The organism is Mycobacterium sp. GA-0227b (genome assembly GCF_001499855.1).
Taxonomy (GTDB): domain Bacteria; phylum Actinomycetota; class Actinomycetes; order Mycobacteriales; family Mycobacteriaceae; genus Mycobacterium.
In genome coordinates this window covers 57,672-114,270 of the sequence record NZ_LQIK01000007.1, presented here as the reverse complement: position 1 = coordinate 114,270, position 56,599 = coordinate 57,672, and the positions used below count along the sequence as shown (strand labels likewise).

At 68.2% G+C, this 56,599-nt stretch carries 55 protein-coding genes, 1 tRNA gene, 1 other RNA gene and 2 pseudogenes (2 of these 59 only partly in view); 30 read left to right on the top strand and 29 right to left on the bottom strand.

Annotated elements, in window-relative coordinates; all coding sequences use genetic code 11:
• On the bottom strand, positions 1-656 hold the 5' portion of the coding sequence (gene ctaC / locus AU185_RS08265) for an aa3-type cytochrome oxidase subunit II (RefSeq protein ID WP_059098900.1). Its footprint begins 391 nt before the window's first position; 656 of the gene's 1,047 nt are visible here — the first part of the coding sequence; the start codon lies at positions 654-656; the stop codon falls past the left edge of the window.
• A 129-nt stretch (positions 657-785) separates the two neighbouring features.
• Here ctaC and asnB point away from each other — a divergent pair, with 129 nt between their 5' ends.
• The gene (asnB, locus tag AU185_RS08260; RefSeq protein ID WP_059098899.1) at positions 786-2,717 is read left to right on the top strand and encodes an asparagine synthase (glutamine-hydrolyzing); all 1,932 of its coding nucleotides are present in this window, start codon (positions 786-788) and stop codon (positions 2,715-2,717) included.
• Here asnB and AU185_RS08255 read toward each other — a convergent pair whose 3' ends face one another.
• Positions 2,718-3,692 (bottom strand): carbohydrate kinase family protein, encoded by a 975-nt coding sequence (locus tag AU185_RS08255; RefSeq protein ID WP_059098898.1) that lies wholly within the window; start codon positions 3,690-3,692, stop codon positions 2,718-2,720.
• A gap of 120 nt (positions 3,693-3,812) precedes the next feature.
• Between AU185_RS08255 and AU185_RS08250 the strand changes: the two genes are divergently transcribed.
• On the top strand, positions 3,813-4,445 hold the full coding sequence (locus AU185_RS08250) for an Rv0361 family membrane protein (RefSeq protein ID WP_059098897.1): 633 nt from the start codon (positions 3,813-3,815) through the stop codon (positions 4,443-4,445).
• Between the two features lie 10 nt (positions 4,446-4,455).
• On the opposite strand, the gene AU185_RS08245 is transcribed toward AU185_RS08250, so the two are convergent.
• On the bottom strand, positions 4,456-4,812 hold the full coding sequence (locus AU185_RS08245) for a HesB/IscA family protein (RefSeq protein WP_059098896.1): 357 nt from the start codon (positions 4,810-4,812) through the stop codon (positions 4,456-4,458).
• 122 nt (positions 4,813-4,934) lie between these two features.
• On the opposite strand from AU185_RS08245, the gene AU185_RS08240 reads away from it, so the two are divergent.
• From AU185_RS08240 to AU185_RS08225, 4 genes are read left to right on the top strand one after another with little or no spacing between them, the layout of a single operon-like run.
• On the top strand, positions 4,935-5,609 hold the full coding sequence (locus AU185_RS08240) for a DUF3043 domain-containing protein (protein ID WP_082683794.1): 675 nt from the start codon (positions 4,935-4,937) through the stop codon (positions 5,607-5,609).
• Between the two features lie 5 nt (positions 5,610-5,614).
• Positions 5,615-6,139 (top strand): bifunctional adenosylcobinamide kinase/adenosylcobinamide-phosphate guanylyltransferase, encoded by a 525-nt coding sequence (locus tag AU185_RS08235; protein ID WP_059098895.1) that lies wholly within the window; start codon positions 5,615-5,617, stop codon positions 6,137-6,139.
• A complete protein-coding gene (cobT, locus tag AU185_RS08230; protein ID WP_059098894.1) occupies positions 6,136-7,191 on the top strand; it encodes a nicotinate-nucleotide--dimethylbenzimidazole phosphoribosyltransferase in 1,056 nt (351 codons plus the stop codon). Before AU185_RS08235 ends, cobT begins: the two co-directional genes overlap by 4 nt.
• Before the next feature lie 3 nt (positions 7,192-7,194).
• Entirely contained in the window at positions 7,195-7,917 is a 723-nt protein-coding gene (locus AU185_RS08225) for an adenosylcobinamide-GDP ribazoletransferase (RefSeq protein WP_059098893.1), read from the top strand.
• A 21-nt stretch (positions 7,918-7,938) separates the two neighbouring features.
• Here AU185_RS08225 and AU185_RS08220 read toward each other — a convergent pair whose 3' ends face one another.
• Entirely contained in the window at positions 7,939-9,045 is a 1,107-nt protein-coding gene (locus tag AU185_RS08220; RefSeq protein ID WP_059098948.1) for a branched-chain amino acid aminotransferase, read from the bottom strand.
• Positions 9,046-9,068: 23 nt separating this feature from the next.
• The gene (gene gcvT / locus AU185_RS08215) at positions 9,069-10,172 is read right to left on the bottom strand and encodes a glycine cleavage system aminomethyltransferase GcvT (protein WP_059098892.1); all 1,104 of its coding nucleotides are present in this window, start codon (positions 10,170-10,172) and stop codon (positions 9,069-9,071) included.
• Between the two features lie 46 nt (positions 10,173-10,218).
• Between gcvT and AU185_RS08210 the strand changes: the two genes are divergently transcribed.
• The 3 genes from AU185_RS08210 to AU185_RS08200 are packed head-to-tail and all read left to right on the top strand — an operon-like array spanning position 10,219 to position 13,927.
• A complete protein-coding gene (locus tag AU185_RS08210) occupies positions 10,219-11,304 on the top strand; it encodes an adenylate/guanylate cyclase domain-containing protein (RefSeq protein WP_059098891.1) in 1,086 nt (361 codons plus the stop codon).
• Positions 11,304-12,389 carry an adenylate/guanylate cyclase domain-containing protein gene (locus tag AU185_RS08205; RefSeq protein ID WP_059098890.1) on the top strand — a complete coding sequence of 362 codons (1,086 nt, stop codon included), beginning with the start codon at positions 11,304-11,306 and terminating at the stop codon, positions 12,387-12,389. The genes AU185_RS08210 and AU185_RS08205 overlap by 1 nt, the downstream gene beginning before the upstream one ends.
• Positions 12,390-12,406: 17 nt before the next feature.
• Positions 12,407-13,927, top strand: coding sequence for a leucyl aminopeptidase (locus AU185_RS08200; protein WP_059098889.1), 1,521 nt, complete (start codon positions 12,407-12,409; stop codon positions 13,925-13,927).
• Between the two features lie 119 nt (positions 13,928-14,046).
• On the opposite strand, the gene AU185_RS08195 is transcribed toward AU185_RS08200, so the two are convergent.
• Positions 14,047-15,813, bottom strand: coding sequence for an SDR family oxidoreductase (locus tag AU185_RS08195; RefSeq protein WP_059098888.1), 1,767 nt, complete (start codon positions 15,811-15,813; stop codon positions 14,047-14,049).
• 37 nt (positions 15,814-15,850) lie between these two features.
• Positions 15,851-16,207: a hypothetical protein gene (locus AU185_RS08190; RefSeq protein WP_059098887.1), complete on the bottom strand. Its 357-nt coding sequence runs from the start codon at positions 16,205-16,207 to the stop codon at positions 15,851-15,853.
• A 160-nt stretch (positions 16,208-16,367) separates the two neighbouring features.
• Here AU185_RS08190 and sucB point away from each other — a divergent pair, with 160 nt between their 5' ends.
• From sucB to AU185_RS08165, 5 genes are read left to right on the top strand one after another with little or no spacing between them, the layout of a single operon-like run.
• On the top strand, positions 16,368-18,254 hold the full coding sequence (gene sucB / locus AU185_RS08185) for a 2-oxoglutarate dehydrogenase, E2 component, dihydrolipoamide succinyltransferase (protein WP_059098886.1): 1,887 nt from the start codon (positions 16,368-16,370) through the stop codon (positions 18,252-18,254).
• Positions 18,255-18,282: 28 nt separating this feature from the next.
• Complete coding sequence (locus AU185_RS08180; protein ID WP_059098885.1) at positions 18,283-19,188, top strand: TIGR01777 family oxidoreductase; 906 nt, start codon at positions 18,283-18,285, stop codon at positions 19,186-19,188.
• 10 nt (positions 19,189-19,198) lie between these two features.
• On the top strand, positions 19,199-19,900 hold the full coding sequence (gene lipB, locus AU185_RS08175; RefSeq protein ID WP_059098884.1) for a lipoyl(octanoyl) transferase LipB: 702 nt from the start codon (positions 19,199-19,201) through the stop codon (positions 19,898-19,900).
• Positions 19,897-20,859 carry a lipoyl synthase gene (gene lipA, locus AU185_RS08170; RefSeq protein WP_059098883.1) on the top strand — a complete coding sequence of 321 codons (963 nt, stop codon included), beginning with the start codon at positions 19,897-19,899 and terminating at the stop codon, positions 20,857-20,859. Before lipB ends, lipA begins: the two co-directional genes overlap by 4 nt.
• Positions 20,860-20,863: 4 nt before the next feature.
• Positions 20,864-21,616, top strand: coding sequence for a DUF4191 domain-containing protein (locus AU185_RS08165; protein ID WP_059098882.1), 753 nt, complete (start codon positions 20,864-20,866; stop codon positions 21,614-21,616).
• A 98-nt stretch (positions 21,617-21,714) separates the two neighbouring features.
• On the opposite strand, the gene AU185_RS08160 is transcribed toward AU185_RS08165, so the two are convergent.
• The gene (locus AU185_RS08160) at positions 21,715-22,197 is read right to left on the bottom strand and encodes an RDD family protein (RefSeq protein ID WP_059098881.1); all 483 of its coding nucleotides are present in this window, start codon (positions 22,195-22,197) and stop codon (positions 21,715-21,717) included.
• Positions 22,198-22,366: 169 nt separating this feature from the next.
• Here AU185_RS08160 and glnA (AU185_RS08155) point away from each other — a divergent pair, with 169 nt between their 5' ends.
• Positions 22,367-23,803 carry a type I glutamate--ammonia ligase gene (glnA, locus tag AU185_RS08155; RefSeq protein ID WP_059098880.1) on the top strand — a complete coding sequence of 479 codons (1,437 nt, stop codon included), beginning with the start codon at positions 22,367-22,369 and terminating at the stop codon, positions 23,801-23,803.
• A gap of 148 nt (positions 23,804-23,951) precedes the next feature.
• Positions 23,952-24,509 (top strand): DoxX family protein, encoded by a 558-nt coding sequence (locus AU185_RS08150; protein WP_059098879.1) that lies wholly within the window; start codon positions 23,952-23,954, stop codon positions 24,507-24,509.
• On the opposite strand, the gene AU185_RS08145 is transcribed toward AU185_RS08150, so the two are convergent.
• The 7 genes from AU185_RS08145 to AU185_RS08115 are packed head-to-tail and all read right to left on the bottom strand — an operon-like array spanning position 24,503 to position 34,931.
• Positions 24,503-25,363: a TIGR03619 family F420-dependent LLM class oxidoreductase gene (locus AU185_RS08145; RefSeq protein WP_059098947.1), complete on the bottom strand. Its 861-nt coding sequence runs from the start codon at positions 25,361-25,363 to the stop codon at positions 24,503-24,505. The genes AU185_RS08150 and AU185_RS08145 overlap by 7 nt on opposite strands.
• Entirely contained in the window at positions 25,360-25,995 is a 636-nt protein-coding gene (locus AU185_RS08140; RefSeq protein ID WP_059098878.1) for a PaaI family thioesterase, read from the bottom strand. The genes AU185_RS08145 and AU185_RS08140 overlap by 4 nt, the downstream gene beginning before the upstream one ends.
• Before the next feature lie 18 nt (positions 25,996-26,013).
• On the bottom strand, positions 26,014-28,974 hold the full coding sequence (locus AU185_RS08135; RefSeq protein WP_059098877.1) for a bifunctional [glutamine synthetase] adenylyltransferase/[glutamine synthetase]-adenylyl-L-tyrosine phosphorylase: 2,961 nt from the start codon (positions 28,972-28,974) through the stop codon (positions 26,014-26,016).
• A 25-nt stretch (positions 28,975-28,999) separates the two neighbouring features.
• Entirely contained in the window at positions 29,000-30,340 is a 1,341-nt protein-coding gene (gene glnA / locus AU185_RS08130) for a type I glutamate--ammonia ligase (RefSeq protein ID WP_059098876.1), read from the bottom strand.
• 51 nt (positions 30,341-30,391) lie between these two features.
• On the bottom strand, positions 30,392-31,918 hold the full coding sequence (locus AU185_RS08125) for an alpha/beta hydrolase (protein WP_059098875.1): 1,527 nt from the start codon (positions 31,916-31,918) through the stop codon (positions 30,392-30,394).
• 58 nt (positions 31,919-31,976) lie between these two features.
• Positions 31,977-33,494: an alpha/beta hydrolase gene (locus AU185_RS08120; RefSeq protein ID WP_197413434.1), complete on the bottom strand. Its 1,518-nt coding sequence runs from the start codon at positions 33,492-33,494 to the stop codon at positions 31,977-31,979.
• Between the two features lie 45 nt (positions 33,495-33,539).
• Entirely contained in the window at positions 33,540-34,931 is a 1,392-nt protein-coding gene (locus AU185_RS08115; protein ID WP_059098873.1) for a WS/DGAT/MGAT family O-acyltransferase, read from the bottom strand.
• A 161-nt stretch (positions 34,932-35,092) separates the two neighbouring features.
• Between AU185_RS08115 and panB the strand changes: the two genes are divergently transcribed.
• Complete coding sequence (gene panB / locus AU185_RS08110) at positions 35,093-35,956, top strand: 3-methyl-2-oxobutanoate hydroxymethyltransferase (protein WP_059098872.1); 864 nt, start codon at positions 35,093-35,095, stop codon at positions 35,954-35,956.
• Between the two features lie 70 nt (positions 35,957-36,026).
• Here the strand turns inward: panB and AU185_RS08105 are convergent, their stop codons facing one another.
• Positions 36,027-36,806, bottom strand: a complete 780-nt coding sequence (locus AU185_RS08105) for an enoyl-CoA hydratase/isomerase family protein (protein WP_059098871.1) — start codon at positions 36,804-36,806, stop codon at positions 36,027-36,029.
• 74 nt (positions 36,807-36,880) lie between these two features.
• On the opposite strand from AU185_RS08105, the gene AU185_RS08100 reads away from it, so the two are divergent.
• Entirely contained in the window at positions 36,881-38,353 is a 1,473-nt protein-coding gene (locus tag AU185_RS08100) for a CYTH and CHAD domain-containing protein (protein ID WP_059098870.1), read from the top strand.
• Between the two features lie 13 nt (positions 38,354-38,366).
• Here AU185_RS08100 and rnpB read toward each other — a convergent pair.
• Positions 38,367-38,772: RNase P RNA component class A (rnpB, locus tag AU185_RS08515), an RNA gene on the bottom strand.
• A 60-nt stretch (positions 38,773-38,832) separates the two neighbouring features.
• Between rnpB and AU185_RS08095 the strand changes: the two genes are divergently transcribed.
• The 5 genes and pseudogenes from AU185_RS08095 to AU185_RS08075 all read left to right on the top strand — a co-directional run bounded on the left by AU185_RS08095 (position 38,833) and on the right by AU185_RS08075 (position 41,269).
• Positions 38,833-39,288 (top strand): helix-turn-helix transcriptional regulator, encoded by a 456-nt coding sequence (locus AU185_RS08095; protein ID WP_059098869.1) that lies wholly within the window; start codon positions 38,833-38,835, stop codon positions 39,286-39,288.
• 10 nt (positions 39,289-39,298) lie between these two features.
• Positions 39,299-39,736, top strand: a complete 438-nt coding sequence (locus AU185_RS08090) for a VOC family protein (protein ID WP_059098868.1) — start codon at positions 39,299-39,301, stop codon at positions 39,734-39,736.
• A 5-nt stretch (positions 39,737-39,741) separates the two neighbouring features.
• Complete coding sequence (locus tag AU185_RS08085) at positions 39,742-40,239, top strand: methyltransferase family protein (RefSeq protein WP_059098867.1); 498 nt, start codon at positions 39,742-39,744, stop codon at positions 40,237-40,239.
• A 68-nt stretch (positions 40,240-40,307) separates the two neighbouring features.
• Positions 40,308-40,472, top strand: a pseudogene (locus AU185_RS08080) (DivIVA domain-containing protein); the annotation flags it as partial.
• A gap of 80 nt (positions 40,473-40,552) precedes the next feature.
• Positions 40,553-41,269 (top strand): annotated as a pseudogene (locus AU185_RS08075) (2OG-Fe(II) oxygenase).
• Between the two features lie 3 nt (positions 41,270-41,272).
• Here AU185_RS08075 and AU185_RS08070 read toward each other — a convergent pair.
• Both AU185_RS08070 and AU185_RS08065 read right to left on the bottom strand, forming a co-directional pair.
• A complete protein-coding gene (locus AU185_RS08070; RefSeq protein WP_059098865.1) occupies positions 41,273-41,899 on the bottom strand; it encodes a class I SAM-dependent methyltransferase in 627 nt (208 codons plus the stop codon).
• The gene (locus AU185_RS08065) at positions 41,886-42,842 is read right to left on the bottom strand and encodes an NAD(P)/FAD-dependent oxidoreductase (RefSeq protein WP_059098864.1); all 957 of its coding nucleotides are present in this window, start codon (positions 42,840-42,842) and stop codon (positions 41,886-41,888) included. The genes AU185_RS08070 and AU185_RS08065 overlap by 14 nt, the downstream gene beginning before the upstream one ends.
• Before the next feature lie 47 nt (positions 42,843-42,889).
• Here AU185_RS08065 and AU185_RS08060 point away from each other — a divergent pair, with 47 nt between their 5' ends.
• Positions 42,890-43,471, top strand: a complete 582-nt coding sequence (locus tag AU185_RS08060; RefSeq protein ID WP_059098863.1) for a helix-turn-helix domain-containing protein — start codon at positions 42,890-42,892, stop codon at positions 43,469-43,471.
• Here AU185_RS08060 and AU185_RS08055 read toward each other — a convergent pair.
• The 4 genes from AU185_RS08055 to cobC are packed head-to-tail and all read right to left on the bottom strand — an operon-like array spanning position 43,453 to position 47,422.
• A complete protein-coding gene (locus AU185_RS08055) occupies positions 43,453-44,547 on the bottom strand; it encodes a bifunctional RNase H/acid phosphatase (protein ID WP_059098862.1) in 1,095 nt (364 codons plus the stop codon). The two genes, AU185_RS08060 and AU185_RS08055, sit on opposite strands and share 19 nt — an antisense overlap.
• Entirely contained in the window at positions 44,544-45,281 is a 738-nt protein-coding gene (locus AU185_RS08050) for a zinc ribbon domain-containing protein (protein ID WP_059098861.1), read from the bottom strand. Before AU185_RS08050 ends, AU185_RS08055 begins: the two co-directional genes overlap by 4 nt.
• Positions 45,282-45,284: 3 nt before the next feature.
• Entirely contained in the window at positions 45,285-46,403 is a 1,119-nt protein-coding gene (locus tag AU185_RS08045) for a Nif3-like dinuclear metal center hexameric protein (protein ID WP_059098860.1), read from the bottom strand.
• Positions 46,400-47,422, bottom strand: a complete 1,023-nt coding sequence (gene cobC, locus AU185_RS08040; protein ID WP_059098859.1) for an Rv2231c family histidinol phosphate aminotransferase CobC — start codon at positions 47,420-47,422, stop codon at positions 46,400-46,402. Before cobC ends, AU185_RS08045 begins: the two co-directional genes overlap by 4 nt.
• Positions 47,423-47,486: 64 nt before the next feature.
• Between cobC and AU185_RS08035 the strand changes: the two genes are divergently transcribed.
• From AU185_RS08035 to AU185_RS08025, 3 genes are read left to right on the top strand one after another with little or no spacing between them, the layout of a single operon-like run.
• Entirely contained in the window at positions 47,487-48,158 is a 672-nt protein-coding gene (locus AU185_RS08035; protein ID WP_059098946.1) for an HAD-IA family hydrolase, read from the top strand.
• Positions 48,159-48,180: 22 nt separating this feature from the next.
• The gene (locus tag AU185_RS08030) at positions 48,181-48,675 is read left to right on the top strand and encodes a low molecular weight protein-tyrosine-phosphatase (RefSeq protein WP_059098858.1); all 495 of its coding nucleotides are present in this window, start codon (positions 48,181-48,183) and stop codon (positions 48,673-48,675) included.
• Positions 48,675-49,502: an SURF1 family cytochrome oxidase biogenesis protein gene (locus tag AU185_RS08025; protein WP_059098857.1), complete on the top strand. Its 828-nt coding sequence runs from the start codon at positions 48,675-48,677 to the stop codon at positions 49,500-49,502. Before AU185_RS08030 ends, AU185_RS08025 begins: the two co-directional genes overlap by 1 nt.
• Here the strand turns inward: AU185_RS08025 and AU185_RS08020 are convergent.
• Both AU185_RS08020 and AU185_RS08015 read right to left on the bottom strand, forming a co-directional pair.
• Positions 49,456-50,430 carry a cobalamin biosynthesis protein gene (locus AU185_RS08020; protein ID WP_059098856.1) on the bottom strand — a complete coding sequence of 325 codons (975 nt, stop codon included), beginning with the start codon at positions 50,428-50,430 and terminating at the stop codon, positions 49,456-49,458. The two genes, AU185_RS08025 and AU185_RS08020, sit on opposite strands and share 47 nt — an antisense overlap.
• Before the next feature lie 56 nt (positions 50,431-50,486).
• The gene (locus AU185_RS08015; RefSeq protein ID WP_156425442.1) at positions 50,487-50,795 is read right to left on the bottom strand and encodes a hypothetical protein; all 309 of its coding nucleotides are present in this window, start codon (positions 50,793-50,795) and stop codon (positions 50,487-50,489) included.
• Positions 50,796-50,958: 163 nt separating this feature from the next.
• On the opposite strand from AU185_RS08015, the gene AU185_RS08010 reads away from it, so the two are divergent.
• Positions 50,959-51,633: a winged helix-turn-helix transcriptional regulator gene (locus AU185_RS08010; RefSeq protein WP_059098854.1), complete on the top strand. Its 675-nt coding sequence runs from the start codon at positions 50,959-50,961 to the stop codon at positions 51,631-51,633.
• An 8-nt stretch (positions 51,634-51,641) separates the two neighbouring features.
• Here the strand turns inward: AU185_RS08010 and AU185_RS08005 are convergent.
• The 4 genes from AU185_RS08005 to AU185_RS07990 all read right to left on the bottom strand — a co-directional run bounded on the left by AU185_RS08005 (position 51,642) and on the right by AU185_RS07990 (position 53,293).
• Positions 51,642-51,713 (bottom strand) — tRNA-Val (locus AU185_RS08005).
• Between the two features lie 45 nt (positions 51,714-51,758).
• Positions 51,759-52,223, bottom strand: coding sequence for a peroxiredoxin (locus AU185_RS08000; protein ID WP_059098853.1), 465 nt, complete (start codon positions 52,221-52,223; stop codon positions 51,759-51,761).
• On the bottom strand, positions 52,220-52,648 hold the full coding sequence (locus AU185_RS07995) for a DUF3052 domain-containing protein (RefSeq protein ID WP_059098852.1): 429 nt from the start codon (positions 52,646-52,648) through the stop codon (positions 52,220-52,222). The genes AU185_RS08000 and AU185_RS07995 overlap by 4 nt, the downstream gene beginning before the upstream one ends.
• Before the next feature lie 117 nt (positions 52,649-52,765).
• Positions 52,766-53,293: an Rv2240c family protein gene (locus tag AU185_RS07990; protein WP_172800317.1), complete on the bottom strand. Its 528-nt coding sequence runs from the start codon at positions 53,291-53,293 to the stop codon at positions 52,766-52,768.
• Positions 53,294-53,515: 222 nt separating this feature from the next.
• On the opposite strand from AU185_RS07990, the gene aceE reads away from it, so the two are divergent.
• Together aceE and AU185_RS07980 are read left to right on the top strand one after the other, a co-directional pair.
• Positions 53,516-56,305, top strand: coding sequence for a pyruvate dehydrogenase (acetyl-transferring), homodimeric type (gene aceE, locus AU185_RS07985; RefSeq protein WP_059098944.1), 2,790 nt, complete (start codon positions 53,516-53,518; stop codon positions 56,303-56,305).
• An 83-nt stretch (positions 56,306-56,388) separates the two neighbouring features.
• A protein-coding gene (locus AU185_RS07980; protein WP_059098851.1) for a PucR family transcriptional regulator crosses the window boundary here: on the top strand, positions 56,389-56,599 show its start. It continues 1,100 nt past the right edge of the window; only the first 211 of its 1,311 coding nucleotides appear in the window; its start codon is at positions 56,389-56,391; its stop codon lies beyond the right edge, outside the window.

The following is a 56,599-nucleotide window of genomic DNA, read 5'->3' as shown; positions in this document are numbered from 1 at the left end:
ACCACCAGCACCGGGATCTCGTTCGACGACCCCAGCGTCTCGACCTTGTCGAACGCCAGATACGAGCGGTCCTGCGGGTGCTTGCCCGCAATCACGCCGAACTCGCCGCCGTGCTCGCCCTCCAGGCCCTCGGGACCGGACGCCACCGCGGCCGCCCGCTCGGGGTCGGCGCCGTCATAGTTGAACGTGCCGTCGGAGAAGTTCACCTTCTGGTAGCCGAACTTCCAGTTCCACTGGAAGGCGGTGACGTCGACGACGACTTCGGGGTTCGGTTCCTCGTGCAGCATCCTCTCCTGCACCACCACGGTGAAGTAGAACAGCACCGAGATGATCAGGAACGGCACCACGGTCAAAACCAGTTCCAGCGGCATGTTGTAGCCGAACTGGCGCGGCAACTCGGTGTCGGTCTTCTTGGCCCGGTGAAACGCCGAAGTCCAGAAGATCAGGCCCCACACGATCGCGCCGACGACCAGCGAGGCGATCACGGAGCCGATCCATAGTTCGCGGTTGAGGTGGGCTTCGGGGGTGATGCCGTTCGGCCACCCCAGACCCAGCACCTCGGACCAGCTGCAGCCGCTGAGCAGCAACGCCGTAGCACCCAGGACGATTGACAGCGACGCCGTTCGCGCCACCGCCTTCAGCCCGCGAGGTGTCACGTTGAAGCCTCCTAGAAGTCGGTGACGCGCGACCGCGGCGCGGTCAGTTTCCGGAGCGAATACTACGCAGCGTAGACCACGCCCGGGTGCCGGTCTGAACACACCTCATCGATTAGGCATACTGGCGCCGTGTGCGGACTGCTGGCCCTGTTGCGTGACCCGTCCGCTGAGCTCTCCCCCGGCCTGGTCGAGGCGGTGTCCGGGGCGTCGCATCTGATGCGTCACCGCGGCCCCGACGAGCCCGGGACCTGGTCGGACGATCGGGTCGTGCTGGGGTTCAACCGGCTGTCGATCATCGACATCGCGCACAGCCATCAGCCGCTGCGATGGGGACCGCCGGAAGCGCCCGGCCGCTATGTGCTGGTGTTCAACGGAGAGATCTACAACTACCTCGAACTGCGGAAGGAGTTGTCGGCCCGCCACGGCGCGACTTTCACCACCGACGGTGACGGCGAGGCAATCATCGCGGCCTACCACCACTGGGGCACCGACGCGTTGACCCGGCTGCGCGGCATGTTCGCGTTCGCGCTGTGGGACTCCGAGCGCGGTGAGCTGTTCTGCGCCCGCGACCCGTTCGGCATCAAGCCGCTCTACCTGGCCGGTGGCGCCGGGGGCACCGCGGTCGGCAGCGAGAAGAAGTGCCTGCTCGACCTGGCCGACACGCTGGGCATCGACCTGTCGATCGACGAGCGCGCCGTGCAGCACTACACCGTGCTGCAGTACGTGCCGGAGCCCGAAACCCTGCAACGCGGCGTGCGCCGGCTGGAGTCCGGCTGCTACGCGCGCATCCGCCCGGGCGGCCAACCCGAGGTGACGCGCTACTTCCATCCTCGGTTCGCCGCAGTGCCTTTTGTGGCAGGACGCGAGCAGGAGCGCTACGACGAGATCACCGCGGTGCTCGAGGATTCGGTCGCCAAGCACATGCGCGCCGACGTGACCGTCGGCGCATTCCTGTCCGGCGGTATCGACTCGACTGCGATCGCCGCGCTGGCCATGCGCCACAACCCGCGGCTGATCACGTTCACGACGGGTTTCGAGCGTGAGGGCTTCTCCGAGGTTGACGTCGCGGTCGCCTCGGCCGAGGCGATCGGCGCCAGACACGTCGCCAAGGTGGTCAACCAGGCCGAATTCGTCGCAGCGCTGCCCGAAATCGTTTGGTATCTCGACGAACCCGTCGCCGATCCCGCGCTGGTACCGCTGTTCTTCATCGCCCGCGAGGCCCGCAAGCATGTCAAGGTGGTGCTGTCCGGCGAGGGCGCCGACGAGTTGTTCGGCGGCTACACCATCTACCGGGAGCCGTTGTCGCTGCGGCCGTTCGAGTATCTGCCCCGGCCGCTGCGGCGGTCACTGGGGCGGGCGTCGCGGCCGCTGCCGGAGGGACTGCGTGGCAAGAGCCTGCTGCATCGCGGCTCGCTCACGCTCGAAGAGCGCTACTACGGCAACGCGCGCAGCTTCTCGGACGCGCAGCTGCGGGCGGTGCTGCCCGGCTTCCGCCAGGAATGGACGCACACCGACGTGACCGCACCGGTGTACGCCGCGTCGGCGGGGTGGGATCCCGTCGCCCGCATGCAGCACGTCGACCTCTTCACCTGGCTGCGCGGCGACATCCTCGTCAAGGCCGACAAGATGACCATGGCGAACTCGCTGGAACTGCGCGTGCCGTTTCTGGACCCCGAGGTCTTCGCGGTCGCGTCCCGACTCCCCTATGACCAGAAGATCACCAGGGCGACAACCAAATTCGCGTTGCGCCGAGCGCTCGAGCCGATCGTCCCGGCGCATGTGCTGAACCGGCCGAAGCTGGGCTTCCCGGTGCCGATCCGGCATTGGCTGCGGGCCGGCGAGCTGCTCGAGTGGGCTTATTCGATGGTCAACTCATCACAGGCCGGCGGCCTGATCGACCTCGCGGCGGTACGCACCATGCTCGACGAACATCGCAGCGGCACAAGCGATCACAGCCGCCGGCTGTGGACCGTCCTGATCTTCATGCTGTGGCATGCGATCTTCGTCGAGCACAGCATCACTCCGCAGATCGGCGAGCCGACCTATCCCGTGCAGCTGTAGCTACTTGAGCGCCTGCGCGATCTCCGCGGCGGCCTCGTCGCCGTAGGCGTCGCCGAGCCGCTGCACCGCCTCCTGAGGGTCCCAGCTCCACTCCTGCGGGCCCGGCGCCTCGAACACCAGCACGGCCACCAGCGAGGCGAGCTGAGCGGAGCGCTCCAGGCTGAGCCCGGCGCTGCGACCGGTCAAGAAGCCGGCGCGGAACGCGTCCCCGATGCCGGTCGGATCTGCCTTGTGCTTTTCGGGCACCACCCCGACGTGGATGAACGTGCCGTCCGAGCTGACCAGGTCCACGCCCTTGGGGCCCAGCGTGGTGACGCGCAACCCGATCTGGCTCATCACCTGCGCCTCACTCCAGCCGGACTTCTGCAGCAGCAGGTCCCACTCGTAGTCGTTGGTGAACAGATAGGTGGCGCCGTCGATCAGCTTGCGGATCTCCTCACCGGTCAGCCGGGCCAACTGCTGGGAGGGATCGGCGGCGAAGGCCAGGCCGAGCCGGCGGCACTCCTCGGTGTGCAGGAACATCGCGTCGGGATCGTTGGCGCCGACGATCACCAGTTCCGGCGTGCCGATCCGTTTCGTGAGGTCGGCCAGCGAGATGTTGCGCGCCTCGGACATGGCGCCCGGATAGAACGACGCGATCTGCGCCATGGCGTCATCGGTCGTGCAGACGAACCGAGCGGTGTAGGCGGTCTCGGAGACGAGCACGCTCTCGGTGTCCACCCCGACGGACTCCAGCCAGCTGCGGTAGTCGTCGAAGTCGCGGCCGACGGCGCCCACCAGCGCCACGTCACCGCCCAGCACACCGATGGCGAACGCCATGTTGCCCGCGACCCCGCCGCGGTGCACGACCAGATCGTCGACAAGGAAACTCAACGAGACTTTCTGAAGGTGATCGGGCAGCAGTTGTTCGGAGAATCTCCCCGGGAACCGCATCAGATGGTCGGTCGCAATCGATCCGGTCACCGCAATTGTCACGAACTATCCCCTTCATTTGTTAAGTCGCCTAGGTAATTCTAGTGCGCTAACCTGCCTACAAAAGCCCGTCAGCCACTGTAGACAGGCACCTTCCTGGCCACCTCCCGGGGGAGCAAAGCGATGACCGGTCCGTACCCGCCCGAATACGGCGCTGGACCGACCGCCCCGCAAACGTATCCTCAACCGTTCCCGTACCCGGAGAACATGCCCTCGGCGTATCCGGGCACTCTGCCGCCGCCGGTGCAGTACCGGAAACGGCGGCGGTGGCCGATCGTGGCCGCAGTGGTGCTGGCGGTGGCGGTGATCGCGGCGGTGGTGGCCGGAATCGTCTTCGCCGGCGGCGACGAGGATGCACCGCAGTCGAGCGCGCTGAGCGAGGCGTCGGCCAAAGCCGCGATCCAGGAGTATCTGGACGCGCTGACCAACGGCGACACCGAGACCGTGGCGCGGCACACCCTGTGCGGGTTGTTCGACGCGGTCAAGGAGAAGCGCTCGGATCTGGCGCTGGCCAGGTTGTCCGGCGATGCGTTCCGCAAGCAGTACAACAGCGCCGAGGTCACGTCGATCGACAAGATCGTGATGCCCTCGCCGAATCAGGCGCAGGTGCTGTTCACCATGCGGGTGACGCCGGCCAGCGGATCACGACGGGACCGGCCCGACACCGACGAACAGCAGGCCGTCGCCCAGCTGCTGTCGCAGGGCAACGAGATCCTGGTGTGCTCCTACCTGCCGCGCACGGGCGGCCAGTACTGATCTGGTCCGGTCAGTTGAACGAGTCGCCGCAGGCGCACGAACCCGTGGCGTTGGGGTTGTCGATCGTGAAGCCCTGCTTCTCGATGCTGTCGACGAAGTCGATGGTCGCACCCTGCACATACGGCGCGCTCATCCGGTCCACCGTCAGGTTCACGCCGCCGAACTCCACGGACAGGTCACCGTCGAGCGACCGGTCGTCGAAGAACAGGTTGTAGCGCAGGCCGGCGCAGCCGCCCGGCTGCACGGCGATACGCAGGGCGAGGTCGTCGCGGCCCTCCTGGTCCAGCAACGCCTTGGCCTTGGCGGCGGCAGCGTCGGTCAGGATCACGCCGTGGGTGGCGGTTGCCGACTCTCCCTGAACTGTCATTACGTCTCCTGTGAGGCCTCATCGGGTGCGCGTTACTGGTTCAACGGTACCCCGTTCGGCCGCTATTCCCGAGTCTGTCCCCAGGCCGTCGCGGCCGTCTGCGGCAGAAGTAACCTGGCAGCGTGAACCTGCTGGGCCGTAAGAAAGACAAGGAACCCGACTCGGGCACCGGTGTGGCCGACGCCACAGTGGAGACGGAGTTGGCCGAGGACGCCACGGCGGCGCGCACCACGGCCCCCAAGGGCAGGCCGACGCCCAAGCGCGACGCCCGCAAGCGCGGGCCGGTGGCGCCCGCGCCGATGACGGCCGCCGAGGCGCGTCGCCGCCGCAAAGAGATGCGCTCCAAACTGAGCCGTGAGGAACGCCGAGCGGACAAGGCCGCGCGCCGCGAACAGATGACCCAACGCCGCGAGAAGATGATGGCCGGCGAGGAGGCCTACCTGCTGCCGCGGGATCGTGGACCGGTGCGCCGCTATGTGCGCGATCTGGTGGACTCCCGCCGCAACGTGCTCGGGCTGTTCATGCCGTCGGCCCTGGGCCTGATCTTCGTGATGCTGGCGGTGCCCTCGGTACAGGTGCAGCGCCTGATCTCCCCCGCGATGCTCGTGCTCGTGCTCATCATGGTGATCGACGGCTTCATCCTCGGCCGGCGCGTCAACCGTAAGGTCGACGCGAAATTCCCTGACAACACCGAAACCGGTTGGAAGCTCGGGTTTTACGCGGCCAGCCGCGCCTCGCAGCTGCGCCGGATGCGGGCACCCCGTCCGCAGGTGAACCGCGGCGACAAGGTCGCCTGAGCCCGGTGCGCACCCTGGTGCTCGGCGGCATCCGGTCGGGTAAGTCGCAGTGGGCCGAAGCGGCGCTCGCCGATACCGGTTCGCCACCGCTGCGCTACCTTGCTACCGGGCCTGCGCCCGCCGACGATCCCGACTGGGCTGCCCGGGTCGCCGCCCACCGGCAGCGCAGGCAGGATCGGTGGTCGACCGTCGAAACAGCAGATGTGGCAACGCAATTGCGGACCGAACACATCGCAACCCTGGTCGACGACATCGGCTCATGGCTGACCGCGGCGATGGACAGGTCGGGCGCGTGGACCGGCGGCTCGGTCGCCGCGGACGTCGACGATCTGCTCGACGCGGTGGGCGGGTTCTCCGCGCCGCTTGCGGTGGTCAGCCCCGAGGTCGGGCTGACCGTGGTGCCCGCGACGGCGGCGGGCCGCCGATTCGCCGACGAACTGGGTTCGCTCAACCAGCGGCTCGCCGCGGTGTGCGACCGGGTGGTGCTGGTCATCGCCGGACAACCCGTCTCGGTGAAGGAGCCGGTGTGACGGACTTTCCCGCCGTAGAGTCACCCGACGCCGACGTGGCCGCCGCCGCGCGGGAGCGGCAGAACCGGCTCACCAAGCCGCCCGGCTCGCTGGGCAGGCTGGAGGACCTCGCGGTCTGGGTCGCATCGTGCCAGGGGATGTGCCCACCTCGGCAGTTCCAGCGGGCCCGGATAGTCGTGTTCGCCGGTGACCACGGCGTCGCAGCGGCCGGGGTGTCGGCCTACCGGGCCGATGTCACCGCGCAAATGGTCGCCAACTTCGATGCCGGCGGCGCCGCGATCAACGTGCTCGCCGAGGTGGCGGGCGCAACCGTGCGAGTGGTCGACATCGCGGTCGACACGCCGCAACCGCACTCACCGTCGGTCGGCGCGCACAAGGTGCGCCGCGGCAGCGGCAACATCGCCGTCGAGGACGCCTTGAGCGCCGACGAACTCACCGCGGCGCTCGAGGCCGGTCGGCGGATCGCTGACGACGAGGTGGACTCCGGCGCCGACCTGCTGATCGCCGGCGATATGGGCATCGGAAACACAACTCCGGCAACGACTTTGGTTGCGGCGCTCAGCGACTCGGAACCGGTCGCCGTGGTCGGTCGCGGCACGGGCGTGGACGACGCGGGGTGGGCACGCAAGACCGCCGCGGTCCGCGACGCGCTGTACCGCGGCCGCGCCAGCGTCACCGATCCTGCTGCGCTCCTGCGGATCTGCGGTGGCGCGGATATCGCGGCGATGGCCGGCTTCTGCGCCCAGGCCGCCGTGCGGCGCACGCCGCTGCTGCTCGACGGCCTGGTGGTGACCGCGGCGGCGTTGGTGGCCGAGCGCCTTGCGACGGGCGCCCGCCTGTGGTGGCAGGCCGCACACCGATCCCCCGAACCGGCGCACGCGGTGGCACTGGATCGGCTTGGCCTCGATCCGATCCTGGACATGCGGATGCGCCTCGGCGAGGGCACCGGGGCGGCGGTCGCGTTGCCTGTCGTACGGGCGGCGGTGGCCGCGCTGGCGTCGATGGCGACGTTCGACGAAGCGGGCGTCACCCCTGCATCCGAGGAGTACTAGCCCGTGATCCGTTCGCTCACCGGGGCGTTCGCGTTCGGCACCGTCCTCCCGGCGCCCACCACGGCGGCATTCGGCCGCGGGGCACTGACCGCGTTGCCGGTGGCCGGCGCCGCGATCGGCGGGCTGGCGGCCGCAACGCTGTGGGCGGCGTCGTGGGCGTTCGGGCCGGGACCCCTGGCGGGTGTGTTGGCGGTGGCGGTGGTGGTGGCGCTGACCCGCGGGCTGCACGTCGACGGGCTCGCCGACACCGCCGACGGGCTGGGCTGTTACGGGCCGCCGGAACGCGCGCTCGAGGTGATGCGCGACGGCTCGGCGGGTCCGTTCGGCGTCGCCGCCGTGGTCATTGTCCTCCTGGTGCAGGCTTTCGCGTTCGCCGGGTTGACCTCCGTGGGGTTGGTGGCGGCGGTCGTGGCGGGTCGCGTCGCGGCGGTGCTGGCGTGCAGGCGCGGCGTGCCCGCCGCAGCGGGCAGTGCGCTGGGCGCACGGGTCGCGGGCACCCAACCGGTCGCGGTGGCCGCCGCGTGGATCGTCGCGGCCGCGGCGTTGGCCGCGTTCGCCGGCCCGCGGCCGTGGCAGGGGCCGCTGGCGGTGATCGTCGCGGTGTCGTGCGGGGCGCTGCTCGTGGCGCACTGTGTCCGGCGCTTCGGCGGCGTCACCGGAGACGTGCTCGGCGCCGCGATCGAGGTGACGACCGCTGTCGCCGCACTGGGTCTCGCCATCCGCTGAGCGGCGCCGGGGAACGCCGGCTCAGCCGAGTCGGGCCATCCAGCCGTGGGTATCGGCGAAGGTGCCGCGCTGGATCCCGGTGAGCGTGTCGCGCAGCGCCATCGTGATCTCCCCCGGCCCGCCGTCGGCGATGGTGAACTCGCCGTCGGCGTGTTTGACGCGGGCGACCGGGGTGATGACCGCCGCGGTGCCGCAGGCGAACACCTCGGTGATCTCGCCCGCGGCCGCCTTCTTCTGCCACTCGTCCACGTCGATCTTGCGCTCTTCGACCGTGAAACCGGCGTCGGAAGCCAACTGCAGCAAGGAATCTCGCGTTACGCCGGGCAGGATGGAGCCGCTCAGCTCGGGCGTGACGAGCCGCGCGGACCCGCCGCTGCCGAACACGAAGAACAGGTTCATCCCGCCCATCTCTTCGACATAGCGGCGTTCGGCGGCGTCCAACCACACCACCTGGTCGCAGTCGTTGTCCGCGGCCTGGGCCTGCGCTAGCAGCGAAGCGGCGTAGTTGCCGCCGAATTTCGCGGCGCCGGTACCGCCCGGGCAGGCCCGCACGTATTCGGTGGACAACCACACGCTGACCGGTTTGATGCCGCCCTTGAAATAGGCACCTGCGGGTGAGCCGATGACGAGGTAGCGGTATTCGGTTGCGGGCCGCACGCCGAGACCCGGCTCGGTCGCGAACACGAACGGCCGAAGATACAGCGACTCCTCACCGCCGGCGGCCGGAACCCAGGGCTCGTCGACGGAGATCAGCTGGCGCAGCGACTCGATGAACACCTCCGCGGGCAGTTCCGGGATCGCGAGTCGACGCGCCGAGAGACGTAGCCGTCGGGCGTTCGCCTCGGGCCGGAACGAGACGATCGAGCCGTCCCCCCAGCGGTAGGCCTTGAGCCCCTCGAAGATCTCCTGTGCGTAGTGCAGCACGATCGCCGAGGGGTCGAGCTCGATGGGGCCGTACGGGATCACCCGCGCGTTGTGCCAACCCTCACCCTCGGCGTAATCGATCGACACCATGTGGTCGGTGTGGTACCGGCCGAATCCGGGATTGGCCAGTATCGAGGCCCGTACCTCGTCGCTCGCCGGGTTCGCATTGCGCTCAACCGTGAACTCGAGGGGACCGTCAGTCATGCAGCGATTGTATATCCGCACCGCTACCGGGTTTTTGCCGCGACGAACGGCGGTTTGACCACCTCACACTCGACGGCGCGGCCGCGGACGTCGACCGTGACCAGCTGCCCGTCGGCGATGTTGCGGTCGGTGTCGATCAACGCCAGCGCGATGCCGACTTTCAAAGTCGGAGAGAAGGTTCCCGACGTCGTCACGCCCACCGGACGGTCGCCGTCGAGCACCGTGAGCCCGGCGCGCAGCACCCCCCTTCCGACCGCCCTCAAGCCGCGCAGCAGTCGACGCGGGCCACTCGCCTTCTCGGCCAGCAACGCTTCACGCCCCCAGAACGCATCTTTTTTCCAGCCGATGGCCCACCCGCAACGCGCCTGCAGCGGTGAGAAATCCAGCGACAGTTCGTGGCCGTGCAGCGGATAGCCCATCTCGGTGCGCAGGGTGTCGCGCGCGCCGAGACCCGCCGGCTCACCGCCCGCCGCCGTCACCGTCTCGAGCAGTGCGTCGAACACCGCGTCCGCGCGGTCCCACGGAGGCAGCAGCTCATAGCCGTGCTCGCCGGTGTAGCCGCTGCGGCAGACGCGTACGGGAACCCCGCCGAACTCGGCGTCGGCATAACCCATGTAGTCCATGTCGGTCGGCAGCCCGAGCGCGCCGACGACCTGCGCTGATTTCGGACCCTGGACGGCGAGTACCGCGTACGACCGGTGTTCGTCGGTGATCGTCAACTCGGCAGGGGCCTCGCGCCGCAGCGCCTCGACGACCGCGGCGGTGTTGGCGGCGTTGGGCACCAGGAAGATCTCGTCATCCGAGACGTAGTACGCGATCAGGTCGTCTACAACTCCGGCGACGCCGCCTACATCGGTGCAGCACAACGTGTATTGCGCCTTGCCCGGGCCGATGCGGCGCAGGTCGTTGGTGAACGCGGAGTTGACGTACTCGGCCGCGCCGGGCCCTCGCACCAACGCCTTGCCGAGATGGCTGACGTCGAACAGCCCGACCGATGTCCGGGTCGAGGTGTGCTCGCTGACCGTCCCGGCGTACGAAACCGGCATCAGCCACCCACCGAACTCGGCAAAGCTCGCCCCCAGTTCGCGGTGGCGGTCTTCCAGTGGGCCGTGTTCGACTTCGCTCACGGAAATCCACCCTAACCGGGGCGTCGACGCTGGCAGACTCGGGTGCGTGGTCGATTTCGCCGCACTGGAGGCGGCCGGAATTGCGAACGCGCGAGAACGCGCGGGGCTCATCGAGTACCTCGACAGCCTCGGGTTCACCGCGGAGGACATGGTCGAGGCAGAACGCAAGGGCCGTCTGTTCGGCCTGGCCGGTGACGCGCTGCAGGGGCCGGGCCGCCCGGTGCACAGCTTGCGCACGGCCGCCGAGGCGCTCGACGTGCCCCTTGACGAGGTCGCCACGGCGTGGGCCGTGATGGGCCTGAACATCTCAGATCCGGATGCATTGGCGCTGAGCCGGGCAGAAGTCGACGGACTGGCGGCGTGGGTGGCGATGAAGGCGCTCGTCGGCGATGATGCCGCGCTGGCCTTTCTACGCGTCCTCGGCAACACGATGGCCCGTCTCGCCGAAGCCGGCGGGACGATGGTGCGCATGGCCCAACCCGATCTCCTGATGACGCACAGCGGGAACGAACTCACCACGGCGAAGGCCTATCGCGCGGTCACCGAGATCACCCAGCGGATCAGCGTGCTGATCGACGCCGTCTTCCGGGAGCACATCATCAGCGCCCGAACCCATTTCGAGGGCGTGTTGCACGACTCGTCGCCCATCGTCACGTGCGGGGTGGGATTCGCCGACCTCACCGGTTTCACCGCCCTGACCCAGCGGCTCACGCCGGACGAATTGTCCGATTTGTTGATCGGGTTCGGCGGCATCGTGTCCGATCTCGTGCACGCCGACGGAGGGCGCGTGGTGAAGTTCATCGGCGACGAGGTGATGTGGGTGTCCTCGACCCCGGAACTGCTGGCGAAGGTCGCTCTCGATCTCGTCGAGCTGCCGCAGGCGCGTGACGCCGGTCTGCTGGTGCGTGCGGGTCTCGGCTACGGGGACGTGCTGGCCATCGGCGGCGATTACTGGGGCACCCCGGTGAACCTGGCCGCCCGGTTGGTGGCGGCCGCCGCGCCGGGGCAGATCCTGGCGTCCACCGACGTTCGCGACGAGCTGCCCGAATGGCCCGCCATTCCGCAGAACCCATTGATACTCAAAGGCTTCGAGGCTCCGGTGACAGCCTATGACCTGCACCTGAGTCGCTGATGGTCGACCTGGATGCGCTCGAAGCCGCCGGCCTCGCCGACGCACGGCAGCGTGCGGCGTTGATCGAGTACCTCGACAGCCTCGGGTTCTCCGCCGAGGAGATGGTCGACGCCGAGCGGCACGGGCGGCGCCTGTTCCAACTCGCCGGCGACGCGGTGCGCCGCTCAGGTCCCCCGACCTACAGCCTGCGCACCGCCGCCGAGGCGCTCGCGCTGCCGGTCGATGACGTCGCTCACTACTGGGCGATGCTCGGCTTGACTGTCACCGATCCCGATCAGGTCGCATTGAGCCAGGCAGATGTCGACGCCCTCGCCACGTGCGCCGCGATGACGGCGTTGTGGGACATAGACGGCACCGCCGGTCTTTTGCGACTCATCGGTTCGGCAATGGCCCGGGTGGCCGAGGCCGAAGCGACGGCCACTCGAACCAGTCAGCCACAGTTCTGGATCACCACCAGCCACGACGAACTCACCACGGCACGCACTTACCGCGCGCTGGCCGAATTGATTCCCAGGGTGGGAGCGTTGATGGATGCCGTACATCGACAGCATCTCGAACGGCCCAACCTGTTCGAGAACGTCCTGCGCGACCCGTCGGCCAGCCTGGAGTGCGGCATCGGCTTTGTCGACCTCTCGGATTTCACGGCGCTGACGCAGCAAATCAGCCCAGGCGAACTGTCGGCGTTGCTCAGCGGGTTCACCGCCACCGTCAGCGACGTGGTGCATGACGACGAGAGTTGGTTGGTGAAATTCATCGGTGACGCGGTGATGTGGGTGAGTTCGACGCCGGAGCGTTTGCTGCGGACCGCCGCCGATCTCGTGGACCACCCACGGGTGCGAAAAGCCGGACTTCGTCTTCGCGCAGGGCTGAGCTACGGCGAAGTTGTCGCCATCAACGGCGACTACTTCGGCACCCCCGTCAACCTGGCCGCGCGGCTCGTCAGCGCCGCGGCACCCGGTCAGATCCTCGCCGCTGCAGATGTCCGCGACGAGCTGCCCGGCTGGCCTGCGACCCGACTGGATCCTTTGACGCTCAAGGGCTTCGACGCCCCCGTCCCGGCTTACGATCTGCACGGCGGCCACTGAAGCTAGGGTTAGGCCTCGTGAGCCCTGCAACTGTCGGATACCAGGCCCCTATCGTCACCGTCAGCTCGGCGCTGCCGAAACGCAAAGCCGGCTCATCGGTGCTGATCGTGCCGGTGGTCAACGGGGACGACGACTCTGCGCCGAAGGTGCTGCCCAGCCCCTTCCTCGATAGCGGGGCGGTCGCCGAGATCGAGGGCGCGCTCGAGGCACTCGGCGCCAAAGGCGGCAGCGAGCAACTCACCCGCGTCGTCGCGCCATCGCTTCCGGTGGCCAGCGTCTTGGCGGTCGGACTAGGCAAGCAGAGCGACCACTACTCCGCCGATGTCATCCGCCGCGCCGCGGGTGTCGCGGCTCGGTCGCTCAACGGCACCGAGGCGGCGCTGACGACGCTGACGGACGTCGACCTGACCGCCGCGATCGAGGGCCTGATCCTCGGCGCCTACCGGTTCGCCGACTTCCGCAGCGGCAAGACCGCGCCCAAGGACGCCGGCCTGCGCGAGATCACCGCGCTCACCGCGGACACGAAGTCGAGTACCAAGGAAGCCGCGCAGCGGGCGGCCGACATCGCGACCGCGGTGGCCACCGCCCGCGATCTGGTCAACACCCCGCCGAGCCACCTCTTTCCCGCCGAATTCGCCCGGCGCGCAAGCGATTTGGCCGAGGCAGCCGGACTACAGGTGGAAATCCTCGACGAGAAGGCGTTGGAGAAGGCAGGTTACGGCGGCATCATCGGCGTCGGCAAAGGTTCGTCCCGTCCTCCGCGTCTGGTACGGCTGTCCCACAAGGGCGCCAAGCGCAAAGGTAAGCGCGTCGCGCTGGTTGGCAAGGGCATCACGTTCGACACCGGCGGCATCTCGATCAAGCCCGCGGCGAACATGCACCACATGACCTCCGACATGGGTGGCGCGGCCGCTGTCATCGCGACCGTGGTGCTGGCCGCCAAGCAGAAGCTGCCGATCGACGTGATCGCCACGGTGCCGATGGCCGAGAACATGCCGTCGGCCACCGCGCAGCGGCCCGGTGATGTGTTGACCCAGTACGGCGGCACCACGGTGGAAGTGCTCAACACCGACGCCGAGGGCCGGCTGATTCTGGCCGACGCGATCGTGCGGGCCGGCGAGGACCAGCCGGACTACCTGATCGAGACCTCGACGCTGACCGGCGCGCAGACCGTAGCGCTCGGCGCCCGCACCCCCGGAGTGATGGGCAGCGACGAATTCCGCGACCGAGTCGCAGCGATTTCGCAGGCGGTCGGCGAGAACGCCTGGCCGATGCCGCTGCCCGAGGAACTCAAGGACGACCTCAAATCGACGGTCGCCGACCTGGCCAACGTCAGCGGCTCGCGGTACGCCGGCATGCTGGTGGCCGGCACGTACCTGCGCGAGTTCGTTCCCGACGGCGTGCAGTGGGCCCACATCGACATCGCGGGCCCGGCGTACAACACGGGCGGCCCGTGGGGCTACACCGGCAAGGGCGGCACCGGGGTGCCGACGCGGACCATGTTCGCGGTCCTGGAGGACATATCTCAGAGCGGCTGATGGGCTCGAGCCGCGAGCGTCTAGGCCATATGGCCGAGACCGACGAAATGGCGGTTTTCACCCGCACAAACCCGCCAAAACGTCCGTTTCGGCGAACACGGACGCCACGGCGCTAGCGGCTAGACCACCCTGCCGCGCGCGGTACTCCGCATCACCTGCGGGAGCAGGTGCGCTACGCCGTAGACGATGTGTGCCTCCGGGGCGACCGGCCGGATCGGCTTGTTCTTCTTGACCGCCGAGACGATCGCGTTGGCCACCTTGTCGGGGCCGTACCGACGTTTGGCGAACACCTTCTCCAGTTGCGCGCGGCGGGCTTCGACCTTGTCCCGCTTGCCGGCGGGCGCGTCGAACCGGGTGGTGTGCACGATGTTGGTGTCGATCACGCCGGGGCATACCGTGGTGAGCCCCACGTCGGCCTGGTCCAGCTCGGCGCGCAGACAGTCGCCGAACATGAACACCGCGGCCTTGCTGGTGGCGTAGGCATTCATCGACTGCTGCGGTGAGTACGCCGCCATCGACGAGATGTTGACGACGTGCCCGCCCAGCCCTCGGTCGACCAGCCGGCGCCCGAAAGACCTGCAGCAGTTGACAACTCCACCGAAGTTGATGGCAAGGACACGGTCGTACTCCTCGCGCGGGGTGTCGAGGAACATTCCGGCGTGCCCGACGCCCGCGTTGTTCACCACGATGTCGGGTACGCCGTGTTCGGCGCACACAAGGTCGGCGAACCGCTCGACGGCGTCGGCGTCGGACACGTCGACGGTGTAGGCGTGCGCGACTCCTCCGCGGGCGGCGATCTGGGCCGCGGTCTCCTTTGCGGTGCCCTCGTCGAGGTCGCTGACGACGATCTCGGCGCCCTCCCGCGCGAATGCGAGTGCCGTCTCGCGACCGATTCCACTGCCCGCACCGGTCACGGAAACCAGTGTGTCACTGAAGTATTCGCGTGGCGGGCCGACCTGTGCGCGCAACAGTTCACGCGCCGGCGGGTTACCGTCGAGGAAATCGACAAGCTGCTCGACCGACCGTGCGATCGCATGCGGGTGCGACATCGGCGACCAGTGCCCGGCGGCAAGATCGCGGCGCCACAGCTGCGCTACCCAGTTCTTGGTGTCGTCATAGACGTACGGCCGCACGAACGGATCCCTGAGATTGACGATGAGTTGCACCGGGACATCGACGTAGTGGTTCGTGCGCCCGGTCTTCATCGACGCCAGATAGTTGGCGCCATAGACCTTGACGCTCTTGGCGGCGTCGTCCTTGTAGGTCGTGGAATGGTGCAGTTGGTCGGGAGGGATCCCATCGCGCAGTAGCAGGATCTGTCGCACCAGGTTTGCGACGAAGCCGCGCACGGCCAACGGTGCGATGCCCGGGATCGAGAAGAAGCCCATATAGGAGAAGGACAGGAACTGGCTCAGCGCGCGAACGAACCGCCGCGGGCGCCACGGACGCCTCAAGCTGCCGATGACGAAACGGTTGAGGTGGTCGATGCTGGGACCCGCAACCGAGGTGAGCGACGCGACGCGGTCGCTGGCACCCGGCCGGGCCAGGTACTCCCACACAGCCGCCGAGCCCCAGTCGTGCGCGAGCACGTGCACCGGTTCACCGGAGCTGACGGCAGCGGTGACGGCTTCGAAGTCATCGGCGTACCGGGCCATACGATGAGCCGAAACGCGCTTGGGCGCAGTCGATTCGCCGACTCCCCGGTTGTCGTAGCGCACGATGCGGAACCGGTCGGCCAGCAGCGGCACAACGCCGTCCCACAGCACGTGCGAATCCGGCCAGCCGTGCACGAGGACCAGCGTGGGGCCATCGGGATTGCCTTCTTCGTGAACGGCGATCCGCACGTCATCTGAGCTGTCGACGAACCGCTGCGCGTTCTGCCCCATCACACCTCCAGTGGTTGGCGGAACCGCCGGTACCGTATCAGCGCTCGTCGAGTTCCCGACGCTCCGCGCGACGGCGTTCGATGCGGCGACGTTCGTCGTAGTCGCGCATCCGCTGCGGATAGCCGACCTTCTGCACGTCGTAGACGGGGATATTGAGCCGTTCGGACAGCCGACGGGCACCGGCGTCTCCCCCGGCACGGCGCCGGGTCCACTCGCCGTCGGCGGCCACCAGGACCACCGTGACGTCGGTGACCGTGGTCTTCGGTTCGACGAAGGCTTCCACACCGGTGTGTTCGGCGACCCACTGGCGCAGGTAGTTCAGATCCGCGGCGGGGTCGGCACCCGGCCCCTTGCCTGCGCGCTTACCGCGGCGAAATCTGTCGAGAACTCCCACTCCCGTCCGTGCTCCCTTCGGCCGCCTGTCTCGATAGTGCCAGAGCCACGGGTCAGCCGGTCTGCGGCGAACTGTGCAACCGGACGTGAAAGGATGGGTTGCGAAGACATCGATCCAGCACGACTGACCGACCGTTCAAGGGAGCGAGGGAGTCAATCACATGGCCATCTCCGTCCAGATGCCTGCACTCGGCGAGAGCGTCACCGAGGGGACTGTCACCCGTTGGCTCAAGCAAGAGGGCGATACGGTCGAACAAGATGAGCCGCTGCTGGAAGTCTCCACCGACAAGGTCGACACCGAGATTCCCTCACCCGCTTCCGGGGTGCTGAAGAAGATCATCGCCCAGGAAGACGACACCGTTGAGGTGGGCGGTGAATTGGCGGTCATCGGCGACGCCGGCGAGGACGGCGGCTCCGACAGCTCCGACGACTCAAAAGACTCGGAAGACAAGGACGCCTCGGAAGACAAGGACGCCTCCAGCGGAGACGAGCAAGCCGCCGAAGAGGAGAAGCCCGCGGAGAAGCCGGCGTCAGAGCCCGAGCCCGCCGCCGAGGAAGAGGACGCGTCGCAGCCCGATTCCAAGCCTGAATCCAAGCCGGCTGCGAAGTCGTCGGGGGACGCGACCCCGGTACTGATGCCGGAGCTCGGCGAGTCCGTCACCGAGGGCACGGTGACACGCTGGTTGAAGAAGGTCGGCGACTCCGTCGAGGTCGACGAACCGCTGCTCGAGGTGTCCACGGACAAGGTGGACACCGAGATTCCCTCACCTGTGGCGGGCACGCTGCTGTCCATCACCGCCGAGGAGGACGACACCGTCGAGGTGGGCGGGGAGCTGGCCAAGATCGGCGATGCCGACGCGGCGCAGGACTCGAAGCCCGAGCCCAAGCCTGAACCAGAACCGGAGCCAGAACCGGAGCCCAAGCAGGAAGAGAAACCCAAGCAGGAAGAGAAGCCCGAGCCCGAACAGGAACCCAAGCCCGAGCCCGAGCAAGAGGCCAAACCCGAACCCAAGCCCGAGCCGAAACCGGAATCGAAACCGCAGCCCGAGCCGGAATCGAAGCCCGAGCCGCAACCCACGAGTGAGTCCGGCCCTTACGTCACCCCGCTGGTGCGAAAGCTGGCTGCGGAGAACAACGTTGACCTCGCCAACGTGAAAGGCACCGGCGTCGGCGGACGGATCCGCAAGCAGGACGTGCTCGCGGCGGCGGAGGCCACCAAGGCGCCGACGACCCCGACCGAACAGCCGGCCGAAGCACCGGGCAAGGCGCCCGCCGCGGCGTCGGCCTCCGCGGACGGCGACACCTCGTCGGCTCGGTTGGCGCACCTGCGCGGCACCACGCAGAAGGCCAACCGGATCCGCCAGCTGACCGCGAAGAAGACCCGCGAATCTTTGCAGGCGACAGCGCAATTGACCCAGACCCACGAGGTCGACATGACCAGGGTGGTGTCGCTGCGAGCACGGGCGAAGGCCAGTTTCGCCGAGCGCGAGGGCGTGAACCTGACATTTCTGCCGTTCATCGCGGTCGCGGTGGTGGACGCGCTGAAGGCGCATCCGAACGTCAACGCCAGTTACAACGAGGAAACCAAGGAGATCACCTACTACGACGCCGAGCACCTCGGCTTCGCGGTCGACACGGAGCAGGGTCTGCTCTCGCCGGTGATCAAGAACGCCGGTGATCTGTCGCTGGCCGGCCTGGCCCGCGCGATCGCCGACATCGCGGCGCGCGCACGCTCGGGTGACCTCAAACCCGACGAGTTGTCCGGCGGAACGTTCACGATCACCAACATCGGCAGTCAGGGCGCGCTTTTCGACACGCCGATCCTGGTGCCGCCGCAAGCGGCGATGCTGGGTACGGGCGCCATCGTCAAGCGGCCCCGGGTGATCGCCGACGAGTTCGGCAACGAGTCGATCGGTGTCCGCTCGGTGTGCTACCTGCCGCTGACCTACGACCACCGGCTGATCGACGGCGCAGATGCCGGCCGCTTCCTGACCACCATCAAGCGCCGGCTCGAGGAAGGCGCGTTCGAGGCCGACTTAGGCCTGTAGAGGCCTACAGGGAAGGCTTGCGCCTGTCGTGTCCGAAGCCGTCATCGCGATCGCGGGATCGTCCGGTCTGATCGGCACGGCGCTGGTGTATGCACTGCGTGCCACCGACCGCCGTGTGCTGCGCATCGTCCGGCGCGCACCGTCGAACGCCGACGAGGTGTTCTGGAACCCGGACACCGGCGAATTCGACCCTCAGACGTTGGCCGGGGTGGACGCGGTGGTCAATCTGTGTGGCGTCAACGTCGGCGAGAAGCGGTGGTCGGGCGCGTTCAAGCAGAGCCTGCGCGACAGCCGCATCGGACCCACGGAGGTGCTCGCCAACGCGGTCGCCGAGGCCGGCGTACCCGTGCTCGTCAACGCCAGCGCGGTCGGCTTCTACGGCGACACCGGCCCGCAGATCACCGACGAGAACGCGCCCGCCGGCGAGGGGTTCCTCCCCCACCTGTGCATCGATTGGGAGGCCGCCACCTGGGCGGCGCGACAGGACGGCGCGCGGGTCGTGCTGGCGCGCTCCGGCCTGGTGTTGGCCCCGGCGGGCGGGATGCTCGGCCGGCTCAAACCATTGTTCTCTCTGGGGCTGGGCGCCCGGCTGGGCAACGGCCGCCAGTACATGCCATGGATCAGCCTGGAGGACGAGGTCCGCGCGCTGCTGTTCGCGATATCGCACGACGAGCTGTCCGGGCCGGTCAACCTCACCGGTCCCGCGCCCGTCACCAACGCCGAGTTCACCGCGGCGTTGGGCCGCGCGGTCAATCGACCGACACCGCTGATGGTTCCGGGATTCGCGCTGCGCGCCGTTCTCGGTGAGTTCGCCGACGAGGGGCTGCTGGGCGGTCAGCGCGCCATCCCCGCGGCGCTCGAGCGGGCCGGATTCGTCTTCCACCACAACACCATTGGCGAGGCGTTGGCGTTCGCCACCGCGCCGCGAGAGTAGCGTCGGTGTAGTGACGGGTTCGATTCGGTCGGTGTCGACGCAGATCGACGTGCGTCGGCTGGGCTTGGTCGACTACGAGGATGCCTGGCAGTTGCAGCGTCAGATCGCCGACGAGCGGGTGGCGGGCGGACCGGACACCCTGCTGCTACTCGAGCATCCGCCGGTGTACACCGCAGGCCGGCGCACGCTGCCCAGCGAAAGGCCGAGTGCGGCCGCCACTCCGGTCATCGACACCGACCGCGGCGGCAAGATCACCTGGCACGGGCCCGGGCAACTGGTGGGCTATCCGATCGTCGGGCTGGCCGAACCGCTCGACGTGGTCAACTTCGTTCGGCGTCTTGAGGAATCGCTGATCAAGGTCTGCGCCGATCTCGGCGTGCAGACCGGTCGGGTCGAGGGCCGTTCCGGGGTGTGGGTGCCGCCCGCGGCGAGCCGCGAATCCAGTACCGACGCCAAGGGCCCCGCGCGCAAGATCGCTGCAGTCGGCATCCGGGTGTCGCGGGCGACGACCATGCACGGATTCGCGTTGAACTGCGATTGCGACCTGTCCGCATTCTCGGCGATCGTGCCCTGCGGCATCACCGACGCCGGGGTCACTTCACTGACGGCTGAACTGGGGCGGCGGGTCGGCGTCGCGGACGTCATCGGACCGGTGGCAGACGCGGTGGCAGACGTCCTGGACGGGCGGCTGAGGGTAGCGTTGACGCCGTGACCGTGACTCCTGAAGGCCGCAAACTGCTGCGTCTCGAGGTGCGCAACGCCGAGACGCCGATCGAGCGCAAGCCGCCGTGGATCAAGACACGCGCGAAGATGGGCCCGGAGTACCAGGAACTCAAGGCGCTGGTCAAACGCGAAGGGCTGCACACGGTCTGCGAGGAGGCCGGCTGCCCCAACATCTTCGAATGCTGGGAGGACCGCGAGGCCACCTTCCTCATCGGCGGCGAACAGTGCACCCGTCGCTGCGACTTCTGCCAGATCGACACCGGTAAACCGGCCGACCTCGACCGTGACGAACCGCGCCGGGTGGCCGAGAGCGTGCAGGCGATGGGGCTGCGCTACTCGACCGTGACGGGCGTGGCCCGCGACGACCTACCCGACGGCGGTGCCTGGCTCTACGCCGAGACGGTGCGTGCGATCAAAGAACTCAATCCGAACACTGGCGTGGAACTGCTGATCCCCGACTTCAACGGCGACCCCGGCCAATTGCGCGAGGTCTTCGAGGCGAATCCAGAAGTGTTGGCGCACAACGTCGAAACCGTTCCGCGGATCTTTAAGCGGATCCGGCCCGCATTCCGCTACGAGCGCAGCCTTCGAGTGCTGACCGCGGCGCGCGACTTCGGGTTGGTCACCAAGTCGAACCTCATCCTCGGCATGGGTGAGACGCCCGAGGAGGTGCGCACCGCGCTGACCGATCTGCGCGACGCGGGCTGCGACATCGTCACGATCACCCAGTACCTGCGGCCCTCGGCGCGTCATCACCCGGTGGAGCGCTGGGTGCACCCCGAGGAGTTCGTCGAGCACGAGCAGTTCGCCCAGGGGCTGGGGTTCGCCGGCGTGCTGGCCGGACCACTGGTGCGGTCGTCGTACCGGGCGGGCCGGCTGTATGCCCAGGCGAAGGCGACGGCGCGCACGGGAGCCGCGGCGGCGGCGTCATCGCACTCCGTATCCTGAAGCAATGGCGAAAACCCGCAATCCCGAGGCCCTCAAGGCCGCGAAGGCCGAGGCCAAGGCGGCCCGCAAAGCGGCGTCCAAACAACGCCGCAGCCAACTGTGGCAGGCGTTCCAGATCCAGCGCAAAGAGGACAAGCGGCTGCTGCCGTACATGATCGGCGCATTCGTGCTGATCGTCGCCGGCTCCGTGGCGCTCGGGATCTTCGCGGGCGGCTTCACGACTTACGTGATGATCCTGCTGGGCATCATCCTCGGAGCCCTGGTGGCCTTCATCATCTTCGGCAGACGCGCTCAGAAGTCCGTCTACCGCAAGGCCGAGGGTCAGACCGGCGCAGCGGCGTGGGCGCTGGACAACCTGCGCGGCAAGTGGCGGGTGACGCCCGGCGTCGCGGCCACCGGCCACTTCGACGCGGTGCACCGTGTGATCGGCAGGCCCGGGGTCATCTTCGTCGGCGAGGGTTCGCCGACACGGGTGAAGCCGTTGCTGGCCCAGGAGAAGAAGCGCACCGCCCGACTGGTCGGCGACACTCCGATCTACGACGTCATCATCGGCAACGGCGAAGGCGAAGTGCCGCTGGCCAAGCTGGAGCGTCACCTCAACAAGCTGCCTGCCAACATCACGGTCAAACAACTCGACGCGCTGGAGTCGAGGCTGGCCGCGCTTGGCACCAAGGTGGGCCCGGCCGCGATGCCGAAGGGCCCACTGCCGACGCAGGCCAAGATGCGCGGTGTGCAGCGCACCGTCCGCCGCCGCTGAGGCCCGAGTTCCGAGTTCGGAGTTCCGCCGAGACAGACGAAATGGTCGTGATCCGACCGGATTTTCAACCAAAACGTCGGTTTCGGCGCCGGCAGAAGTTACCGACGAACCACCGCGGTGTTGGTGAACCGGTCCTGATATCCGCGGAAGTCTTTGTCGGTGAACAGGGCGGGGATGACGAAGAACACCAGCAGACCGCGGACCGCGGCGCGCCCGATCCCGACGTGCATCCGGTGGTCGATCGAGGCGACCCGCAGGCCCAGCGCCCACTGACCGGGCGTGAAGCCGAACAACCGCACCGAGACGATGCCCAGCACCAGCCACACCACCGCGATCGACGTCGAGCCCAGCGGGCTGTACAGGAAGGCGTCGCGGCTGATGACGCCGACGTTCACCGCAAGCCCCACCAGTCCGTAGGCAATGAACCAATCGATCATCAGCGCAGCGATCCGCCTGCCGAACCGGGCGATCGAACCGGGGCCGGTCTCCGGCATACCGAGGCGCTGACCGGGATAGTCGTCGGGTCCGGCGTCGCTGGTCGGATCCGGACCCGACAGCCAGGACCCCAGTGATCGGGCCATACTGTCAGGATAGGGCGGGACATCAGGTGGTCCACGCGAGGCCATCGGCCGCCGGCGACGAGGCACTGAGGTGAGATTGCGTAACTTCGGCGCAACATTCGGTTGACGACCGTGCAACATCGTGTCCCTAGCGTCAACCCGCGGGTTACCAGATAAAGGAGAGAACTCAGTGGCAGAAAAGACGGCCGACGACATTCTCAAGCTGATCAAGGACGAGGATGTCGAATACGTCGACATCCGGTTCTGTGATCTGCCCGGCGTCGTTCAGCATTTCTCGGTCCCGGCTTCGGCCTTCACCCAGGACGTCTTCGAGGACGGCTTGGCCTTCGACGGCTCATCGGTTCGCGGTTTCCAGTCGATCCACGAGTCCGACATGATGCTGCTGCCGGACCCCGACACCGCACGTATCGACCCGTTCCGCGCCGCCAAGACGCTGAACCTCAACTTCTTCGTGCACGATCCATTCACCCGCGAGGCTTACTCGCGCGACCCGCGCAACGTCGCCCGCAAGGCGGAGAACTACCTGGCCAGCACCGGCATCGCCGACACGGCGTACTTCGGCGCCGAGGCCGAGTTCTACATCTTCGACTCGGTGACCTTCGACTCCCGGATCAATGGCACCTTTTACGAGGTGGACTCCGAGGCCGGCTGGTGGAACACCGGCGAACCGGTCGAGGCCGACGGCAGCGCCAACCGCGGTTACAAGGTCCGGCCCAAGGGCGGCTATTTCCCCGTCGCGCCGTACGACCACTACGTGGATCTGCGCGACGAGATGTGCACCAACCTGCAGAACGCAGGCTTCACGCTCGAGCGCGGCCACCACGAGGTCGGCACCGCCGGCCAGGCCGAGATCAACTACAAGTTCAACACGATGCTGCACGCGGCCGATGACCTGCTGCTGTTCAAGTACATCATCAAGAACACGGCATGGCAGGCCGGCAAGACCGTAACGTTCATGCCCAAGCCGCTGTTCGGCGACAACGGGTCCGGCATGCATGCCCACCAGTCGCTGTGGAAGGACGGCCAGCCGCTGTTCCACGACGAGTCCGGCTACGCGGGCCTGTCGGACATCGCGCGCCACTACATCGGCGGCATCCTGCACCACGCGCCGTCGCTGCTGGCGTTCACCAACCCCACGGTGAACTCCTACAAGCGCCTGGTGCCGGGTTACGAGGCGCCGATCAACCTGGTGTACAGCCAGCGCAACCGCTCGGCGTGTGTGCGTATCCCGATCACGGGCAACAACCCGAAGGCCAAGCGCCTGGAGTTCCGCTGCCCCGACAGCTCGGGTAACCCGTACCTGGCGTTCGCGGCGATGCTGATGGCCGGCATCGACGGCATCAAGCGCAAGATCGAGCCGCAGACGCCGGTCGACAAGGACCTCTACGAGCTGCCGCCCGACGAGGCCGCCAACATTCCCCAGGCGCCCACCTCCCTGTCGGCGGTCATCGACAAGCTCGAAGAGGACCACGACTACCTCACCGAGGGTGGGGTGTTCACCGAGGATCTGATCGAGACCTGGATCTCCTACAAGCGCGAGAACGAGATCCTGCCCGTTCAGATCCGTCCGCACCCGTACGAGGTGGCGCTGTACTTCGACGTGTAAGCCGTCATCGTGGAAGGGGCCGGATGGTGCACGCCATCCGGCCCCTCCGCTTTCGTGCGGCCGACGGCGTGCGAACAATCAGCGACGGTCCGGTAACGGTGCTGTTCAAGCGCTCAACAGAACGGGTCGGCGCGCGTAAGGTCGGTCCATGACGACCCAACTGGACGCTCGCCTCTCGAGGTATTCGTCACCGTTGCTGAGTGTTTTCCGCATCGTCTTCGGCCTTCTGTTTGCCATCCACGGTTCGCAGAAGTTGTTCGGCTGGCCGGTCCCAGCGCCAGCTCCGATCGAAGTCGGCGACTGGCCGATGTGGTGGGCGGGATTGATCGAATTGGTCTGCGGCCTGCTCATCGCCGTCGGGCTGTTCACCCGCATCGCGGCGATCATCGCTGCCGGCGAGATGGCCGTGGCGTATTTCTGGCAGCACTGGCCGCCGCTGGAGGGCCCGCGCGGCAGCTTCTGGCCCATCGCGAACAACGGCGAACCGGCGGTGCTGTACTGCTTCGGTTTCCTGGCCCTGGCAGCGCTCGGCGCCGGCGCCTGGTCGGTCGATGCGCGACGCCGAGGCGCGGCCGGCGGGTACGCGGGTGCGCCACCCCGGCGAGTCGGCGCGGTCACTGCGAGGGAGGAGCAGTACGTCGCCACGGACGCGCCTCCGCGCCGGCGCGGCGGGCTGCTCAGCCGTTTCCGCAGACCGCGCTACTGATCCAGGCCGAGGTCCTTACGGAAACGCTTCATCCCGTCGATCTTCGCCGGAAGCGTCGCCTGCGGCCCGGCGTAGAACATCCACGGCATCGTCACAATGCCCGCGATACCGCCCGCCTCGGCGCGCTCGTAATGCTCTGGGGTGAACGCGTCGGTCAGCGGCGTGATGACGGTGAAATCGTCCATCGTCAAACCATTTTCGGCGCGTAGCTCACGCAGCTTCGCGACGCGTTCGAGCGCCCGGTCGGTGGTGATGAGATCGCCGATCCAGCCGTCGTGGCGCGCCGCGCGGCGCAGCGCGATGTCCGAGAGCCCGCCCACATACACCGGGATCGGCGGCGGCGTCGGCTCCATCTCCAGCCGCGGCGTCTGATAGAACTCGCCGTCGAATTCCGTCCACCCGGGCTTCCACAGCTCCTTCATCAGCGTGAGCATCTCGTCGGTGCGTTTACCGCGCCGCGCGAACTGCTGGCCCATCAGGGCGAACTCTTCCTCGCACCAGCCCACACCGATGCCGAGTTCGAGCCGTCCTCCCGCCAGAACAGCCGCGGTGCCAATCGATTTCGCGGCCGAGTACGGGTCCCGCATCGCGGGCAGATACACGGTGGTGACGAACCGCAACCGCGAGGTCACCACGGCCAACGCCCCGATCAACACCCACGGGTCGGGCCAGTCGGTGAAGGCCTCCCACCGCCGCCGACCATCCTTGGTGTATGGATACGGGGTCTGCAGCGTCTCCAGGTTCACGACATGGTCGGGGATACCGAGGCCGTCGTAGCCGAGATCATCTGCTGCCCTGGCGATCTCGACGATCTCGCTGGTGTCCAGGAACGCCACGCTGACGTAGAACTTCACCCGGCGTCCCGCGCCCACGCCGGCCGGATGAAGACACCCTCGGCCTCGACCGTGGTGCCGTCGGCGTCCATCAGGTATCCGCGGGCGAATGTCTTGACGCCCTCGGACCGCTCCACGAACGCCTCCGCGCGCAGTCGGCCCAGCGGGGTTCCGCGCAGATACCGAAGCGAGATCGTGCCGGTGAACTTCGGCTGGGTGAGGCCTTCGCTCGCAGCCTCACCCAGCAGGTGGTCGAGCACCAGCGCGCAGATACCGCCGTGCACCCAGCCCGGGGGGCCTTCGTACGCGCCGCTCAGCGTGAACTCACTCCAGCAACGCCCGTCCTCCTCATGGTGGATGACCATCGGGGGCGCGATCGCATTGCGAAGTCCCACAGCCGGGTTCGCCCACGCCAGCGGGCGCCCGGTGAGCTCGTGACGCAGCGTGCTGGACACCGGGCGCTGCTTGCTCTCGAGGAGGTCCGTGACCGCTTCGATCTTCGCCTGCGCGTCGGCGACCGCGGCTTCGTCGATCTCGGTGTGCAGGCTCGCATAGATCAGTTTGCGCACCGCATCCGTCAGCGGGCCGTACAAAGCCCGCTGACGCTGATACTCCTCCTCGGTGATGACGTCGAACCCGAAATCCATGCTCATGTGTTCATCCACTCCGTCTCATCCACCGAAGACCTTCTTGACGACCGCTTTCGCCCGACGCGTCACCCGCAGATAGTTGTCGAGGAACTCCCCGCCGTCGTCGGTGTCCCAACCCGCTGCCACCGCAACGGCATTCAACTGGCGGCCGGGCCCGGGCAGCTGGTCGGTCGGCTTGCCGCGCACCAGCACCAGCGCGTTACGCGCACGGGTCGCGGTCAGCCACGCCTGGCGCAACAACTCGACGTCGCCCTCGGCGATCAGCTCGGCGGCGCCGATCACGTTGAGCGACTCCAACGTCGACGTGTTGTGCAGCGCGGGCACCTCGTGCGCATACCTCAGTTGCAGCAACTGCACCGTCCACTCGATGTCGGCTAGGCCGCCGCGGCCCAGCTTGGTGTGGGTGTTCGGGTCGGCGCCACGCGGCAGCCGTTCGGCGTCCACCCGCGCCTTGATCCGCCTGATCTCCTGCACCGCTTCGGCCGACACCCCGCCGGGTGGGTAGCGGATCTTGTCGATCATCAGCAGGAACCGCTCCCCCAGGTCGAGATCGCCGGCCACGCGATGGGCCCGCAACAGCGCCTGCACTTCCCACGTCTGCACATACCGCGCGTAGTAGGCCTCATACGAGGCGAGCGTGCGCACCAGCGGGCCGTTGCGGCCCTCGGGCCGAAGGTTCGCGTCGACCTCCAGCGGCGGGTCGGCACTGGGCGTCCCGAGCAGCGAACGCACCTGCTCGGCGACCGTCACCGACCATTTGACCGCGGCCGACTCCTCAACTCCCGCTTCGGGTTCGCACACGAACATCACATCGGCGTCCGAGCCGTAGCCCAGCTCGCCTCCGCCCAGCCGGCCCATTCCGATCACGGCGATGCGGGCCAGCGGTCCCCGGTCACCGGTGTTGGCGCGGATCACCGCGTCCAGCGCGGCCTGCAGCACCGCCACCCAGATCGACGTCAGCGCGGCACACACCTCGGTCACTTCCAGCATGCCGAGCAGGTCGGCCGAGGCGATGCGCGCCAGTTCGCGCCTGCGCAGGGTGCGCGCCGCCGCGATCGCACGCTGCGGGTCGGAATACCTTGCAGCAGAGGCGACCAGCGCCCGCGCCACCGCATCGGGTTCAACGTCGAGCAGTTTGGGGCCGTCAGGGCCGTCGGCGTAGGACTGGATGACCTCCGGTGCCCGCATCAGCAACTCCGGAACGTACGCCGAGGTGCCCAGCACCTGCATGAGCCGCTTGGCGACGGCGCCCTCGTCCCGCAGCGTCGCCAGGAACCACCGTTGTTCGGATAGCGCATCGCTGATGCGGCGGTAGGACAGCAGACCCGCATCCGGGTCGGGTGTGTCGCTGAGCCATCTGAGCAGGGTCGGCAGCAGGATCTGCTGCACGCGGCCACGACGGGCGCTGGTACCGGTCAGCGCGGCCAGGTGCGTCAACGCGCTCTGCGGCCCCTCGTATCCCAGCGCGGCCAGCTGCCGTTCGGCGGCCTCCTGGGTCATACCCTCCGAAATGCTCAGTGCCGGTTGCCCGACCGACTCCAACAGCGGTTGGTAGAACAGCTTCTCGTGCAGGCGGGACACCCGCAGGCTCTGGCGCTTGAGCTCTTCGCGCAGCACGCCGAGCGCATCGCGGGTGCCGTCGGGGCGCACGTGGGCGGCCCTGGCCAGCCAGCGCAGTGACTCGTCGTCGTCCTCGTCGGGAAGCAGGTGGGTGCGCACCAGCCGCTGCAGCTGCAGCCGATGCTCGAGCAGCCGCAGGAACTCGTATGAGGCGGTGAGGTTCGCGGCGTCGTCGCGGCCGATGTATCCCCGCTGGCCGAGTGCGGCCAGCGCGCCGACCGTCGATGCGACGTGCAGCGTCTCGTCGTTGCGGCCGTGCACCAATTGCAGTAGTTGCACGGCGAATTCGACGTCGCGCAGCCCGCCGGTGCCGAGCTTGATCTCCCGCGACCGCTGCCCGGCGGGCACCAGTTCCTCGACGCGCCTGCGCATCGCCTGCACCTCGGGGACGAAGTCCTCGCGTTCGCTCGCGGTCCACACCATCGGCATCAGCGCCTCGATGTAGGCCCGGCCCAGTTCCTCGTCGCCGGCAGCCGGTCGCGCCTTCATCAACGCCTGGAACTCCCAGGTCTTGGCCCACCGCTGGTAATACGCGACGTGCGAGTCGAGGGTGCGTACCAGCTGACCGTGCTTGCCCTCGGGCCGCAGCGCCGCATCAACTTCGAAGAACGCGTCGGCGGCGAACCGCATCATCTCGCCCGCCACCCGGGTCGCGAGCGCATCGGCGGTCTCGGCCACAAAGATCACGTCGACGTCGCTGACGTAATTGAGTTCGCGCGCACCGCATTTACCCATCGCGATGACAGCGAGCCGGGGCGGCGAGTCACCACCCGCCGTCTTGAGAGCCAGGTGCAGCGCGGCCGCCAGTGCCGCATCGGCGAGATCGGACAGGTGCTCACCGACGGTCGAGAAGGGCAGCACCGGTTCGTTCTCCACCGTCGGCGCGAGATCGAGAGCGGCCAGCACCAGCAGCCGGTCGCGGTAGAGCTTGCGCAGCGGCTGCAGTGCGGCCGCGGTATCCGAAGCCTCGTCGGCGCGCGCGACGAACACCTCGCGCAGCTCCTCGGCGGCCGGCAACCCGACGTCACCGGCGAGCAGGCGCCAGTTCTCCGGATGGGCGACGAGGTGGTCGCCGAGGGCGAGCGAGGAGCCCAGCACACCGAACAGCCGGCCGCGAAGGCCGCGGTCGGTGAGCAGCGCCCGGTTGAGTTGGTCCCAGCCGGTGTCCAACGCCTCGGCCAGCCGGACCATCGTGTGCAGCGCGGTGTCGGCGTCGGGCGCCCGCGACAGCGACCACAGCAGCTCCACGTGGGCCTCGGAGTTCCAGCCCAGTCGATCCAGGTCCGCAGGGGCGGACGGTTCGACCAGCCCGAGCCGCCCTACGCTCGGCAGCTTCGAACGCTGCGTCGCAGGTTTGGCCACCAGAGAAAGGTAGCGCGAGCGTCGGTCAGAGAGACAAGTAGGCCTTCAGCTCGAACGGGGTGACGTGGCTGCGGTAGTTCTCCCACTCCGCGCGCTTGTTGCGCAGGAAGTAGTCGAAGACGTGCTCGCCCAACGCCTCGGCGACCAGCTCGGAGTTCTCCATTTCGGTGAGCGCCACGCCGAGGCTACCCGGCAGCTCCTTGTAGCCCATCGCGCTGCGCTCCTCCGGCGTGAGAGTCCAGACGTTGTCCTCGGCCTCGGGCGCCAACACGTAGTTCTTCTCGATGCCGCGCAGCCCGGCGGCCAGCAGCACCGCGAACGTCAGATAGGGATTGCACGCCGAGTCGGGGCTGCGCACCTCGACGCGCCGTGACGAGGCCTTGCGCGGTGTGTACATCGGAACCCGCACCAGCGCCGAGCGATTCGCGGCGCCCCAGGAGGCCGCGGTCGGCGCCTCACCGCCGTGCACCAGGCGCTTGTAGGAGTTCACCCACTGGTTGGTGACGGCGCTGATCTCCTTGGCGTGCTCGAGGATTCCCGCGATGAACGACTTGGCGACGTCGGACAGCTGCAGCGGGTCGTCGGGGCTGTGGAAGGCGTTGGTGTCGCCCTCGAACAGGCTCATGTGCGTGTGCATGGCCGAACCGGGGTGCTCGGCGAACGGTTTCGGCATGAACGATGCCCGCACCCCGTCGCCGAGGGCGACCTCCTTGACGACGTAGCGGAACGTCATGACGTTGTCGGCCATCGACAGCGCGTCGGCGTAGCGGAGGTCGATCTCCTGCTGGCCCGGCGCGCCCTCGTGGTGGCTGAACTCCACCGAGATGCCCATCTGCTCGAGCGCATCGATGGCGTGGCGGCGGAAGTTGGGCGCCGAATCGTGCACGGCCTGATCGAAGTACCCGCCGTTGTCCGCGGGCACGGGCGCCGAGCCGTCGTCCTCGCCGGGTTTCAGCAGGAAGAACTCGATCTCCGGGTGTACGTAGCAGGAGAAGCCGAGATCGCTGGCCTTGGCCAGCTGCCTGCGCAGCACATGACGCGAGTCGGCCCACGACGGTGAACCGTCGGGCATGGTGATGTCGCAGAACATCCGCGCCGAGTGGTGCCGGCCCGAGCCGTCGGCCCACGGCAACACCTGGAACGTCGACGGGTCCGGGCGCGCGACCATGTCGGCTTCCGACACACGCGCGAAGCCCTCGATCGCCGAGCCGTCGAAGCCGATGCCCTCCTCGAACGCCCCCTCGAGTTCGGCGGGGGCGATCGCGACCGACTTCAGGTATCCGAGCACATCGGTGAACCACAACCGGACGAAGCGGATGTCGCGTTCCTCCAGCGTGCGCAGCACGAATTCCTTCTGCCGATCCATGACCGCAGCGTAGGCACCGGCTGTTAATTCTGTGTTACACGGCGGCTGCGATTAACAGCGCAGTCCGGCCGGCGGGACCACCGAACGGACCAGGAACTCGACCACCGCGGTGTCCACGCACGCGTCGCCGTTGAACACCACCGTGTGCTGCGTGCCGTCGAACGTGATCAGCCGAGCGTCCATCTGGCGGGCGAGGTCGACGCCCGCCTGGTACGGCGTGGCCGGGTCGCGGGTGGTCGAGACGACGACGACCTTGCCCGGTCCGGGCGACGTGGCCGCGTGCGGCGTCGAGGTGGGCGGCACCGGCCACATCGCACACACGTCGCGCGGGGCGAACCCGGTGAAGGTGCCGTAGGACAGGAACGGGGCGACCTCGCGGATTCGGCGGTCCGCCTGCGCCCACGCGGCTGGGTCGCTCGGATACGGCGAATCGACGCAGCCGATCGCCGTGAACGCATCCTGCTGGTTGGTGTAGTGCCCGGATTCGTCGCGGCCCTGGTATTCGTCGGCGAGCAGCAGCAGGTCGCCGGCATCCGTGCCGCGCTGCAGGCCGAGCAGCCCGCTGGTGAGGTACTTCCAATACCGCTGCGAGTAAAGCGCGTTCACCGTTCCGGTGATCGCGTCCTGGTAGCTCAGCCCGCGCGGGTCCGAGGTTTGGGCCGGGCGCTGAACCAGCGGATTGACCAGCTGGTGGTAGCGCTCGACGAACCGGGCGGGATCGGTGCCCAGCGGGCAGCCCGCCGACTTCGCGCAGTCGGCTGCATAGTCGTCGAACGCGGACTGGAAACCGGCCATCTGGCGGATCCGGCCGTCGATCGGGTCGAGCTGCGGGTCGATCGCGCCGTCGAGCACCATGGCCCGAACCCGGTCGGGATACCGCTCGGCGTAGGCGGCGCCGAGCTGGGTGCCGTAGGAGAACCCGAGATAGTTGATCTGGTTCTCGCCCAGGGCGGCCCGCACGACGTCCATGTCCTGGGCCGAGGTCGCGGTGCCGACATTGGCCAGGAACTCGGTGCCCATCCTGTCCACGCACGACTGCACGAACTGCTGATACAGCCGCTCGATGTGCGCGACACCGGCGGGGCTGTAGTCGGCGAGCGGTTCCCGACGGAACGCGTCGAACTCCGCGTCGGTGCGACAACGCAACTCGGGTGTCGAGTGCCCGACACCGCGCGGATCGATGCCGACGAGATCGAAGCGGCGGCCGATCTCCGAGTCGGCCAGCGCGGCGCCCATACCCGCAACGGTCTCGACCGCCGATGCGCCCGGCCCACCGGGATTGACCACCAGCACGCCGATCCGATCGCCGGTGGCCGGCACCCGGATGACGGCCAATTGGGCTTGTGCGCCAGACGGTTTCGTGTAGTCAACCGGCACCGAGACCGTGCCGCATCGACCGGCCGGAATTGCCGCGGCCTTCTCGGCGCCGATGATGCGTTCGCATCCGCCCCAATTCGGCGGCTGCCCGTACGCCTGCGCGGATTGACCTTCGGGACTCGCCGAACCCACCGGACAGGCAATGACGGACACCGCAGCGAACGCGGACACCATCCGCCCCACCCGCCACATGGCTGACATCGTTGCACGCCGACCGCGCGCCGTCTCTACTGTCGATGCAACGGTGACCCGGCCGTGATCAGGCAGATGAACACGTGGTGCCCGGCGCCGGCAACGTCAGGTCGACGAGATAGCGCGCGGCGATGTCGTCGACGCACTGATTGCCCTGGAACACCACCGTGTGCTGCGTTCCCTCATACGTCACCAGCGTGCCGCCGAGTTGGTCGGCCAGTTCCACACCGGCCTGATACGGCGTTGCGGGGTCATTGGTCGTCGACACCACAAGTGTCGGCGGTAGACCGCTCACCTCGATCTCATGCGGTTTGCTGGTGGGCGGCACCGGCCAGAACGCGCACGTACTCAGCGGGGCGTGTCCGGTGAACTCGCCGTAGCTCATGAACGGCGCGGCCTCCCGGACCCGCCGGTCCTCCTCGACGGCTTTGGCGCGGTCGGTCACCGCTGGCTTGTCCACGCAGTTCACCGCCACTCGCGCGTCGGTGGAGTTGTTGTAGTGGCCCTGCTCGTCGCGGCCCATGTACAGGTCGGCCAGCGCGAGCATGGTGTCACCGCTGCCCCGCTTCATTTCGCTGAGGGCCTGGGTGAGATGGCGCCACAGGTTCGGCGAGTACAGCGGCAGGATGGTGCCCACGATCGCGTCGGAGTAACTGAGGCCGCGCGGGTCCCGCGTCTCGAGCGGTTGCTCCACCAGCGGGTCGACCAGGCTGTGGTAGACGTCGGTGGCCTTGGCCGGGTCGGTGCCCAGCGGACACGTCGGGCTCTTCGCGCAGTCGGCGGCGTAGTCGTTGAACGCGGTCTGGAACGCCGCGGCCTGCCGGACGTTGGCCTCGATCGGATCGGCGTTGGGGTCCACCGCGCCGTCGAGCACCATCGCCCGCACTTTGTCGGGGTAGTTCTCCGCGTAGGTGGCACCGATCCGGGTGCCGTAGGAATAGCCGAGGTAGGTCAGCTTCTCGTCGCCGAGCGCCTCTCGCATCGCCTCGAGATCCTTGGCCACGTTGACGGTTCCGACGTTGGCTAGGAACTCCTCGCCCATCTTGTCCACACAGCGTTGGACGAACGCCTTGGTCTCCTTCTCGATCTCGGCGACGCCCTCCGGCGAGTAGTCGACCTGAGGTTCGGCCCGCAACCGGTCGTTGTCGGCGTCCGAGTTGCACCACAGGGCCGGGGTGGAGTTGGCGACGCCGCGGGGGTCGAAGCCGACCAGATCGAAACGCTGGCGCACCGACTCGGGCAGCGAGCCGACCAGGCTCGCAGCGGCTTCCACGCCGGACTCCCCCGGCCCGCCGGGATTGATGATCAGAGAGCCGATCTTGTCGCCGGTCGCCTTGAACCGGATCATCGCGATGCGGGCGACGTCACCGTCGGGCTTGTCGTAATCCACCGGCACCGACAGCATCCCGCACTCGGCGCCGGCCGGAACCCGCGACTCGTCGGTCTTCTCGGTCTGGCACGCCCGCCATTCGATCGGGGTACCCGGCGCAGGCACCGCGACGACGGCGCGGCCGTCGACCAGCTGGCTGCAACCGGTGGCCGCGAACAACACAGTGGCCGCGAGGACCCCGAGCTTGGCGTTCATGGCTCCACATGCTGCCATGACCACCCATCGGCGCTGGCTAGGCCACTATCGCGTGGCGGCCAGCAACTCGTCGAGCGCCGCGGAGAAGTCGTCGGTCATGTCCCACAGATCGGGCAGCAACTCCGGGCACGCCACGATGCCGACGTTCAGCGCTCCGGTCAACGACATGACGGTGATGTTCAGCCCCGAGCCGTGGAAGATCGGCCCCAGCGGGTACATCGCCTTGGCTTCGCAGCCCAGGTAGTACAGCGGCACCTGAGGCCCCGGGACGTTGGAGACGACGAGGTTGTGCACCGGCCTGGCGCCGCTCAACCGGCTCGCGGCGTAGACACGCATCGCGACACCGAACACCGCGGGGGCGGCGAACTGCGTCCAGTCCTGCAGCAGGGTAGCCCCGATGGCCGAACTATGTTGTTTGGCAACGGAATTCGCTTCGGCGATGGATTTGAGCCGGGCCGCCGGGTCGTCGATATGCGTCTCCAAGCGCGAAAACATGCCCGACACCTGGTTGCGGCCCGGTCGATCGGACTTGTCGTGCACCGAAACGGGCACCATCGCGACCAGCGAGTTCTCCGGCAATTCCCCACGGTCGGCCAGGAACTTGCGCAGCACACCGGATACCAGCGCCATCACCACGTCGTTGAGCTTGACCCCGAAATGGTTCTTCACAGTCTTGACGTCCTCGAGATCCAGCTTCGTGAACGCGATGTTGCGGTGCCCGGTCACGTTGGTGTTGAACGCCGTCCTCGGCGCGACGAACGGGGGCGCCATCGAAAGCCCGGAGCGGGCGCGGCGGACGGTGTCGACCACCGACGACAGCGTCATCGGCAGCGCGTTGACCAGCTTCAGCGGCCGGGTCGCGAACTTGACCGCACCGCTGACGGCGATCTCGAGGGAGGTCGCGTCGCCGGGACCGTCGACCGGATCGGGCGGCGGTGCGTCCGGCTCGGTGCTGCACAACTGCGACATCAGGCTGGCGCCGGTGACCCCGTCGACCCCGGCGTGGTGCACCTTGGTCATCACGACGAGCCGCCCGCCGGCCTGCGGATCGGTGCCCTCGACGTTCTCGATCACCCACTTCTCCCACAGCGGACGGGTGCGGTCGAGCGGCAGCGATGCGAGGTGGCCGCAGATCTCGGCGAGCTCGCGGCGGCCGCCCGGCGCCGGCAGGCCGATGCGGTGCAGATGGCGGTCGACGTCGAAGTCCTTGTCCTCCACCCACACCGGATGGTCGAGGTTGAAGCGGCTGTCGGCCAGCTTCTCGCGGAACTCCGGCATCGCCTTGATCCGCTGGTTGAGCGCATCCCGGAATCGATCGAAGGTGTAACCGCCGGGCATCGTCGAGGTGTCGAGTTCGAGTATCGAACACACATGCAGCGGCTGCTGCGCGGTTTCGAGGTACAGGAAACTGGCGTCGAGCCCGCTGAGCCGTTGCATGCGCCGATGTTATGCCCGGCGGCGGCCGGTGTGAGGAAATCCACTCAACAGGGCATTCACTGTCTACCGCGCGAAGTGGCAGACTGGGGGCCGTCAGACGAACCCGGGGACCGATTACGGCCTCGAGGATTCGACCCGACTCACCCGCTTGGGGGACATCGATGTCTGAGCAGACCGTCTACGGCGCTGCCACCGACAAGCCGCGCACTACTCCTGAATCGTCCGCACCGCGGACCAAAGTCCGAACGCTGCATTTGCACAAATGGAAGGCCGAAGGCCACAAGTGGGCGATGCTCACCGCCTACGACTACTCGACAGCGCGCATCTTCGACGACGCCGGCATCCCGGTGCTGCTGGTCGGCGATTCGGCAGCCAACGTCGTCTACGGCTATGACACGACCGTGCCCGTGAGCATCGACGAGCTCATCCCGCTCGTGCGCGGTGTGGTGCGCGGCGCCCCGCACGCGCTGGTCGTCGCCGACCTGCCGTTCGGCAGCTACGAAGCTGGCGCTGCACAGGCTCTTTCCACGGCCACCCGGTTCCTGAAGGAGACCGGTGCGCACGCGGTCAAGCTCGAGGGCGGCGAGCGCGTGGTCGATCAGATCGCGACGCTGAGTGCGGCGGGCATCCCGGTCATGGCGCACATCGGCTTCACACCCCAGAGCGTCAACGGGCTGGGCGGGTTCCGCGTCCAGGGCCGCGGCGACGCCGCCGAGCAAACCATTCACGACGCCATCGCCGTGCAGGAAGCGGGCGCCTTCTCCGTCGTGATGGAGATGGTGCCGGCCGAACTGGCCACCCAGATCACCGGCAAACTGACGATCCCCACCATCGGAATCGGCGCGGGCCCGAACTGCGACGCGCAGGTGCTGGTCTGGCAGGACATGGCCGGCATGACCAATGGCAAGACCGCCAAGTTCGTCAAGCGCTTCGGCGATGTCGGCGGTGAACTCCGCCGTGCCGCAGAGCAATATGCCGACGAGGTGGCCGGCGGGGTGTTCCCCGCCGACGAGCACTCGTTCTAGTTCCTCTGCGCGAACAGACGCGAACTGCCCACTTTCGACGCGAAAACAGGGCAGTTTGCGACTGCTCGCGCTACTGAAACTCCGGCTTGCGCTTGGCCAGAAACGCGTCGACGCCCTCGACGCCGTCGCGGGACACCGCGCGTCCGGCGATGAGCCGGCTCTCGAGTTCCATCTGCTCCTCGAGTCCGTTCTTGAACGTCCCGAGCAGCAGCTGCTTGATGCCGCCGTTGGAACCGGCTGCGGTGGCGGCCATTTGATCGGCGAGCTTCGCGGCCCGGTCGGCCAACTCCGCGTCGGGAACCACCTCGGTGACCAAACCCCACGCCGACGCCTCCTGCGCGGACAGGGTGCGGTTGGTCAGCATGAGCTCCTTGGTCTTGGTGATCCCGATGAGCCGCGGCAGGTAATACGACGCGCTGCCGTCGGGGCTCAAGCCCACCCGGGTGTAGGCCATCGTGAACGACGCGGACTCGGCGGCCAGCACCAGATCGCCGGTCACGGCGATTGAGAATCCCGCGCCCGCGGCGGTGCCGTTCACCGCGGTGATCAGCACCGCGTTCATCCGTGCGAAGGTCGAGATCGCGCGGTGCAGATCGTCGGCGACGCCCTTGATGTGAGCGCCGCGGTCCGGCGCTGACGCGAACGACTTCAAATCTCCACCGGCGCAGAAGAACCGGCCCGACCCGGTGAGCACGACAACCTTGGTCGCGTCGGTGTCGCATTGCTTGGCGGCGGCGGCCAGCTCACGAGTCATGGTGGCGTTCATGCCGTTTGCCGCGTCCGGCCGGTTCAGCGTGATGCGGGCGATCGCACGGGTCTGCTCGAAGGTCAGCGTTTCGTAATCGGTCACAGGTGGACCCTATCTTTCTCATCCTCGGGACCCTTCCCCCGTGTTCACCCGCGTGTGGCAATCTGTCTCGCACCATGGGCAAATCCAATGACCAGTCATCGCGGCATCTCGAGGTCGAGCGCAAGTTCGACGTCGTCGATTCGACCGTGTCACCGTCATTCGACGGTTTGTCGTCGGTGGTGCGCGTCGAACGCGCACCGGTACACCGGCTGGAAGCCGTGTACTTCGACACCCCGGACCACGCACTGGCTGCGCGCCGCATCACGCTGCGCCGCCGCACCGGCGGCGCGGACGCCGGATGGCACCTCAAGCTTCCGGCCGGTCCCGACGCGCGTACCGAGGTCAGAGAGCCCCTCGGCGAAGAGGATGAGGTGCCGGCGACGCTGCGTGACGTCGTGCTGGCCATCGTGCGCGACCGCCCGCTGGGGCCGGTCGCGCGCATCTCGACACGGCGCACCGTCGACCTGCTCTACGGTCCCGACGGGACACCGGTGGCGGAGTTCTGCGACGACGAGGTCACCGCTGCGGCCGAGCCGGGCGGCCCCGAGCAGGCGTGGCGCGAATGGGAACTCGAGCTGACCGACGGGGCCGACCGCGAACTGCTTGACCGGTTGTCCAACCGGCTGATCGACGCGGGGGCCGATCCCGCGGCCAGCGGTTCCAAACTGGCGCGGGTGCTGGCCGAGTCGTCGCAACCCGAGGCGGTCCCGCGACCGGCCGACCCGGTGCACCGCGCGGTGGCCGAACAGGTGGAGGAGCTGATCGAGTGGGACCGGGCGGTGCGCGCCGACGTCGACGACTCGGTGCACCAGATGCGAGTGACGACGCGCAAGATCCGCAGCCTTCTGCAGTCGTCACGGGAGGCGTTCGGCATCTCCGACGACGCCTGGATCCTCGACGAACTCCGGCAGCTCGCCGCGATCCTCGGCGTGGCGCGCGACGCGGAAGTGCTGGCCCAACGCTACGAGCAGGCGCTCGATGAGCTGCCCGAGGAACTGGTCCGCGGCCCGGTGCGAGAGCGGTTGGTCGACGGCGCCAAGCGGCGCTATGCGGCCGGGCTGCGCCGGTCACTGATCGCGATGCGTTCGCAGCGCTACTTCCGGCTTCTCGACGCGCTCGAAGGCCTGATCGCCGCCGAACCGGCGCCGCAGGACGAGGAGGAGCGCAGCCAGGCGACGATCGACGCGGCCTACAAGCGGGTCCGCAAAGCGGCCAAGGCCGCCGCCGAGGCGGACACCGAAAAGGATGAAGCACTGCATCGAATCCGTAAGGGCGCCAAGCGTCTTCGCTACACCGCCGCGGCGACCGGCGCGGCCAAGGTGTCGGATCGGGCCAAAGCCGTTCAGTCGCTGCTCGGCGACCATCAGGACAGCGTGGTCAGCCGGACTCATCTGGGTCAGCAGGCCGAAGCCGCGCACGCCGCAGGCGAAGACACCTTCACCTACGGCCTGCTCTACCAGCAGGAGGCCGAGGTCGCCCAACGCGCGCGCGACCAGTTGGACGGCGCGTTGACGAAGCTGGCCAAGGCGGTGCGCAAGGCGCGGTGAGCGGCCGGCGAGGCGGATGAGTTGGCCTGTAAGCCGGATTCTGTCCCTCACCACCGCAGCTGACCGCGGCGGCGAGGTGGCGACCATCCATCTGGACACACCGTCGCCGGGTGCCTCGAGCGGCCTACCCGCAGGCTCGGGCGAGCAGCCCTCGGGCGCCTGCGCGGCCGCAACCAGGTTGCGGCCTTCTTGGCCTTGCTTCGGGTGGGGTTTGCCTAGCCACTCCGGTCACCCGGAATGCTGGTGCGCTCTTACCGCACCGTTTCACCCTTACCACCGTCACCGGTGGCGGTCTGTTTTCTGTGGCACTTTCCCGCGAGTCACCTCGGATTGCCGTTAGCAATCACCCTGCTCTGTGAAGTCCGGACTTTCCTCGAAACCGAGGCGAACCTCGATTCCGCGGCCGCCCAGCCAACTCATCCGCGCATACAACGTACTGCCAGTCGCCGCTGTTCCGCGAGTTCGACATACTTATGCCCATGGCGCAGGTTCCTCCGGCGCGCTACCTCATGCGCGCCAAAGACCTGGTCGACGCGCGCTATGCCGAGCCCATCACCGTCGACGACCTGGCCGCCGCGGCCGGGTTGTCGCGGGCCCATTTCAGCCGGATGTTCACCCGAACCTTCGGCGAATCGCCGCATGCCTATCTGCAGACCCGACGGCTGGAGCGGGCGGCGGCGCTGTTGCGGTACACCGACCGCTCGGTGGCCGATATCTGCGTGATGGTCGGGTTGGCCAGCGTCGGATCGTTCACCACCTCGTTCGCCCGGGTGTACGGCAAGCCGCCGGCGGCCTACCGCGCCAGCCTGCCGCCGGCGGCCATGCACGCCCGGGTGCCCAGCTGCATTCTCAAACGCGACACCCGCCAGCCCGCCGACAGTCGGGTCCGCAAGACAGCACACGGGGAGAAGACGGGCCCGCGACCGGCGTCGTAGCGTCGTGCCCATGTTGAGAATCTCGAGCGCCCAGATCTGGGTTCACGACCAAGACGTCGCATTGAAGTTTTGGACCGAAAAGGTCGGAATGGAAGTGCGCCAGGATGTTTCGCTTCCCGATGGGGACACGCCGTTCCGGTGGCTGACGGTCGGCCCGCCGGGGCAGGACGACTTTTCGCTGGTCTTGATGGCCGTGCCCGGCGCGCCGGTGATGGACGAGGCCACCCGCCAGCAGGTGCTCGATCTCACCGCGAAGGGGTTCGCCGGCACGGTATTCCTCACCACGGACAACTGCCAGGCGACTTATGAGGAAATGCGTTCGCGCGGGGTGGAGTTCACCGAGGAGCCGCACCAGATGCCGTACGGCATCGATTCCGGCTTCCGCGACCCGTCCGGCAACAGCGTGAGGTTGACCCAGCTCGCGGACATCCCGGCCGGCACCGGCTGACGCGCATGCGGATCGGCACCGCTGCGCTGGCTTCGGCGGCGTTCTTCGTGGTCGCGCCCGGCAGCTTCGTCGGGCTCGGCCCGTGGCTGATCACCCGCTGGGACCTTCCCGATCCCGTTTCGCCGTGGCGTGTGGCACTGGGCGGCGTGATGATCGTCGTCGGTCTGATCCCGCCCATTCACGCGTTCGTCGAATTCGTAAGAGCTGGTGGCACTCCGATGCCCGTCGCGCCAACCGAACGACTGGTCGTGACGGGCTTCAACCGGTTCGTCCGCAACCCGATGTATGCCGGTCTCATCACGGCCATCCTCGGCCAGGCGGTGCTGTTCGCGAACATGTGGCTCGTCGTCTACGCCGCGATCGCATGGGCCGTCACGGCCTCGTTCGTGCGCTGGTACGAAGAACCGACGCTGGTTCGCACGTATGGGCAGCAGTACGAGACCTACCGCGACAACGTGTCGGCGTGGCTCCCCCGGCTGACGCCGTGGACGCCACAGACCTAGCGGTGGGACGTTCTTCTCGAGTGGACCCGAGTGACCCGGAGAAGAGGATTTCTGAGCTCGAGCGCCGGCTGGCTGAGCCGCGCGTCGGCGCCGACCCCGTTGCCGGCTCGGACCCACTCACCGCCGAGCACGTCCACAATGTGGCGTTTTCCAAGCCACCTCTGTTCAAGCGGGGCTACGACGAGGACGAGGTCGATGCCTTTCTCGATCTCGTCAAGGTCGAGTTGACCCGACGCGACTAGAACCGGCACCACCGACCCCACCAATGGACGTGTCCGTCTCACGAATCCGCGATCCCGCACGTTTACCAGGTATGGCCCAGACCAAATGGCGAACTCGCGTGGACTCCGGCGACTGGGAGACCATCGCCGCTGAACTCGACGCAACCGGCGGCGCCCTGCTTCCCCGCCTGCTCACTAAGGGTGAAGCGGCGGCGATCAGAAGCCTCTATCCTGCCGACGACTTGTTCCGCGCGACCATCGACATGGCTCGATATCGCTTCGAGGAGGGCGAATACCGCTACTTCCGCCGGCCCTACCCCGAACCGGTCGAAGCGCTCAGGCAGGCGCTGTACCCGCGGCTGCTCCCGATCGCCCGCGACTGGTGGAGCAAGTTGGGCCGCCCGGCCCCGTGGCCGGAGAGCTTCGACGACTAGATCGACCAGTGCCACGCCGCCGGCCAGGCCAAGTCAACGGCGCTGCTGCTCAAGTACGGCCCGGGCGACTGGAATGCTCTGCACCGAGACCTCTACGGCGACTTGGTGTTTCCGTTGCAGGTGGTGATCAACCTCAGCGAACCGGGCGTCGACCACACCGGCGGCGAGTTCATGCTGGTCGAACAGCGCCCCCGCGCCCAGTCCCGCGGTACCGCGACGCTGCTGCCGCACGGACACGGATACGTCTTCACCACGCGCGAGCGGCCCGTGCGGTCGACCCGCGGATGGTCCGCCGCGCCGGTCCGACACGGTGTGTCGGTGGTGCGCTCGGGTGAGCGGTACACCCTTGGGCTGATCTTCCACGACGCCGCGTGACCGCTAGCGCCGACGCAACATGATCACGTTGTCGACCCACGTCGCTGTCTCGCCGTCCGGCGTCGTCACCTCTCGCGTCGGCGTGTCGATCCGAGCCGGCTCCCATTCGGCCTCGGGCAGATTCAGCTCCGCGACGACTTCGTCGGGCGGTGTGAACAGGTGGTGGTGGTCATCGAGCTGCGACGCCCACGGCGGCGGCCCGCTGTGATCGACGATCAGTAGAAGCCCGCCCGGTCGGACGGCCCGCGCGGCCGCTTGGAAGATCGCCGTCCGGTCGAGCGGAAAAGTGGAGTGCAGGAACTGCGCGTTCACCAGATCGAAGTCACCCTCCGGGAAGCTTTCCGACAGGTCGTGCTGTTGGAAGTCGATCCGGTCACCCACCCCACGCGCGGCCGCATCTTCGGCGGCCCGTCGCAGCGCGGTGTCGGAGATGTCGACGGCGACCACCCGCCATCCGTGTTCGGCCAGCCACATCGCGTCACCGCCCTCGCCGCTGCCGAGATCCAGTGCGACGCCGGGCTTCAGGCCCGACGCAACGTCGACGAGACGAATGTTCGCCCGCCCGCTCCAGATGCGGTCCTGTTCGCTGTAGCGCTCTTCCCAATGCTGTTTGGCGTCAGGCGTTGACATGTCGGCTCCCTTCCGGAACATCAACTGGATAGTCGTCCTCGATCAGGCTCTGCACCACGGCGGCGGCCGCTGCCGAGCCGCCGGCCACCGCTGCGGCCACCTGCGGCATCTGCGCGCTGAGGTCGCCGGCGGCGAAAACGCCTGGCGCACTTGTGCGGTAGAGCGCGTCGACGTAAACGGGGTTCTGCGCAATCGGTGTCGGGTCGCCCTGTGTAGCGCCGAGTTGCTCGGCGAGCGACGAACGTTGATGCAGCGTCGTCGCGACCAGCAGACCCGTCCGCGCAAGGCGACTCCCGTCGGCGAACACCACGGCCTCCAAATCCCCGTCCCGCACGGCGAGTTCGGCGACCGCCCGCTCATCGATCGGGACGTCCGCGGCGACCAGCCGTTGCCGCTGCCCGTCGTCGAGATCGGCGGGACCGTCGGTGAGCAGGACCACGTCGTCGCTCCACATACGCAACAACAGCGCCGAATGCACCGCACGCTCCCCACGCGCCAGTACGCCCAGCGGCTGGTCGCGAACCTCCCAGCCGTGGCAGAACGGGCAGTGGAACACCGACCGGCCCCACAGTTCCGCCAGCCCCGGAAGCTGCGGGGGCCGATACTCCATACCGGTGGCCAGCAGCACCCGCCGGGTCCGCTCGATCCGGCCGTCGGCCATCCGCAGCTCGAAGCCTCTCCCGGTCCGTTCACCGCCGACGACGTCGCCGGTGCGCACCTCGACGCTCGGATACGCCGATAGTTCCCGGCGCCCCAGTTCGTACAGCTGCGCCGGCGGCCGACCGTCGTGCCCCAGCAGTCCACCGATACCGTGCGCGGCCAGGTTGCTCTGCGCGCCGGAGTCGATCACCAGCGTGCGCCGCCGAGCCCGGCCCAACACCAGGCCGGCGCTCAGTCCGGCCGCACCGCCACCGACCACGACGCAATCCCAATCTGTGTCCATGCGTCCACCTTGCAACCACCCCCTACAAGATGCCAAGCTTTCTTGCCATGCAGGCAAAAGCAGAAGAGAGCGTCGACGCGAAGGTGCGGCGCAGGCTGCGCGAACTGCGCTTGCAGCGCGGCCTGACCCTCGAAGACGTCGCGGGCCGGTCGAACATCGACGTGTCGACGCTGAGCCGACTCGAATCCGGTAAGCGCCGGCTCGCGCTCGACCACCTGCCGAGGTTGGCCGCCGCGCTGTCGGTGAGCACCGACGAACTACTCCGCGCACCGGAAGCCGAGGATCCCCGGGTGCGCAGCGGCTCTCACACCGCACGCGGAATCACGTACTGGCCGCTGACCCGTCAGGCCGCGGGCGGTCTGCACGCGTTCAAGATCAGGATCAGCGCCCGGCGCCGCACCCCGCCCGCCGAACTGCCCGTGCATGAGGGCCAGGACTGGATGTACGTGCTGTCCGGTCACCTCCGGCTGGTCCTCGGTGATCGCGATTTCACGGTCAAACCTGGTGAGGCGGTTGAGTTTTCCACCTGGACCCCGCACTGGTTCGGGGTGGTCGACGGGCCGGTTGAGGCGATCACGATCTTCGGGCCGCACGGTGAGCGGCTCCATCTTCACGACTCGTCAAGGTAGGCGGTCTGATTGACCAGCCGCACCGAGGCCGCGCCGTCGGGATAGAACTCCGCGATCGACAGCGACGCCAGGTCGAGATGAATCCGGTAGAGGATGCTCGCGCCGCCATCGAGTGCCATGCGCAGAAGCGTCTTGATCGGCGTCACGTGCGAGACCACCAACACGGTGTCCCCCGCGTGTTCGGCGATGATCCGCGCCCTCGCCCTGCCGACCCGCTCGGCGGCGGAGTCGAAACTCTCACCCTGCGGCGGTGCCGTGGACGTGTCCCGCAGCCAGCGCCGGTGCAACTCGGGATCCCGCTCGGCGGCTTCGGCGAACGTCAACCCCTCCCACGCACCGAAGTCGGTCTCGATCAGGTCGTCGTCGACGGACACGTCCAGGCCGAGCGCCTTGGCCGCCGCCGTTGCGGTGTCATACGCGCGCTGCAGCGGCGAGGTGATGACGGCGGCGATACCGCCTTTACGCCCCAGATACTGCGCGGCCGCTTCGGCCTGGCGTCGTCCGAGGTCGGTCAGCGCCGGGTTGCCGCGGCCCGAATACCGGCGATGCACCGACAACTCCGTCTGACCGTGCCGCAGCAGCAGAAACCGGGTCGGTGCGCCCCGCGCCCCGGTCCACGCCACCGGATTCGGAGCCTGCTGCGGCGTGGCGTGCGCTGGGCCGGTGAGTGATTCGGCCGCGGCGTCCATCGCCTCGTTCGCCAACCGGTCGGCGTGGCTGTTCTGCGCCCGCGGGATCCATGTGTACGTGACACGGTCGAAGCGCGCGGCGAGGTCGCGGGCCTGCCGGTGCAGGGGGGCGAGGTCGGGATGCTTGACCTTCCAGCGCCCCGACATCTGCTCCACCACGAGCTTGGAGTCCATGAACACGTCGACTTCGCTTGCGCCCAGACTGGCCGCCTCGCCGAGCCCGGCGATCAGCCCGCGATACTCGGCGACGTTGTTGGTGGCGCGGCCGATCGCCTCCTTGCTCTCGGCGAGCACGGTGGTGCGGTCCGCCGACCACACCACCGAGCCGTAGGCGGCCGGCCCGGGATTGCCCCGAGAGCCCCCGTCCGCCTCGACGACGACCTTCACGCGCCGAACTCCTTGACCCGCAAGAGGATCGCTCCGCACTCCGGGCACCGCAGCACGTCGTCGTCGGCCGCGGCCGAGATCCGCGCGAGCTCACCCTTGTCGATCTCGATCCGGCACGCTCCGCACCGGCGGCCCTGCAACCGCCCGGCGCCCGCACCGCCGCGGGCGCGCTGCCTTTCGTAGAGCGCAACGAGGTCGGAGTCGAGCGCGGTGATCAGCTCGTCGCGACGCGACACGGTCTGATGCCGCTGCCGGTCGAGTTCGGTACGCGCCTCGTCGCACGCCGTCTGCGCAGCGCCCAGGTCGTTCTGCAGCTCGTCGATGGTGGCCAGCGCGGCCTGCTGGTCGCTCTGCAGCTCCTCGCGGCGCTCCATCACCTCCAGCTGCGAGTCCTCCAGCGCCGCCTGCCTGCGCTCGAGTGTGTCGAGTTCGTGCTGCAACTCGGTGAGCTGTTTGGCATCGACCGTCCCGCCCGCGAGAAGCGCGCGATCGCGCTCCTCGCGCTGACGCACCGCGTCGATCTCCGATTCGTACTTGGCGACCTGCGCATCCAGGTCCTCGATGGCGATCTGCAACGCGGCCAACCGGTCGTTGGCGTCGCGGTGTGCGGCCTGCACCTCCTCCAGCCGCTGCTGTTCGGCCAGATGTTTGGCGCGGTGCTCGAGACGGCTCAACTGGGCGTCGATTTCGGCCAGCTCGAGTAACGACTGTTGTTGAGCTACTTCAGCTTTCATGCCTCATCTCTCGACATTCCATGGGTCGGTGCGCACGTCGGAGACCCGCACGGTCAGCGCATCGCCGAAGTGGGTGCGCAGCAAGCCGGCGGCCTGACGGCACCACGGATACTCACTGGCCCAGTGCGCGACGTCGATCAGCGCCACTTCGGAGGCGCGTCGGTGTTCGTCGGCCGGATGGTGCCGCAGGTCCGACGTCACATAGGCATCCACGCCACGGCGGGCGACGGCGCCGAGCAGCGAGTCACCCGCTCCGCCACACACCGCGACCCGCGAGACCGTCGCCTCCGGGTCGCCCGACGCGCGCACGCCCCACGACGTTGCGGGCAGGGCTTCGCGCACGCGGGAAACAAACGCCGACAACGGCTCCGGGCGGGCCAGCACGCCGACTCGTCCCAGCCCGACGTTCCCGGGGATCGGCGCCAGCGCGAAGATGTCGAATGCGGGCTCCTCGTAGGGATGTGCATCTCGCATCGCGGTGAGCACGCGCGCGCGCAACCGGGCGGGGGCGATGACCTCAACCCGGTCCTCGGAGACCCGTTCGACCGCACCGACGCTGCCGATCGCCGGCGACGCGCCGTCGTGCGGGAGAAACTGTCCGGTGCCGGTCGTGGTCCAGCAGCAGTGCGAATAGTCGCCGATGCGACCGGCGCCGGCGCCGAACATGGCTTCCCGCAGCGCCTCCGAATTCTCCGCGGGCACGAACACGACCCACTTGTCCAAATCGGATCCCGCGCCGGCCGGGTCGAGCACCTCCTCGACGGCCAGGCCCAGGGTCTCGGCGAGCGCATCGGAGACGCCGGGCGACGCCGAGTCGGCGTTGGTGTGCGCCGTGAACAACGCCCGGCCGGTCCGGATCATCTGGTGGATCAGGGCGCCCTTGGCGGTGCTGGCCGCGACCGTGTCGACCCCGCGCAGCAGCAGCGGATGGTGCGCAAGCAGCAGCCCGCGATCGGGCACCTCGGCGGCGACCGCGGCGGTCGCGTCGACGGCGACGGTGACCGTCTCGACGGTTTCCGACGGGTCGCCGCAGACCAGGCCCACCGAGTCCCAGTCCTGTGCAAGCTCCGGCGGATACGCCGCATCGAGCACGTCGATGATGTCGGCCAACCGCACGCTCACCGCAGCACCTCGGCCATCGCCTCGACGAGCACCGGCCACTCCGGGCGCACGGCGGCACGAAGGAACCGGCCGTCGAGCCCGACGAAGGTGTCGCAGCGGCGCACGGCAATGCCTCTGCCGTCCAGGTGTTTTCGCATCAACTCGGCATCCGGCACACAGAACAGGACGAAGGGAGCCGAACCGTTGACGACATGCACGCCGATGCTAGTCAACGCCGCCACCATCTCGGCGCGCACCTCGACCAGGCGGCGGGCGCCCCGGTCGGCCTCCGCCACCGCTTCGGGCGCGCAGCAGGCGGCGATGGCCTCGAGTTGCAGCGTGCCGACCGGCCAGTGCGGCCGTCGCGCCGTCAACCGCGCCAGCACATCGGCCGAGCCAAGCGCGTACCCGACCCGCAGCCCCGGCAACGCCCACGTCTTGGTCAGGCTGCGCAGCACCACCACGTCGGGCAGCGCCTCGGCGGCCAGTGACATCGGCTCACCGGGAACCGCATCGGCGAACGCCTCGTCAACCACCACGGTGCGCCCGGGCCGACGCAGCGCCAACACCTCCTCACGGCCGTGCACAACGCCCGTGGGGTTCGTCGGGTTGCCGAGCACGACGAGGTCCGCGTCCTCGGGTACCGCGCCCGCATCGAGGGTGTACGGCGGATCCAGCACCACATGGTCGAACGCCACCCCGGCCGCCGACAGCGCCGCCTCCGGTTCGGTGAACGACGGCGCGATCAGGGCGGCCCGTCGCGGCCTCAGCTGGGCCAGCAGCGCGAACCCCTCGGCGGCCCCGGCCAGCAGTGCGACCTCGGCCACGTCGCGCATGTGCCGGTCGGCAACCGCGGCGAGCGCGCGATCCACGTCAGCTTGGCTCGGGTACCGGGCGAGGTCGGGCAAGCGGGAGGCGAGGCGGTCGACCAGCCACGACGGCGGCGCGTCGGCGCGGACATTGACGGCGAAGTCCAGCATCCCGGGCTCCGCGGCCTGGTCGCCGTGGTAGCGCGCGGCTGCACGCAAAGGTCTCGCCACATCACGACACTAGTGCGCCGCCTGCCCGGGTTCTGCGATCGGGGAGAATGGACCCGTGACCGACATGCTGGCCTCCACCGCTCTGGCGACCCGCCCCCAACTGGTGATCTTCGACCTCGACGGCACCCTGACCGACTCGGCGCAGGGAATCGTCTCGAGTTTCCGCCATGCGCTCGGGTCGGTCGGCGCCGCGGTACCCGACGGAGACCTGGCCACCATGATCGTCGGCCCGCCGATGCATCACACGCTGCGCCGCCTCGGACTCGGCGAGCAGACCGGCGCCGCCATCGCGGCGTACCGCGCGGACTACGTCACCCGCGGCTGGGCGATGAACCGCGTCTTCGACGGCATCCCCGCGCTTCTCTGCGACCTGCGCGCGGCCGGTGTGCGGCTGGCGGTGGCCACCTCGAAGGCCGAGCCGACCGCACAACGAATCCTCGCCCACTTCGGCCTCGCCGACTGCTTCGAGGTGATCGCCGGCGCCAGCGTCGACGGCTCGCGCGCGACCAAGGTCGACGTCGTCGCACACGCGCTCGCCCAACTGGGCAGGCTGCCCGAACGCACGCTGATGGTTGGCGACCGCTCCCACGACGTCGAGGGCGCCGCCGCGCACGGCATCGACACCGTCGTCGTCGGATGGGGCTACGGAAGCGGCGATTTCGACGATCCCGCCGCCGCCCAAGGGGTGGCGCACGTCGCGACGGTGGCTGACCTTCGTGAGGTGCTCGGTGTCTAATGTCGCCGGCCGGGCGGCTCCGGTGTCTGAACCGCTGCACGTGACGTTCATCTGCTCGGGAAACATCTGCCGGTCCCCGATGGCGGAGAAGATGTTCGCCCATCAGATCGGTGAACGCGGCCTGGGTCACGCCGTCCGCGTGTCAAGTGCCGGCACCGGTGGCTGGCACGCCGGTGAGCCCGCCGACCGCCGGGCCAGCCACGTGCTGCGTGAGCACGGCTATCCGACCGCGCACCGCGCCGCCCAGGTCGACGACGACCACATGTCCGCCGATCTGGTGATCGCACTGGGCCGCAACCACGTCCGGATACTCAAGGATCTGGGCGTGCCCACCGAACGGATCCGGATGCTTCGCTCGTTCGATCCGCGGTCGGGCGCCCACCCCCTCGACGTCGAAGACCCCTACTACGGCGACCACGCCGACTTCGAGGCCGTCTTCACGGTCATCGAAGCGTCGTTGCCGGGTGTGCACGATTGGGTCGACGAGCATCTTGCCGGCCGGGGGCTTGCGAGCTGATGCGCCGGTGGACGTTCTTGTTGCGGCCGTCATGGCTGGCACTGTTCGTCGTGGTGGTCGCGTTCGCCTATCTGTGCTTCACCGTGCTCGCGCCGTGGCAGCTGGGCAAGAACACCAAGACCTCACGTGAGAACGCGCAGATCGCGAACTCGCTGAAGGCCGAGCCGGTGCCGGTGGCATCGCTTCTGCCGCAGCAGGATTCCGCGGCGCCCGATGCGCAGTGGCGCCGCGTCACCGCCAGCGGGCGCTACCTGCCGGAAGGGCAGGTGCTCGCTCGGCTGCGAATGGTGGAAGGCGAACCGGCATTCGAAGTGTTGGTGCCGTTCGACGTCGACGGCGGGCCGACTGTTCTCGTCGACCGCGGATACGTCCGGCCGGTGGAGGCCTCCGGGGTGCCCGAGATCCCGCCCGTGCCCGCCGAAACGGTGACCATCGCCGCGCGGTTACGCGACTCCGAGTCGGTGGCGCAGGGCAAGGAACCGTTCCGCCGCGACGGCATCCAACAGGTCTACTCGATCAACACCGAGCAGATCTCGGCGATCACCGGGGTGCCGCTGGCGGGTTCGTATCTGCAACTGGAGCCGGAGCAGCCCGGCGGGCTCGGCGCGATACCGCTGCCGCATCTGGACGCCGGACCGTTCCTGTCGTACGGAATCCAGTGGATAGCGTTCGGCATCATCGCGCCGATCGGATTGGGCTACTTCGTCTATGCCGAGGTGCGCCAACGCAGGCGGGAGAAGGCCGCACAGGAGGCGGCGCAGGCTGCGCCCGACGCGCCGCTCACGACGGAAGACAAGCTCGCCGACCGCTACGGCCGACGGCGCTGAACGCCAGCGCCGCACCGGCGGCGGCGATTTGGACGGCCCGGGACAACCGCACCGCCCGCCGAAGATCGGCCACCCGCGGCGGTGCACCGTCGCCGAGTGTGGGCCGGATTTCCAGCCGGTCGGCGTACCGGGTAGGCCCGCCGATCCGCACCCCCAGCGCGCCCGCGAAGGCGGCTTCCGCCACGCCGGCGTTCGGGCTGGGATGACGGCCGGCGTCGCGCCGCCATGCGCGCAGCGCCGCGACGGGAGAGCCGCCGACCACGGGCGCGCACGCAGCGACCAGGACCGCGGTCGCACGCGCGGCCAGATAGTTTGCGACATCATCGAAACGAGCTGCCGCCCAACCGAACCGCAGATAGCGAGCGGACCGGTGGCCGATCATTGCGTCGAGGGTGTTCGTGCCGCGGTAGATCAGCACAGCGGGAACCCCGCCGACGGCCGCCCACAGCAGGGGTGCCACATGGGCGTCCGAGGTGTTCTCCGCGACCGATTCCACCGCCGCCCGGGTGAGCCCGGCCTCGTCGAGCGCCGCCGGATCGCGGCCGCACAATGCGGGCAGCAGCCGTCGTGCAGCTGCGACGTCGCCGCTGTCGAGGTGCCGGGCCATTTGGCTGCCGGCGCGGGAAAGCGAGGTCCCGCCCAGCGCGACGAACACCGTCGCCGCCGTGGTGACCGCGACCGGAACCGCGCCCCGGCGCCGGGCGACATGGTCTACCGCCACCCCGAGCACCCCCAGCGCGCCGAGCAGCGCAGCGGTGTGCAGCACCCCCGCCGAGCGTGTGTCCGCGTACGTGCGACGCTCCAAAGCCGCTGCGGCGCTCCCGAAGACGGCTACCGGATGGCCGCGCCGCGGGTCACCGAACAGCGCGTCGGCAGCACAACCGGCCGCGATCCCCGCCACGCGTGCAGGTGAGGCCGGCGCAAACATCCCGCGAGCGTCTCACAAGGGGGCCTGTTCGTACGCGTGAGGTTGGACCGTCGCTCCTAATGACACACCCAAGCCGTGTCGATGCTGAATCGATAGCAAACCTGGGTAGGTTGCCCGGCGCTGCTGAACCAATGCTGCGACTGGGAACCGTCGTCGAGCGTGTACTTGCAGCTGTAGTAGCGGTCCCTGGGTTTGAACTGGCCTTGTGCTCGCTCGAATATTCCATCGGAACTGGTGCAGTTCTGGGCGAGTTGATCCTCGGTGGTCCGCGGTGGCCTGGCGTCGGCCTCCGGTGCAGCGAACAGTGCTGCGCCGGCGGCAAGGGCGACGGTTGCGGCAACCAACGGTATCGGCCTGTCGCTCATCTTGATCTCCTCACTTGGATTGGCTCCTGAGATGAGCGTCGCCCGGCCGGTGTCGGCCAACCAGTAGCAAATCTGTACTGGGTCGCTTCGAACCTGTACCGACGCCGGCCGCCGTGCCACGCTGTATGAAGCGGATCCGCCGCGAGGTGAGGAGCCAGCGGAAATGTCGTCTTATGGCCAGTTCTGTCCCGTGGCCAAGGCCATGGAGTTGCTCGACGAACGCTGGACGATGCTGGTTGTCCGCGAATTGCTTTCGGGGAGCACCCATTTCAACGACCTGCGCCGCGGGGTACCCAGGATGTCGCCGACGTTGTTGTCCAAGCGCCTGCAGACCCTGATACGCGCTGGGGTCGTGCAGCGCATCGACGACGATGGCCACCCGTCCTACGTGCTCACCCAGTGCGGTCGCGAACTCATCGACGTGGTGACCGCTCTTGGCTCTTGGAGTCTGCGCTGGATCGGTGATCTCGGCGATCAGGATCTCGACCCACACCTGTTGATGTGGGACATCCGCCGCACCGTGCCTACCGATCGATGGCCCGCGGGCCGCACGGTGGTGGCTTTTCGGCTCTCCGGCGTCGCCCCGAAGGCCGCGTCATGGTGGTTGATCGTCGCCGACGGCCGTGCCGACATCTGCGATTTCGATCCCGGTTACGACATCGCCGCAACGGTATCCACCAGCTTGCGCACGCTCACCCAGGTTTGGCGCGGCGACCTGGCGTGGTCACACGCCGTCGGCAACGGCTCGATCACCATCGACGGCCCGTCCCTGATCCGGCGTTCAATCCCGAACTGGATCGGGCAATCGACACTGGCGCCCGTTCCCCGCCCGGCGTGACCTGTGAGTGGGCGCGGACGGTATCGAACCGCCGACCGCTGGTGTGTAAAACCAGAGCTCTACCACTGAGCTACGCGCCCTTGCAGGGCAAGCTACACGGCGATGACCTGCGACAGGAAATCAGCTCAGCCGGACCGCAACGCCGCCAGCGCGTCCGTCCATAGCGCTTGATCGCGGGCCTCGCCGGGCTGTTTCATCTCGGCGAACCGGACGATGCCGGTGCGGTCCACGACGAACGTGCCGCGGTTGGCGATGCCCGCGTCCTCGTTGAACACCCCGTAGGCCGACGCGACGGCCCCGTGCGGCCAGAAGTCGGACAACACGGGGAACGTGAAGCCGCTCTGCGTCGCCCACACCTTGTGGGTGGGCGGCGGACCCACGGAGATGGCCAGCGTCGCGGTGTCGTCGTTCTCGTACTCAGGCAGCCGGTCGCGGATCTCGTCGAGCTCGCCCTGACAGATGCCGGTGAACGCCAGCGGGAAGAACACCAAGAGCACGTTCTTCGCGCCCCGGAAGTCGCTGAGCGTGACGGTCTGACCGTTCTGGTCCTTGAGCGTGAAGTCGGGCGCTTCGGTACCAACCTCGATCACGAGCGTCTCCCCGCCGCCTTGCTCTTCGGTTGCACCAGCCGGCTGGCGATCCAGTCGCCGAGGTTCGCCGAGGAGGTCTGCATCAGCCCGGCCGTGGGAGCCGACTCGGCGATCTCGGCCGGTTGGACGTGGCCGGGCTTGCCCGTCTTCGGGGTCACCACCCAGATCACGCCGTCGTCGGCCAGCGGAGTGATCGCGTCCATCAGCGCATCCACCAGGTCGCCGTCGTCATCGCGCCACCAGAGCAGTACCACGTCGATGACCTCGTCGGCGTCCTCATCGAGCAGCTCGCTGCCGCACGCCTCCTCGATGTCGGCTCGGATGTCGTCGTCGACGTCTTCGTCCCAGCCCAGTTCCTGTACAACCTGATCTTTTTGGATGCCCAGTCTGTGGGCGTAGTTCGGGGCGTCATCCGCCGCGACCACCGTTGGTCCTCCTTCAGCCGGCTCGGGCGCACGTTGCGCTCGGCGTTATCTTGGGCCCTATCGTCGCACGCCGGGGTCCGCCCGCACGTGCCTGGCGGCAAGGTTGGTCAATATCGGTCAGTATGCGGCGTCACAGAGGTTGAGCGCGGCGGTCTTGGAGTCGTTGAGCCGGGTGATCGCCGCGTTGAACTCATCGGGCCCGTAGTTACCGGCGATCGCGGTGGCCACGCCCCTGGCGGCGTCGACCCACCCGTTGAGCGCGTCCCTGAGCTCTGGGCTGAGCGCGTCGGAGACGCTGCGCGCGACCATGTCGGCGCTGTGGTTCAGCGCATCGATCGCCGGGCCCGCCTTGGCCTGCACGTCGGCGGCGTTCTGGTTGAACGCATCGACGTACGCGTTGACCGCGGTGATCGCATCGACGCTGGTGGAACTGAGCGTCTCGCACGAGGAGTGGATCGCCTCCTTGGTGATGGAGGACTGGCGTTCGGACTCCCGGGCGCTGGAACTGGCGGCCGACTCCTCCAACGAGGCCGAAACCGACGCCCGGTACACCGGCGCCTCGGCGGCGTCCACCTGCGCGGTGCCCTCGGTGACGCTGCTGCATCCCACGACGACCATGGCGGCGGTGGCCGAGATGCCGACCATCAGTGCGCCGATCTGCAGCGGTTTTTTCACCAGCGCACCGATCACCACGGCTGCAGACGTTACCGGGTCGGTCCGGCGATCGTCGGTTGGTTCCACTCACCACCCCACCTGTGCGGGTGGGGCAGGATGGGAGAAGGATGGAATCCGCCGCCCACGCGCAAGCGTAGAAAACATCTGCGTCGAGTGCGTGAGCACCTGAAACCGCCTACCAAGGAGCGGAAGTTGACCACCGAGTTCGTGCGCCAGGATCTGGCCCAAAACTCCTCCACCGCAGCTGAACACGACCGGGTGCGGGTGATCCGTGAGGGTGTCGCGTCGTACCTACCCGATATCGATCCCGAAGAGACCAGCGAATGGCTGGAATCGTTCGACCAGCTGTTGGAACGGTCCGGCCCGGCACGGGCGCGCTACCTCATGCTGCGCTTGCTGGAGCGCTCCGGCGAACAGCGCGTGGCCATTCCGGCGCTGACGTCGACGGACTACGTGAACACGATCCCCACCGAGCTGGAACCCTGGTTCCCCGGCGACGAGGATGTCGAGCGTCGCTACCGAACCTGGATCCGGTGGAACGCCGCGATCATGGTGCACCGCGCGCAGCGGCCGGGAGTCGGTGTGGGCGGCCATATTTCGACGTACGCGTCGTCGGCCGCCCTGTATGAGGTCGGCTTCAACCACTTCTTCCGCGGCAAATCGCATCCGGGCGGCGGCGACCAGGTGTTCATCCAGGGCCACGCATCGCCCGGCATCTACGCGCGCGCGTACCTGGAGGGCCGACTGTCCGCCGAGCAACTCGACGGCTTCCGCCAGGAGCACAGCCACCCCGGCGGCGGGCTGCCGTCGTATCCGCATCCGCGGCTGATGCCCGACTTCTGGGAGTTCCCCACCGTCTCGATGGGGCTGGGCCCGATGAACGCCATCTATCAGGCCCGGTTCAACCACTATCTGCACGACCGCGGCATCAAGGACACCTCCGACCAGCACGTCTGGGCGTTCCTGGGCGACGGTGAGATGGACGAGCCCGAGAGCCGCGGCCTGGCGCACGTCGCGGCGCTGGAGGCCCTGGACAACCTCACGTTCGTCGTCAACTGCAACCTGCAGCGCCTCGACGGGCCGGTGCGCGGCAACGGCAAGATCATCCAGGAACTCGAGTCGTTCTTCCGCGGCGCGGGCTGGAACGTCATCAAGGTGGTGTGGGGCCGCGAGTGGGATGCGCTGTTGCACGCCGACCGCGACGGCGCGCTGGTCAACCTGATGAACACCACACCCGACGGCGATTACCAGACATACCGGGCCAACGACGGCGCCTACGTGCGCGACCACTTCTTCGGCCGCGACCCCCGCACCAAGGCCTTGGTCGAAAAGATGTCGGACTCCGAGATCTGGAACCTCAAGCGAGGCGGACACGACTACCGCAAGGTCTACGCCGCCTACCGCGCCGCCGTCGAGCACAAGGGCCAGCCGACGGTGATCCTGGCCAAGACCATCAAGGGCTATTCGCTGGGCGCGCACTTCCAAGGCCGCAACGCCACCCATCAGATGAAAAAGCTTGCGCTGGAAGACCTGAAGTACTTCCGCGATGCGCAGCGCATCCCGATCAGCGACGCGCAGCTCGAGGAGAACCCGTATCTGCCGCCGTACTACCACCCCGGCCCGGAGGCACCCGAGATCCGCTACATGCTGGACCGGCGGCGCTCGCTCGGCGGGTTCCTGCCCGAACGTCGCACCAAATCCAAGGCGCTCACCCTACCCGGCCGCGACACCTACAAGGCGCTGAAGAAGGGGTCGGGTAAGCAGGAGGTGGCCACCACCATGGCCACGGTGCGGACGTTCAAGGAGCTGTTGCGCGACAAGGAGATTGGCTGGCGCATCGTCCCGATCATCCCGGACGAGGCCCGCACGTTCGGCATGGACTCCTGGTTCCCCAACCTCAAGATCTACAACCGCAACGGTCAGCTCTACACCTCGGTGGACGCCGAGCTGATGCTCGCGTACAAGGAAAGCGAAGTCGGCCAGATCCTGCACGAGGGCATCAACGAGGCCGGCTCCTCGGGCAGCTTCATCGCGGCCGGCACGGCGTACGCCACCCACAACGAACCGATGATCCCGGTCTACATCTTCTATTCGATGTTCGGGTTCCAGCGCACCGGCGACAACCTGTGGGCGGCCGCCGATCAGATGACGCGCGGGTTCCTTCTCGGCGCCACCGCGGGACGCACCACACTGGTCGGCGAGGGTCTGCAGCACGCCGACGGGCACTCGCTGCTGCTGGCGGCGAGCAACCCGGCCGTCGTCGCCTACGACCCGGCGTTCGCCTACGAGATCGCCTACATCATCGAAAGCGGCCTGCACCGCATGTACGGCGAGAACCCGGAGAACGTCTACTTCTACATGACCATCTACAACGAGCCCTACGTTCAGCCGCCGGAACCGGAGGACCTCGACGTCGAGGGCCTGCTGCGCGGCATCTACCGCTACCGGCCGGCACCCGAGAAGCGGTCGAATGCGGCGCAGATCCTGGTGTCGGGGGTGGCCATGCCGTCGGCGCTGAAGGCCGCCGAGATGCTCGCCGACGAGTGGGATGTCGCCGCGGACGTGTGGTCGGTGACCAGCTGGGGCGAGCTGAACCGCGACGGCGTGGAGATCGAGAAGCAACGGCTGCGTCATCCGGACCGGCCGGCGGGTACGCCCTACATCACCAAAACCCTGGCCGAGGCGCAGGGCCCGGTGATCGCGGTGTCGGACTGGATGCGCGGGGTGCCCGAGCAGATCCGGGCCTGGGTGCCGGGCACCTACATCACGCTGGGCACCGACGGGTTCGGCTTCTCCGACACCCGGCCCGCCGCACGGCGGTACTACAACACCGACGCGGAGTCGATCGCCGTCGCCGTGTTGGAGGGGCTGGCCCGCGACGGCAACATCAATCAGTCCGTCGCGGTCGAGGCGGCGGCCAAGTACGAGATCGACGACGTGATGGCCGCGCCCGAGCAGACCTCGGATCCCGGAGTGGCTTAGGCCACGACATTGGACCCGGAGTGGCTTAGTTGTCGGGCAGCGCGTTGGAGGGTTCCTCCATCTCGGTGGCGTAGCCTTTATGGATGCCTGACAACAGGTACGTGCCGCCGAAGTCGACGGTCGAGGTTCTCGAGACCGTGCCCGACTCGGTGCTGCGCCGGTTACAGCAGTACTCGGGCCGACTGGCCACCGAGGCGGTGCGGGCGATGGAAGAGCGGTTGCCGTTCTTCGCCGAACTGGAGGCATCGCAGCGCTCCAGCGTGCAATTGGTCGTGCAGACCGCGGTGGTCAACT

Bases quoted from the DNA above. Each gene is read 5' to 3' on its own strand.
- AU185_RS08065 (WP_059098864.1), bottom strand. From the start codon at position 42,842: ATGGACACAGATTGGGATTGCGTCGTGGTCGGTGGCGGTGCGGCCGGA.
- AU185_RS08220 (WP_059098948.1), bottom strand. From the start codon at position 9,045: ATGACTGACGGTCCCCTCGAGTTCACGGTTGAGCGCAATGCGAACCCG.
- AU185_RS08165 (WP_059098882.1), top strand. From the start codon at position 20,864: ATGGCGAAAACCCGCAATCCCGAGGCCCTCAAGGCCGCGAAGGCCGAG.
- AU185_RS08050 (WP_059098861.1), bottom strand. From the start codon at position 45,281: ATGAAAGCTGAAGTAGCTCAACAACAGTCGTTACTCGAGCTGGCCGAA.
- AU185_RS08035 (WP_059098946.1), top strand. From the start codon at position 47,487: ATGCTGGCCTCCACCGCTCTGGCGACCCGCCCCCAACTGGTGATCTTC.
- AU185_RS08250 (WP_059098897.1), top strand. From the start codon at position 3,813: ATGACCGGTCCGTACCCGCCCGAATACGGCGCTGGACCGACCGCCCCG.
- AU185_RS08085 (WP_059098867.1), top strand. From the start codon at position 39,742: ATGCGGATCGGCACCGCTGCGCTGGCTTCGGCGGCGTTCTTCGTGGTC.
- AU185_RS08070 (WP_059098865.1), bottom strand. From the start codon at position 41,899: ATGTCAACGCCTGACGCCAAACAGCATTGGGAAGAGCGCTACAGCGAA.
- AU185_RS08150 (WP_059098879.1), top strand. From the start codon at position 23,952: ATGACGACCCAACTGGACGCTCGCCTCTCGAGGTATTCGTCACCGTTG.
- AU185_RS08060 (WP_059098863.1), top strand. From the start codon at position 42,890: ATGCAGGCAAAAGCAGAAGAGAGCGTCGACGCGAAGGTGCGGCGCAGG.
- AU185_RS08025 (WP_059098857.1), top strand. From the start codon at position 48,675: ATGCGCCGGTGGACGTTCTTGTTGCGGCCGTCATGGCTGGCACTGTTC.
- panB (WP_059098872.1), top strand. From the start codon at position 35,093: ATGTCTGAGCAGACCGTCTACGGCGCTGCCACCGACAAGCCGCGCACT.
- AU185_RS08095 (WP_059098869.1), top strand. From the start codon at position 38,833: ATGGCGCAGGTTCCTCCGGCGCGCTACCTCATGCGCGCCAAAGACCTG.
- sucB (WP_059098886.1), top strand. From the start codon at position 16,368: ATGGCCATCTCCGTCCAGATGCCTGCACTCGGCGAGAGCGTCACCGAG.
- AU185_RS08245 (WP_059098896.1), bottom strand. From the start codon at position 4,812: ATGACAGTTCAGGGAGAGTCGGCAACCGCCACCCACGGCGTGATCCTG.
- AU185_RS07990 (WP_172800317.1), bottom strand. From the start codon at position 53,293: ATGGTCGGCATCTCGGCCACCGCCGCCATGGTCGTCGTGGGATGCAGC.
- AU185_RS08015 (WP_156425442.1), bottom strand. From the start codon at position 50,795: ATGAGCGACAGGCCGATACCGTTGGTTGCCGCAACCGTCGCCCTTGCC.
- AU185_RS08115 (WP_059098873.1), bottom strand. From the start codon at position 34,931: ATGCAACGGCTCAGCGGGCTCGACGCCAGTTTCCTGTACCTCGAAACC.
- AU185_RS08125 (WP_059098875.1), bottom strand. From the start codon at position 31,918: ATGTCAGCCATGTGGCGGGTGGGGCGGATGGTGTCCGCGTTCGCTGCG.
- AU185_RS08120 (WP_197413434.1), bottom strand. From the start codon at position 33,494: ATGAACGCCAAGCTCGGGGTCCTCGCGGCCACTGTGTTGTTCGCGGCC.
- AU185_RS08100 (WP_059098870.1), top strand. From the start codon at position 36,881: ATGGGCAAATCCAATGACCAGTCATCGCGGCATCTCGAGGTCGAGCGC.
- AU185_RS08205 (WP_059098890.1), top strand. From the start codon at position 11,304: ATGGTCGACCTGGATGCGCTCGAAGCCGCCGGCCTCGCCGACGCACGG.
- glnA (WP_059098876.1), bottom strand. From the start codon at position 30,340: ATGGATCGGCAGAAGGAATTCGTGCTGCGCACGCTGGAGGAACGCGAC.
- AU185_RS08010 (WP_059098854.1), top strand. From the start codon at position 50,959: ATGTCGTCTTATGGCCAGTTCTGTCCCGTGGCCAAGGCCATGGAGTTG.
- AU185_RS08090 (WP_059098868.1), top strand. From the start codon at position 39,299: ATGTTGAGAATCTCGAGCGCCCAGATCTGGGTTCACGACCAAGACGTC.
- AU185_RS08020 (WP_059098856.1), bottom strand. From the start codon at position 50,430: ATGTTTGCGCCGGCCTCACCTGCACGCGTGGCGGGGATCGCGGCCGGT.
- AU185_RS08140 (WP_059098878.1), bottom strand. From the start codon at position 25,995: ATGAGCATGGATTTCGGGTTCGACGTCATCACCGAGGAGGAGTATCAG.
- AU185_RS08160 (WP_059098881.1), bottom strand. From the start codon at position 22,197: ATGGCCCGATCACTGGGGTCCTGGCTGTCGGGTCCGGATCCGACCAGC.
- AU185_RS08195 (WP_059098888.1), bottom strand. From the start codon at position 15,813: ATGGGGCAGAACGCGCAGCGGTTCGTCGACAGCTCAGATGACGTGCGG.